A 57671-nucleotide genomic window follows, 5' to 3' on the forward strand; every position below is an offset into this window, starting at 1 on the left:
AGGTCTCCGACGCCGAGAAAGCCGCCGCGCTGCGCAGCGCCGATGTGTACGTGGCACCGAACCTGGGTGGGGAGAGCTTCGGCATCATCCTCATCGAGGCCATGGCGGCGGGCACGCCGGTCGTGGCCAGCGAACTCGACGCCTTCCGCCGTGTGCTGCGCGACGGCAGCGCCGGTCTGCTCACCCCCGTGGGCGACGCGGAAGCGCTGGCCGAGGCCATCGACACGCTGCTCACCGACGACGACACCCGCGACCGGTTGGTGCGCACCGCCACCCAGGTGGTCGCCGCCTACGACTGGCCGGTGGTCGCCGAACAGATCCTGCGCGTGTACGAGACCGTCACCGTCGGCGACAACGGGGTGCGGGCCGCCGGATGATCACCTTCTCCGCGACCGCGATTCTCGTTCTCGGCCTGGTCGCCCTGCTCGTGCTCGCGCTCGGTGTGTGGGCGGCGTCCACCGCCAACCGGCTCGACCGGCTGCACGTGCGCTCGGACCGGTCCTGGCAGGCCCTAGACGCGGCACTGGCCCGGCGCGCGGTGGTCGCTCGCGCGGTCGCCATGGCCATCGCGGGCCCGGCGAGCACCGATCCGGTGCGGTCCGAAAGGGCGGGACAACTCGCCGCCCTGGCCGACTGGGCCGAACGCGCCGATCGAGGTGATCGCGAGACCATCGAGAACCAGCTCTCGGCCGCGCTGTCGACGATCGACATCGGTCAGCTGCGACCCCAGCTCGTCGCCGAACTCGCCGACGCCGAGGCCAGGGTGCTCATCGCGCGCCGATTCCACAACGACGCCGTGCGCGACACCCTCGCCCTGCGCACCCGCCGACCGGTGCGCTGGCTGCACCTGGGCGGTACCGCGCCACTGCCGACCTATTTCGAGATCACCGAACGCGCGACACCGGCCGCGTCCACCGGGCTCGAGGTGCACACCACGCGCACCTCGGCGCGCGTGGTGCTGCTCGACGAACAGGACCGGGTGCTGCTGCTGCGCGGACACGACCCGATGGTTCCCGAGGTGGCGTTCTGGTTCACCGTCGGCGGCGGCGTGGAACCGGGCGAGAGCCTGCGCGAAACGGCGGTGCGCGAGGTGTACGAGGAGACCGGGCAGCGGATCGATCCGGCCGCGTTGCGTGGTCCGCTGTGGCGGCGGGTCGCGGTGTTCCCGTTCAACGGCGAACTCATCCGTTCCGAAGAACTGTTCTTCGTCCTGCGCGCCCCCAATTTCGCCTGGCGGCCCGCCGACCTCACCGCGCTGGAACGGCGGACCATCACCGACCACCGGTGGTGCACGCCCGCCGACATCCGTGCCCTCGACGCCACCGGCGAGGCGGTGTACCCGTACCACCTCGACGAGTTGCTCGCCGAGGCGATCGGCGCCGTCGGCGACGACACCGAACCGGTGGTCCGGTCCATTCGCTGAGCCCGGCCGTGTGTGTCGCCTCACGCCGCGCGGTCCGCAGCCGGTCCAGATGCGGTGGTCGGCGGTATCGTCCCAGGTCGCGACCAGTCCAGTGGGCTCCGACTGGCTATGAACCCTGATTCGGCGGCCACCTAGAATCGCAGGAGACCACACAGTCTGCCCGTTAGGTGCACATGACCCAGGAGAATGCCGTGACTACGCCCGAGACCACATCAACCGTCGGCACCGCCCGCGTGAAGCGCGGCATGGCCGAGATGCTCAAGGGCGGTGTGATCATGGACGTGGTCACCCCGGAGCAGGCCAAGATCGCCGAGGACGCAGGCGCCGTCGCGGTCATGGCGCTCGAGCGGGTGCCCGCCGACATCCGCGCCCAGGGTGGCGTGTCCCGGATGAGCGACCCGGACATGATCGACGGCATCATCTCCGCGGTCTCCATCCCCGTGATGGCCAAGGCCCGTATCGGCCACTTCGTCGAGGCGCAGATCCTGCAGAGCCTCGGCGTGGACTACATCGACGAGTCCGAAGTCCTCACCCCCGCCGACTACGCCAACCACATCGACAAGTGGAACTTCACCGTCCCCTTCGTCTGTGGCGCCACCAACCTCGGTGAGGCCCTGCGCCGTATCACCGAGGGCGCGGCCATGATCCGTTCCAAGGGCGAAGCGGGCACCGGTGACGTCTCCAACGCCACCACCCACATGCGCACCATCCGCGCCGAGATCCGCCGCCTGACCTCCCTGTCCGAAGACGAGCTCTTCGTCGCCGCCAAGGAGCTGCAGGCCCCCTACGAGCTGGTCCGCGAGGTCGCCCAGACCGGCAAGCTCCCCGTCGTCATGTTCACCGCCGGCGGCATCGCCACCCCCGCCGACGCCGCCATGATGATGCAGCTCGGCGCCGAGGGCGTCTTCGTCGGCTCCGGCATCTTCAAGTCCGGCAACCCCGAGCAGCGCGCCGCCGCCATCGTCAAGGCCACCACCTTCTACGACGACCCGGACGTCCTGGCCAAGGTCTCCCGCGGCCTCGGCGAAGCCATGGTCGGCATCAACGTCGAAGAGATCCCCCAGCCCCACCGCCTCGCCGAGCGCGGCTGGTAATCCCTTCGGGCACAAGCAATCGGTGGGCGGCGCATCACGCGCCGCCCACCATTTCCGTAGAACGCCACCTACTTCGTCTCGTTCGGGTGGCTGGTGTGCACCTGTTCCAGGAAGACGGTGTGCTCATGGACGTAGAACCAGATGCGCGCGGTGCCTTTCGCTGTCGGCTTGTGCTGCCAGCGTTCGTGCCGCGCTCAACCGCGCGAGATCGTGCCCAGCTCACCGCGGAGGGGGTAGTTGGTCGGTGTCGTGGACAGCGGCGTGCGCGTGAGGAAGTCCCACGCTTCCGCCATCGGGTTGCGGATGGTCGCGACCAGATCCCGCCAGCCCTTCTGGGCGTCTGCGGTGGCGAAGCGGATCTCGTACTCGGTCTTTCGCGCGGGGCGTGGGACAAGCTCGCCCTTCTTGGCGGCCGCCACTATGGGCGCTCGACAGTGTCGTCGCCGTCCAGCCACTCCAGGTTCGTACTGCCCAATCCGGCGGCGATCGCGGTCGCTGTTTCCTTCCAAGAGGTCAGTTCGGCGATCGCGAGGTGCGGCTGGTCGGTGGAGAACGATGCGCGGGCGGCATCCACGAGGTCATGTGCGCAAGTGGCTTGGTCGGCGGGTGACAGTGCGAGCATCCATGGAAATGCCTTGGACATGCGCTCGGCGAGCGAGCCGTTGTCGTCGAGGGTGACGGTGATGAGCTGGGCGGCGAACTCGAGCAGGCGTGCGCGCCCCTCGGCCTCGCGCTGCGACATCAGCACCAGCGCCTCGCCGTCGCGGCGGGTCACCGTGACGGGATGATTCTCGGCCTCGGCGAAGACCTCCGCGGAGTGTTTGCTCAGGTCGGAGGAGCGTCGGGTCCGGGCGGGTAGGCCTGACGTGCGCATGGATCCATCGTATTCGGAACGTGTTCGGAAGTCCAGGTGCGAGCGGCAGGGTCCGGTGATCGCCCCTGGGGCACTACCGAATGGGCGTACCGTACAGTCGGTCTGTGACCGTGCTCGACTTCTTCTTGCTGGTCGTCGCGGGATTCTTCACCGGGTTGATCGGGTTCGTCACCGGGATGGCGTCGATCGTTTCCTATCCGGCGCTGTTGGCGGTCGGGTTGCCGCCCGTGTCGGCGAATGTGACCAATACCGTGGCGATGGTGGCGGTGGGTGTGGGGGCCACGGCGAATTCGGGGCGGGAGCTCACCGGGCGGGGGCGGACCCTGGTGTGGTGGGCGGGGTTGTCGGCACTGGGTGGGTTGCTCGGTGCGCTGGCGTTGCTGGTGGCGCCGGAGGGCACCTTCGAGGTGGTGGTGCCGTTCCTGGTGGCGGCGGCGTCGATCGCGTTGCTGGTGCAGCCGGTGGTTCGCAAGCATGTGGGGGAGCTGGGCGCGCCGTGGATCGTGCCGCTGGGGATCCTGTTGATCTCGGTGTACGGCGGGTACTTCGGGGCAGGCGCGGGCGTTATCTATCTATCGATGATGCTGCTGTGCACCTCCGAATCCGTCTGGAGCGCATCGGTTCTCAAGAGCTTCCTGCTCGGCATCGCCAACCTGGTCGCGGCTCTCGGCTTCGCGATGTTCGGGCCGGTGCACTGGTTCGCGGCGCTCGGGCTGGCGATGGGGGCGCTCGTCGGTGGGTGGTGTGGTCCGCCGGTGGTGAAGGTGATCCCGCCGAACCTGCTGCGGGTGACCGTCGGCGTGCTCGGCCTCGGGCTCGCGGTGTACCTGGCGCGCTGATCCGGCCCCGGGCCTCTCCGGACTCCGTAGCCTGAGAACGGTGCACCACTCCGATGTCGAAATCGCGATCCACGCAACAGAACTCGCGTCGCAGGTGATCCGGTCGTCGTTCCACGCACCCGTCACCCGCTACGCCAAAGAGGGCGACGACTTCGCCACCCAGACCGACCTGGCCGCCGAACGCGCGATCCTCGAGGTCCTCGCCGCGGCCTGTCCGCACGACCGGTTCGTCGCCGAGGAGTCCGGCACCACGGGATCGCCGGGCAGCGACCGCACCTGGTTCGTCGACCCGCTCTGCGGCACAAGGAACTTCGCGGTCGGCACACAGCTCGTCGCGGTGAATGTCGCCTTGCGCATCGGGGACACTGTCCGCGCCGCGGCCGTCGGCGCCCCGTTCACCGGCGAGGTGTTCTGGACCTCGGGCGAGAACGCGTACCGCCGCCACGACGGCTCCGACACCGTCCTGCGCCCCGACGCGGGCACCCGCCTGATCGACATCGACCTCGACAACCCGCTGCCGTGGTCCAGACCCACTCGCCTGCTCGACAGCGTCGCCGCCGACTTCCACCCGCGTGTGCTGTCCACCTCGCTCGCCCTGGTCTGGGTCGCCGCGGGCAGACGCGCCGCCTATGTCACCGGCGGCGACCTGCGCGACAACGTCCACTTCACCAGTGCGGTGGAAATCTGCCGCGCGGCGGGCTGCGTCGTCACCGGAATCGCAGGTCAACCACTACATTCCGCGCCGCACGGACTCATCGCCGCCGCCGATGCCGACACCCACGCCCGCCTCGTCGGCGCGATGCTCGCCCTGCGCTGAAAGGGGCCTTCACAGGCGTGGTACCGGCACGTCTCAGACTTTCCTCAAAAACGCTGGGTAGCGTCCTGGCCGAGGCACCGTGGCCTGCGTCGTGTGGCGCCGGTACCGTGCCGTTGGCGCCCACAGGGCGAAAACTGTTGACCCGACGCAAAGGACGAGTGGATGAAGCTTCGTAGGACCGGACGTGTGGCGATCGCAGGCCTGGCCGTGGTCGCCGCATTGGGAATGAGTGCGTGCAGTGACGACAAGGGCGACAAGCCCGCCGCCAAGTCCACGACCAGTGCTCCGGCCACGACCACGGCCGCTGCCGCGGACCTGCCCCCCGTGCCGACGGTGGAGGAGCTCAACGCCCAGCTCAACACGGCGCTGGACCCCTCGGTGCCCAACGAGCAGAAGCTGGACTTCGTGCAGGGCGGCGAGGCCGATCCCGAGCTGCCGAACCGCCTGGCCGTCGCCGCCCGCGACGCCGGTGCCCAGGTGCAGGTCACCGAGGTGACGTCGTTCGGTGACAGTGTGAACGCCAAGGCGAACTTCACCGTCAACGGCCAGACCAATGTGGTCGACGTGCCGTTCGTCGCCGAGGACGGCAAGTGGAAGGTCCAGAAGTCGTGGGCCTGCACCATGCTCACCAACCTTGGCCAGCAGTCGGTCGCCTGCGCCTGATAGCGCCACGTGAAGCCCCGGTCGCGTTGCGGCCGGGGCTTTCGCCTGTTTTCAGCCGGTGCGCAGGGCCGCGCGGTCCGGATGATCCCAGCGCACCGTCCAGGTAGCGGTCTCGGGATGTTCAGCGTCGTGGTCGCGTAGCGCGGGCAGGGTCCACTGGTGCTCGGGTGGGGTGCGGCGCAGTGCCGCCTGCTCGCTGAGCTCGAGCCGCACGGACAGGTCGACGTCGAGTCCGCGGCCGAGCAGCATCGGCCCGGCCACGAACAGCACGAGATCGGCCGGAGCCGTCCGGATACCCGCCCGCGCCGACCGGTCGCCTGCCTCGTCCCAGAGCGCGGGCAGCCAGCGCCCTACGGTCCGCAGCGGAACCAGGATCTCCCGGCGTATCGCGTCGTAGTCGAACCATGCTGTGCGATAAGACCATTCGTCGGTTCGGCCGTACTCCATGCGCAGCGATGCGGGCCGGACGAAGGCGTGCAGTGACACCACCTCGGCCGACCGGCCCTGCCCGGCCAGGGTGTCGGCGACCAACTGGGCGAAGGCGACCGGTTCGGCGGCATCGGCGGCGTCGACTGCAACCACCCGGCGACCGGGCAGCTCGGATATCCGCTCGGCGACCAGGCGGGCCAGGGTGGCGGGGGAGACGGGGGTGAACGACGGCACCACCCCATTTCAGCAAATTCCCGCCTCGCGCCGCCGAGCCGGACAAACCGTGCGGTCCGCGTAGCGATAATCTCGTCCGCATGGCGACAATCGAAGAGGCGCTCGAGGTCGAGCGGCTGGAACGCGACATCTTCCGTGGGGCGGCCACGGAATCCCAGCTGACGCGGACCTTCGGCGGTCAGGTCGCGGGCCGGGCGCTGGTCTCGGCGGTGCGCACCGTCGACCCCGCCTACCAGGTGCATTCGCTGCACGGCTACTTCCTTCGCCCGGGCAACCCGGAAGCACCCACCGTCTACCAGGTGGAACGCATCCGCGACGGGCGTTCGTTCTGCACCCGCCGGGTCACCGGTGTGCAGGACGGCGAGGCGATCTTCACCATGGCCGCCTCTTTCCACCGCGGCGACGTCGGTCCGGAGCACCAGGACGTGATGCCGGTGGTCGAGGGCCCCGAGAACCTCCCCGACGCCAAGACCACGCTGAGCCCGGAACGGTTGTGGGCCATGCGTGAATGGGAGCACTGGGACATCCGCACCGTCCCTCAGGACCAGGTCGCCCGCCGCGAAGGCACCGTCTCCCCGCAGCAGGTGTGGTTCCGCTACCGCAACGCGCTGCCCGACGACCCGCTGTTCCACGTGTGCACCCTCGCCTACATGAGCGATATGACGCTGCTCGGTTCGTCGAAGGTGACCCACCCCGGTGAACCGACCCAGGACGCCTCGCTCGATCACGCGATGTGGTTCCTGCGTCCCTTCCGCGCCGACGAATGGCTGCTCTACGACCAGTCCTCGCCGTCGGCGGGCTTCGGCCGCGCCCTCACCGGTGGCCGGATCTGGGATCGCGAGGGCAATCTCGTCGCCGCCGTGGTGCAGGAAGGCCTCATCCGCACGCCGCGTGAGGCGTGAGCGCGCCCACACCGGCCGGGCTCGTAAGCTCAGCGGCTGTGAACGCAACATCCACGCCGACGATCGGTGTCCTCGCGCTCCAGGGTGACGTGCGCGAACACGTGGCCGCGCTGCGCCACTGCGGCGCCGCACCGGTGCTGGTGCGCCGCGAGGCCGAGCTGGCCGCCGTCGACGGGCTGGTGCTGCCCGGCGGCGAGTCGACCGCCATCTCCAAGCTGCTGCAGGCCTTCGACCTGCTCGAACCATTGCGCGCGCGGCTGCGCGACGGCCTGCCCGCGTTCGGGTCGTGCGCGGGCATGATCCTGCTCGCCTCCGAGGTGCTCGACACCCGGCCCGACGCCCAGCATCTGTCCGGCATCGATATGACGGTGCGCCGCAACGCTTTCGGCCGCCAGGTCGACTCGTTCGAGACCGACCTGGAGTTCACCGGCCTCGACACGCCCGTGCGCGCGGTGTTCATCCGCGCGCCGTGGGTGGAGCGGGTCGGTGACGGCGTCGAGGTGCTGGCGCGGGTGCCGCACGGCCCGGCGCAGGGCCGGATCGTGGCCGCCAGGCAGGGCAATGTCGTGGCGACCTCGTTCCATCCCGAGGTCACGGGTGATCTTCGGGTGCACGAGCTGTTCGTCGACCTCGTGCGCAAGGCGGGGTGAACCTCCGCGTCCACCGGCGTGGCGGGCACGAGTAGGCTGGTTCGAGCTTGTCCGCCCGGGCAGACGCGCAACCGACCTGAAGGAAGTAGGGCATGAGCGGCCACTCCAAATGGGCCACCACCAAGCACAAGAAGGCGGGAATCGACGCCAAGCGCGGCAAACTCTTCGCCAAGCTGATCAAGAACATCGAGGTGGCGGCTCGCACGGGTGGCAGTGACCCGGCGGGCAACCCGACGCTGTACGACGCCATCCAGAAGGCCAAGAAGTCGTCGGTCCCCAACGACAACATCGAGCGCGCCCGCAAGCGTGGCGGCGGCGAGGAAGCCGGCGGCGCCGACTGGCAGACCATCATGTACGAGGGCTACGGGCCCAACGGTGTCGCCGTGCTGATCGAGTGCCTCACCGACAACCGCAACCGCGCCGCCGGTGAGGTGCGCGTCGCGATGACCCGTAACGGTGGCAACATGGCCGACCCGGGTTCGGTGTCCTACCTGTTCGCCCGCAAGGGTGTGGTGACTCTCGAGAAGAACGGCCTCACCGAGGACGACGTCCTCGACGCAGTCCTCGATGCCGGCGCCGAAGAGGTCAACGACCACGGCGAGGCCTTCGAGATCATCAGCGAGCCCGGCGATCTGATCGCCGTGCGAACCGCGCTGCAGGCCAAGGGCATCGACTACGACTCGGCCGAGTCCGGTTTCCAGGCGTCGGTGTCGGTGGCGGTCGACGCCGAAGGTGCCCGCAAGGTGCTCAAGCTGATCGACGCCCTCGAAGACAGCGACGACGTGCAGAACGTGTACACCAACGTCGACATCTCCGACGAGGTCGCCGCCGAGCTCGACGACGAATAGATCTTCCCCCGCGTACCGCCCCGCCCGTGAATTCGGCTGGGGCGGTTCGTGTTTCTACTCCCGGTAGTGGTCGGCCAGTGCCGGGTAGTAGTCGGCGAAGTCGGGTCGTTCGGTGTTGGTACAGGCCGCGACGAACATGTCGGCGTAGTATTCCCAGCCCGGGCCGATCTGCGAGGTCTCGGCCAGCTGGTACTCGGAGGTGAGGTGGTGGACCAGGCGCACCTGGGTGGCGGTGCCGGTGTCGAGCAGGGTCACCTCCATGCGCCACAGCCCGATCTGATCGGCCGAGGACACAGCCAGACGCACCGGCGGGGTGCAGTCGTCGATGCGCATCTCGGTCCAGGGCTGCCCGTCCTCGAACCGCAACTGCACCTGGATCATGTTCCCGGCGCCGGGTTCCCCCTCCCAGGTGCCGTACCAGCCCGCGGTCAGGTCGGGATCGGTCAACCGTCCCCACACCTGCTCGATCGGTAAGGCCAGTGACCGGGTGATCACCAGGTCGCGCCCGTCTTCGGTCGGTACGATCTCGCCGGTCGGCATCGGCATGACGCGGTTCTCCCTCGCTCGAACGCCTCGGACAACAGGTCGACCTCGACGGTACGCCGCCCCCGATGAGCTAGCGGGGATATCGGCGTGACCAGCACAATGTCGGTATGACCCGGATCGAGGCGGTACGCGGAGACATCACCGAACAGCACGTGGACGCGGTCGTGAACGCCGCGAACTCCTCGCTGCTCGGCGGTGGCGGAGTCGACGGCGCGATCCACCGCAAAGGTGGGCCAGAGATACTGTCGGCGTGCCGCGATCTGCGTGCCTCCCGGTACGGCAAGGGCCTGCCGACCGGGCAGGCGGTCGCCACGACAGCAGGACGGCTACCCGCCCGCTGGGTGATCCACACCGTCGGCCCGGTCTGGTCGGCGACCGAGGACCGCTCGACCCTGCTGGCCGCCTGCTACCGCGAATCCCTGCGGGTGGCAGACGAATTGGGCGCTCACACGGTGGCGTTCCCGGCGATCTCCACCGGCATCTACGGCTGGCCGATGGACGACGGCGCCCGCATTGCCGTGGAAACAGTGCGCGCCACCGATACAGCGGTCGAGGAGGTGCGTTTCGTACTGTTCGATGACCGCGCCCTCGCCGCATTCACGGCCGCGCTGTCGACGAGCTGAGTGCGGGCAGCTGAGCGGCTGCTAGGGATGTATCCGTGGATGCCGCCGGACGGTATCCGCGCGTGAAAGTCTCTGTGCCGCAGGCAGGCTGGGTCTACTGCGTGACTCTGCCTGATTCGAAGCCGTCGAGGATCAGGTCGACTGAAGACCGGAACGTGTCGGACCCGGCTGCCACACTGGCGCGCATGACGGAAAATGCTCTGCCGTTTCGGGTGCGGATCCCGGTGCGAGTGTCCGATCTCGACCTGCAACAACACGTGACGGGTGCGGCCTATCAGCAGTTCGCCGACCACGCGCGGTTCGCGTGCGTAGGTGCGGCCGGTGTGTCGGTTGCCGACATGCTGGCCGACGGCATCGGGCCGGTGAATCTCGAACTCACCGTGCGTTACCTGCGCGAGCTGCGCGCCGGCGACACCGTCGAGGTCGACTGCCGCTGGGAGTGGGGGACCGGCAAGACCTATCGGGTCGAACACGAACTGCGCCGCGACGACGGCGAACTCGCCGCCACCGTGTCGTACCTGAGCGGCATGCTCGACCTGACCGAGCGCAAACTCCTGCACGAACCGAGGCGCATCTGGGCCGAACGGGCGAGCGAGCCCGCATTACTCGGCCTGCCCTGAGCGCGGCGACCGGCTCGTGTCGCTGGTCGGGCAGTGTGCCGCAATGCTTTAGACTTTCGAACAACTGTTCGTGTCTTCGAAGGGGCTGCCGGTGCGGGTGATGGGCGTCGATCCCGGGCTCACCCGGTGCGGGCTCAGCATGGTGGACAGCGGTCCCGGCCGTAAGGTCGTCGCTCTCGATGTGGGCGTGGTGCGGACACCGCCGGAGGCCGAGCTGGCTCTGCGGTTGATGGCGGTGGCCGACGCCGCCGAGGAGTGGATGGACACCCATCGCCCCGAGGCGGTGGCGATCGAGCGGGTGTTCGCGCAGCACAATGTGCGTACCGCCATGGGAACCGCGCAGGCCGGTGGGGTGATCGCGCTGGCAGCGGCGCGGCGCGGCATCCGGGTGGCATTCCATACCCCCAGCGAGGTGAAAGCCGCTGTCACGGGCAATGGTTCGGCCGACAAGGCGCAGGTCACCGCCATGGTGACCAGAATCCTGGGCCTGCAGGTCGCACCGAAACCGGCCGATGCCGCCGATGCGCTCGCCCTGGCGATCTGTCATTGTTGGCGGGCGCCGCTGCTCGACCGGATGGCGGCCGCACAGGCGAAGGCCGACGAGGTGCGTCGCCGCTACGAACAACGGCTCGCCGAACAACGGAAGGTGGTACGCGGGTGATCGCGTCGGTACGCGGTGAGGTCCTCGAGATCGCGCTCGACCATGTGGTGATCGAAGCCGCGGGCGTCGGCTACCGCCTCAACGCCACCCCCGCCACCCTCGGCGGCCTCACCCGAGGCGAGGAAACCCGCCTCTACACGGCCATGATCGTGCGCGAGGACTCGATGACGCTGTTCGGGTTCGCCGACACCGAAGCCCGCGACCTGTTCGGCCTCCTGCAGACCGTGTCCGGTGTCGGCCCACGCCTGGCCATGGCGGTCCTGGCCGTCCTCGAACCCGAGGCGCTGCGAAAAGCCTTGGCGGAGAGCAACGTCGCCGCCCTCACCCGGGTGCCCGGCATCGGTAAACGCGGCGCCGAACGCATGGTCGTCGAACTGCGCGACAAGGTGAACCTGGTGCCGGTTCCGGCCGGACCGCCCGGCGCCGAAACCACGGTCACCCCGGTACGCGAGCAGGTCGTCGAAGCGCTCATCGGCCTCGGTTTCCCGGCCAAGCAGGCCGAACAGGCCGTCGACACGGTCCTGGCCGACCAGCCCGCCGCCACCACCTCCGTGGCCCTGCGCGCCGCCCTCGGTCTGCTCGGCAAGAACAGGTAACCCATGGACGACGAGTTCGACACCGACGAATCCGCCCTCGCCGCCCGGTACCTCAGCACCGACGGCGACACCGAGACCGGCCTGCGCCCCACCTCGCTCGACGACTTCATCGGCCAGCCACGCGTGCGCGAACAGCTCGCCCTCGTCCTGCGCGGCGCCCGGCAACGCGGCGCCACCCCCGACCACGTCCTGCTGTCCGGGCCGCCCGGGCTCGGCAAGACCAGCATGGCGATGATCATCGCCGGCGAGCTCGGCACCGCCCTGCGCATCACCTCCGGGCCCGCCCTGGAACGCGCGGGCGACCTGGCCGCCATGCTGTCGAACCTGGTCGAAGGCGACGTGCTGTTCATCGACGAGATCCACCGCATGGCCCGCCCTGCCGAGGAAATGCTGTACCTGGCGATGGAGGACTTCCGGGTCGACGTGGTGGTCGGCAAAGGTCCCGGCGCCACCTCCATCCCACTCGACATCGCCCCGTTCACCCTGGTCGGGGCCACCACGCGTTCGGGCGCGCTCACCGGCCCGCTACGCGACCGGTTCGGCTTCACCGGCCACATGGACTTCTACGACCCCGACGAACTGCTGCAGATCCTGCTGCGCTCGGCCCGCATCCTCGGCGTCCACATCGAACACGACGCCGCCGCCGAAGTCGCCGGCCGCTCCCGAGGCACGCCGCGCATCGCCAACCGGCTGCTGCGCCGGGTACGCGACTTCGCCGAGGTCCGCGCCGACGGCCTCATCACCCGCGAGATCGCCCAGTCCGCCCTCGAGGTCTACGACGTCGACGTACTCGGCCTCGACCGACTCGACCGGGCCGTGCTCGGTGCGCTGGTGCGCGGTTTCGGTGGGGGACCGGTCGGGGTGTCGACGCTGGCGGTCGCCGTCGGCGAAGAAGCCGCGACGGTGGAAGAGGTGTGCGAACCGTTCCTGGTGCGCGCCGGACTCGTCGCCCGCACCCCGCGCGGACGGGTCGCGACCGCCGCCGCCTGGGAGCATCTGGGCCTGGTGCCACCACCGGATCTGGTCTTCGGCGCCATCGAAGTGCGTGGGCGCGAACCACAACCGAGCCTCGACCTGTTCGACCGGTAGCGGCGCCTACCGGACGGGCGCGTCGCCGATACGTCGTCTAATGTCGGCTGGGTGGCAGTCCATGCGGTGGTCCAACGCGTCCCCGAACCGTTACGCTCCCTGTTGCTCCAGCACCGGGAGCTGCTGAAGTTCGCCATGGTCGGCGCCGTCACCTGGTTCATCGACACCGGCGTGGTGTACGCGGTGAAACTCACCGTGCTCGGCGACAAGCCGCTCACCGCGCGTCTGCTCGGCGCGTTGATCGCGACCATCGCCTCCTACATCCTCAACCGCGAATGGTCCTTCCGCACCCGTGGTGGCAGGCAGCGCAGCCACGAGGCGGCCCTGTTCTTCACGGTCAGCGCCCTGGGCATCGTGGTCACCATGATCCCGCAGGCGCTGTCGCTCTACGTGCTGAATCTGCGTGTGCCGCACGTTGATCCGATGGTGCAGATGGTCGCGAACTTCATCTCCGGCCAGATCCTCGGCGTGCTGCTGGCCATGGCGTTCCGCTTCTGGGCGTTCCGCCGCTACGTCTTCCCGGACGATCTCCGCGAAGCGGAACTGCACAGCATCCAGGGTTAATGTGACCGTTCGAGGTTTTCCAGGGCGGCGATGACCAGGTCGACGAAGGCGTCGACCTCTTCGCGGGAGTAACCACGCGTGCCGAGACGGCTGTCGGTGAAGCGGACACCGCGCACGTCGGCGGCGGTGAGGCTGCCGGGGCCGTTGTGGGCCAGGGTGGCCGCGACCAGGTCGAGGAAGGCGTCGACCTCCTCCTCGTGGTAGCCGCGGCGCCCGACCGCCGACTGGCTGAACCGCATGCGGTGCACATCGTCGGGCGTGAGCATCGCGGCGGGATCCTCGCCGGGGCGGGGCGCCGGGACCGGGGAGCCGCCCTTCTGGCGATGTTCCAGCTCGGTACGGACCCGGTCGAGGAAATCGTCGACCTGATCGGCCTGATAGCCGCGGCCACCGAAACGGGGCGCGCCGAAATGGACATGGCGGACGTCGTCGGCGGTGAGACCACCGTGTCCGTGCAGGGTCGCCGACACCTGCTCCAGGAAAGCGTCGACCTCGTCGGCGTGGTAGCCACGATGGCCGAGGGTGGGCATGGCGAAGTGGGTGCGGCTCACATCGTCGGGCGTCACAGCGGTCATTGTGTCAGGATTGCCCTTCTATCCCAGAGGTTTTCGACGGCAGCGCATCGCGACTGTACACCGGCGAAGCGGCCGGTCGCGGGGGACAGAATTATGTGTCATGCTGTAACACATACATCGGTGTGTGGAGGTTCGACGTGGCGCCTCAGCGGGATGCGGTCATCATCGGAGCGGGTTTCGGCGGCATGGGTGCCGCCATCGAACTCGACCGGCTGGGGCTGCGCGATTTCGTCGTTCTGGAACGCGAGGACGACCTCGGCGGTACCTGGCATGTGAACCGGTATCCGGGCCTCGCGGTGGACATCGCCTCGGTCACCTACTCCTATTCGTTCGAACCGAATCCGTACTGGAGCAGGTTGTTCGCGCCCGGCGCCGAGCTGAAGAAGTATGCCGAGCACGTCGCCGACAAATACGGGCTGCGTGGGCGGATGCGGTTCGGCACCGAGGTGGAAAGCGCCCGCTGGGACGACGAGAACGAACAATGGGTGGTGAGCATCGCGGGCGGCGAGCCCCTCACCGCGCGGTACCTGATCACCGCCACCGGCTTCCTTTCCCAGCCCTACACACCACCGTTCCCCGGCATCGAGTCATTCGCGGGCAAGATCATCCACTCCACCGACTGGGACGACGGCTACGACCTCACCGACCGCCGCGCCGCCGTGATCGGCACCGGTGCCACAGCGGTGCAGCTGGTCCCCGAGCTGGCCGCGCAGGTGGCGTCACTGACGGTCTTCCAGCGCACCCCCATCTGGGTGGTTCCCAAGATCGACGGGCCGATTCCCGCCGTGGTCCAGCGTGCGTTCGCGGCGGTCCCGCTCACTCAGAAGGCGGCGCGGCTGGCCAACACCGCCCTGCTCGAGGCGATCATGCTGGTCGGGGTGCTGCACTACAAGCAGGCCAAACCGCTCAACACCGCCGCCGCCCTGCTGGCCAAGGCGCACCTGTTCGCCCAGGTACGCGACGCGGACACCCGGGCCAAACTCACCCCGCACTACGACTTCGGTTGCAAACGGCCGACCTTCTCCAATGCCTACTTCGCGACCTTCAACCAGCCGCACGTGCGCCTGGAAACCGAGTCGATCGACCATGTCGAACCCGACGGCATCGTCACCGCCGACGGCCACAAGACGACCATCGACACCCTCGTCCTCGCGACCGGGTTCAACCTGTGGGACGCGAACTTCCCTGCCGTCGAGGTGATCGGTCGCGAGGGACGCAACCTCGGAAAGTTCTGGCGCGACAATCGCTTTCAGGCCTACGAGGGCATCACGGTGCCGAAGTTCCCGAACTTCCTTTCACTGAACAGCCCCTATTCCTACAGCGGGCTGTCGTACTTCACCACCATCGAGACCCAGATGAAGCACATGGGCAGGCTGTTCACCGAGCTGTTCCGGCGCGGGGAACACACCTTCGAGGTCACCGAGGAGGCCAACGCCCGCTTCCTCGACCGGGTGACCGCCGACCTCGATTCGTCGGTGTTCTACGGCGGCGACTGCTCCGGTGCGCGCAGTTACTACTTCAACCAGCACGGTGAGGCCGCGCTGCTTCGCCCCACCAGCACGCTGTCGGCGCACCGCGAGGCGGTCGGTTTCCCGCTCGACGACTACACCTACGGCCGCGGTGCGTGACCGGGGTTTCGCCGCGCGCGGCGGTGTCCGGTGTGTCGGCGCGGCGGGGAACTGGCAGACTGTCAGGCGTACCTGCACCGTCCACCACTGACTAGGGACTGACTTCGACGATGGACTTCCTGTTTCCGCTGCTGATCCTGGCCCTGCTCGTGCCGATGTTCTTCGGTATCCGCAAACAGAAGCGGGAGGCCGAGAAGGTCGCGAGCATGCAGGAGAGCCTGAAGGTCGGTGACCAGGTGGTCACCACGTCGGGCCTGTACGGCACCGTCGTCGATATCGACGATTCGACCGTCGACCTGGAGATCGCCGAGGACGTCGTCACCACCTGGCTGCGTCAGGCCATCCGTGAGGTGCGCATCGAGGAGCCGGTGGCCGCCGAGGCCGCCGACGCGACCGACGCCCCCGTCGAAGAGGCCGTCGATCAGACCGAGACCCGGCTGACCAAGGACTCCTGAGCAGTTCCCTTCCCCCGCCGGGCGACGTACGAGCGCGCCCGGCCGGGCACTGTTGTGCCCACCGATTCGGCCTCGACTTCCGCCTAGGAGATGACCTGCTGTGCCACCTTCCCAAGGATCGGCGCATCCGTTCCGGTTGCTCGGCGTCTACGCCGCGCTGCTGGCCGTGATCTACGCGCTGGTGTTCTTCACCGGTGACCATTCGCCCAAGCCCAAGCTCGGTATCGACCTGCAGGGCGGCACCCGCGTCACGCTGACCGCGCGTACCCCCGACGGCAACGAGCCGAGCCGCGAGAGCCTGCAGAAGGCGCAGGAGATCATCGAGAACCGTGTGAACGGTCTCGGCGTCTCGGGCTCCGAGGTGGTCATCGACGGCACCAACCTCGTGATCACGGTGCCGGGTGAGGAAAGCCAGCAGGCACGCGCCCTGGCCACCACCGCCAAGCTCTACATCCGTCCGGTGCTCGGCGCGACCCAGCCGCAGACCGGTGGCGCCGCACCGCAGCAACCGGTGCCCGGTGCGCCGTCCGCCGACCCGAACGCGCCCGGTCAGGCGCCCACCACCGGCGATCCGAACGCCCCGGCCACCGGCGACCCGGCGACCGGCGATCCCGCGACACCCGCGCCCGAGGCGACCACCCCGGCGCCGCAGTCGCGCGTGTTCCCGGCCCAGGCACCGCCGACGCCGACCCCGCCGCCCGCCGATCTCACGCCCGCCCAGCAGCAGGCCAAGGAGATCGCCGACGCCAAGGCACTGCGGCAGAGCACCGACCAGAACATGCAGCAGGTCGCGGTCATGAGCATGGACTGCGCCAAGCCCGACCCGCTCGCCGGTAACGACGACCCGGCCCTGCCGCTGGTCACCTGCTCACAGGACGGCACCGAGGTGTTCCTGCTCGGCCCGAGCCGCATCGACGGCCAGGAGATCGCCGACGCCACCTCGGGCTTCAACGCCCAGCAGGCCCGCCACGAGGTGAACCTCGAGTTCCGTTCCACCGGAACGGACGCCTGGGCCGCGCTCACCGGCGAGTACGTCAACAAGCGGGTCGCGTTCGTGCTCGACTCGAAGGTCGTGAGCGCCCCGCAGGTGCAGCAGGGCCCGCAGCTCGGCGGCAGCACCTCCATCTCGGGCAGCTTCACCGCCGACAGCGCGAGCGAGCTGGCCAACACCCTCAAGTACGGCTCGCTGCCGCTGTCGTTCACCACCTCCGAGGCGGAGACGGTGTCGGCCACGCTCGGCCTGGCCGCGCTCAAGGCCGGTCTGCTCGCCGGTGCGGTCGGTCTGCTCGCGGTGCTGCTGTACTGCCTGTTCGTGTACCGGATGCTCGGCTTCCTGGCCGGGTTCTCGCTGATCGCCGCCGGTTTCGCTGTGTACGGCATCATCGTGCTGCTCGGGCGCTGGATCGGGTTCACCCTCGACCTGGCCGGTATCGCCGGTCTGATCATCGGTATCGGTCTGACCGCCGACTCGTTCGTCGTGTTCTTCGAACGCATCAAGGACGAGATGCGCGAGGGCCGCAGCTTCCGTTCGGCCGTGCCGCGCGGCTGGGCCCGCGCGCAGCGGACCAACCTCTCGGGTAAGACGGTCAGCCTGATCGCCTCGGTCGTGCTGTACCTGCTCGCCGCCGGTCAGGTGAAGGGCTTCGCGTTCACCCTCGGTGTCACCACCGTGCTCGACGTGATCGTGCTCTACCTGGTCACCGCCCCGCTGCTGATGCTCGCCGCGCGCTCGCCGTTCTGGGCGAAGCCGTCGGTGAACGGCTTGGGTTCGGTGCAGCAGATCGCCAGGGAACGTGGCGCGGGCCAGGTCCGGCCGAAGGAGATGTCTCGATGAGAAATGCCGATCCGACGACTGAATCGCTGAACCTGGACAAGGCCGAGCCGACCGCGTCGCCGCAGCACGGGTTCTTCGAGCGCCTCTACACCGGCACCGGTGGCTTCCCGATCGTCAGCAGGCGCAAGTTCTTCTACACGATGTCGGCGGTGCTGCTGCTGATCTCGATTCTGAGCATCGCGGTGCGCGGGTTCACCCTCGGCATCGACTTCGAGGGCGGCTCGCGCATCCAGGTGCCCGCCCTCGCGAACGTCAGCACCCAGGACGTGGAAGACACCTACGCCGAAACCCTCGGGCACGGCCCGGTGACCGTGCAGGAGGTGGGTTCGGGTTCCGCCGCGACCATTCAGGTGCGCTCGGAGACTCTGGACAAGGACCAGACCGACCAGCTGACGACCTCGTTGCGCGCGATGCTGGAGAAGGAGTCCAAGACCTCCGTCGGTCTCGACGCCATCAGCATCGCCGAGATCAGCGAGACCTGGGGTGGCCAGATCACCCAGAAGGCGTTGATCGCGCTCGCGGTGTTCGTGGCGCTGACGATGATCTACATCGCCATCCGCTTCGAACGTGACATGTCGATCGCGGCGATCGTGTCGCTGTTCTTCAACCTCATCGTGACGGCGGGCATCTATTCGCTGGTCGGGTTCGAGGTGACCCCGGCCGCGGTGATCGGTCTGCTCACGATCCTCGGTTACGTGCTCTACGACAACGTGGTCGTCTTCGACAAGGTCGAGGAGAACACCCGCGGCGTCCTGCACCTGCACAAGCGCACCTACGCCGAACAGGCCAACCTGGCCGCCAACCAGACCCTGATGCGCTCGATCAGCACCACCGTCATCGGCATCCTGCCGATCATCGGCATGCTGGTGATCGCGGTGTGGATGCTCGGTGTCGGCACGCTGAAGGACCTCGCGCTGGTGCAGCTGGTCGGCATGATCGTCGGCGCCTACTCCTCGATCTTCCTCGCCGTTCCGGTGCTGGTGTCGATCAAGGAACGCTGGGGCCCGATCGCCGCGCACACCAAGAAGGTGCTCGACAAGCGTGCCGGTGGCGGCGCCGCGCGTGTGCCGGTGACGGCGGGAGCCCGCGCGGCGCGCGGTCCCCGACCCACCGACGCGGGTGCGCCGAGGCCCGGCGCGCGACCGAGCGGAAAGCGGCACAAGGGCAGGCACTGACGGCACGAGCAGGGGTCTCATCATGCGACGCAGCACGATTCGGCTGATCACCGTCCTCGCCGCGGCAGGTGTCGGCGCCGGTCTGGTGACCGGGTGTTCGACCAAGAACCAGGTGCCCTCGATCGGTTACGCCGTCGACGCGGCGGTCGCCAGCTACAACGGCGGCAGCACCCTCGGCGCGAGCAGCGGTGCGGCGGCGGTGTTCGGGCGCGTGCTCACCGGGTTCTTCTACACCGGACCCGATGGTCAGCAGGTCGCCGACACCGACGCGGGCACCGCCAAGGAGGTGCCGGGCGAGACCCAGACCGTGCAGTACCGGCTCAATCCCGACGGGGTGTACTCCGACGGGGTCGCGACCTCCTGTGACGATCTGGTGCTCGCCTGGTCGGCCCGGTCGGGCCGGTTCACCCGGCCGGGTGACCGCGGCCAGGCGCCGATGTTCGACGCCGCGAGCACCGACGGCTACGACGACATCGAGCGGGTGGACTGCCAGCCGGGGTCCAAGGACGCCACGGTGGTGTTCCGTCCCGGCAGGCACTACCTGCCGTGGCGCACCCTGTTCACCGCCGCCGAGTTGATGCCGGCCCACGTGGTGGCCCAGGCGGTCGGTGTGCCGAACGTGGTCGACGCGCTGCAGTCCGGTGACGGCGCGGTGATCGGCCGGATCGCCGACTTCTGGAACTCGGGCTGGACCATGGCACCGGGCGAACTGGATCTCACCAAGTTCCCGTCGTCGGGTCCGTACCGCATCGAATCCTTCACCGCGGGCGACGGTTTGGTGCTCGTCGCCAACGAGAAGTGGTGGGGATCGCCGCCCGAGACCAGCCGCATCGTGGTCTGGCCCAAGGGCACCGACTACGCGGCCAAAGCCAAGGAGAACGCGCTCGGCGTGGTCGATCTAGGCGCGGGCTCGGTGACCGACCTGGCCCTGGAGGGATTCGACGAGCAGACCGTCCCCGGCCGCGGCGCCGAACAGCTCGTGCTCGGCACGGGCGGGGTGTTCGCCCGGGTGGAGACGCGGCGTGCCTTCGCTCAGTGCGTCCCGCGCCAGGCCCTGTTCGACACCCTCGGCAAAGCCGGTGAGGTGCCCCCGAGTGGCCTCGGCTCGGGGACATTGAATTCGCGGGTGGTGCAACAGGATTCGCTGTACTACGGCGCCGTCTCCGGGTCCGGCGACCGCTACCGCGGCACCGATATCCCCGGTGCCACAGCGACACTCGCGTCGGCGGGTACCGCCCAGCCGACCATCCGGATCGGCTACCTGACCCCCGATGGCCGCCGGGCGAAGACCGTGGCGATGATCGCGGAGTCCTGCCGTGGCGCGGGCATCACCGTGGTCGACGCGGGCGCACCGGATTTCACGCCGGCCAAGCTCGGCGAGGGCGCGGTGGACGCGGTGCTCGGCAGTACGGCGGCGGTGCCGGGACCGGCCGGATCGGCGACCGGTGTCGTCGCGTTCGCCGCTTTGCGGGCGGGTAACGGGCTCGATGCGGGAGGTTTCGGGAACGCTCGCTACGATGCCATCACCGATCAGCTTGCGGGCGAGACCGATTCGACCGCGACGCTGAATCTGCTGACCGAGGCCGAGAACCTGCTGTGGGCGCAGCTGCCGAGCATCCCGTTGTTCGCCACTCCGCGCACCATCGCGTTCGGTAACGGCATGCAGAACGGGATCCCCGGGCCGACGCAGGCGGGTACCGGGTGGAATATGGATCGCTGGGTGTTGCAGCGGTGAGTCGTGGACGTGAGACAGAGGTGGCGATGAGTAAGCACGCGGTGGTCGAATCCGCCGATCAGGTCGGCGAACGGACCGCTAAGGCCGCCGACGCGGTCGCCCGGCTCACTCGCTGGCACGACGACTTCCCCACCCCCGGCGTGCGTTTCGCCGATCTCACCCCCGTCTTCGCCGATGCCGAGGGCTTCCGCGCGGTCATCGACTGCTTCGCCGCCGTCGCCACCGACGTGGACCTGGTCGCCGGGGTGGACGCGCGCGGCTTCCTGCTCGGCGCCGGGGTGGCCGCCACCCTCGGCACCGGTGTGCTGGCCATCCGCAAGGGCGGCAAGCTGCCCCCGCCGGTCGTCTCGCGCGAGTACCAGCTCGAATACGGCAGCGCCGCACTGGAGATCCCCGCCGACGGGGTGGAACTCGCGGGCAAGCGCATCCTGCTGCTCGACGACGTCCTCGCCACCGGCGGCACCCTCGCCGCGGCGGCGGGCCTGTTCACCGAGGTCGGTGCCGAGGTGGTCGCGGCGGCCGTCGTGCTGGAACTGGAGTTCCTGAAGGGCCGCGAGCACCAGGGTGACTACCCGGTGACCTCGATCGTCAAGCTCTAGGTTCGCGCCACATCGGCCACACCGACGGCCCGTCGGGCAGGCGCAGTTCGCCGGTGACGACGAAACCGAAACGCTCGTAGTAGGCGATGTTGTCGGTGTTGCTCGACTCGAGGTAGGCGGCGGTGCCCTCGGCGTCGCAGCGGTCGAGGCGTGAGCGGAGCAGCGCCCCGCCGTAACCACCACCACGCACGTCGGGGGCGGTGCCGATCACCGACAGGTACCAGTGCGGTCGGCTCGGATGGTGCTTCTTCAGCAGGTCGCCGACCGTCTTGCCCGCCAGGATCCGGCGGCCGAACGCGCGCCACAGCCCCGGCATGGCACGCAGGTCGGCGCCGAAGGAACCGTATGGTCCCGGCGGTGCCCACAGGGTCGCACCGCCGATGGTGCCGTCGGGTCGGGTCGCGAGTTCACAGGCGCCGAGCGGGACGAAGTAGTGCCGGGCCATCGCACCGAAGAAAAAGGGCAGGCCGGCGGCCCGGCGCTGGGTGTCCGGCAGGATCCAACTCATCACCGGGTCGTGCTGGAACGCCGAGGCCAACGTTTCGGCGAGCGCCCCCACGTCGGCCTGTTTCGCCGCGCGCACTGTGGTCAACACATCTGTCACCTTCCACTGACGGTGGGCGCTGCTCGCCCGCCGGTTGTCGATCGCCCGGTGTTCACCATGTCCAGCTCGTCCGCAGTGGCCCGAGTTGCCCACCGCGCAACGTCGCACGACAGACCTGTTCCTTCAGCAGAGCGGCCGCGTGACCGGTGAGGACCGCGGGGAGCGGGCGGTCGGTGGGGTCGGAGAACTGGATGAGCGCGTCACGGCGCCCCAGGCTCACGGACTGGCCGATGTACTTGCGGCGCAAGGGTTTCGGCTCGCGACCGGTGAGGACTCGCAGGATGGTCTCGGCGGCGTGCACGCCGCAGGGCACCGCGGCCTGACAGCTCATCCGCAACGGGTTCGTGTGGAGGGCGACCGCGTCACCGGCGCCGACGATGTTCGGACTCGTTGTGCTGACCAGGGTGTCGTCGACGAGCATGGCCCCGGCCGCATCCACTTCCAGCCCGCTCGACCGGGCCAGGTCCGAGGGCGCGAAGGCGGTGGTGGTGATCGCGAGGTCGGTGCCGAGGACAGCGCCGTCGGTGAGGGTGATCTTGTCCTGCGCGATGGCCGCGACCGACGCTTGGTCGACCACCGTCACCCCGAGCGCCGCCAAGGCGGTACGCGCGCGGGCGCGCCCTCGTGCGGACAGGCTGTGGCCCAGCTCGCCGGTCACCAATCGCACCCGCACAGCACCGGTTTCGGCGAGTTCGGCGGCGGTTTCGATGCCGGTGAGGCCGCCACCGATCACCGTCACCGTGGCGCCGGCGGGCAGGTCGGCCAGGCGCAGGCGGGCGCGGTCGGCTTCGGCGCGGGTGCCGAGCGAGACGGCGTGCTCGGCCGCACCCGTGATACCGGTGTCGTCGGTGTGGCTGCCCGGGGCGTAGACGAGGTGGTCGTAGCCGATCTCGTCGCCGGAATCGGTCCGCACGCAGTGGTGCCGGGCGTCGATGACCTGCGCGGTGGTGGTGACGATGCGGACGGTATCGGGCAGGACGCTGCGCAGCGGCCGATGGGCTCGATGTGTGCCCGCGATGTACTGGTGCAACCGGATGCGTTCCACGAAGTCGGAGCCCGGATTCAGCAGTGTCACCTGTACGCCCGGGTGACGGATCAATCGCTTCGCGGCGCTGATCCCGGCGTACCCGCCGCCGAGGACGACCACGTCGGCCTTCATCTACGACCCCCTCTGTCCGCGTTCGTCTTTCACGATAGTGACCTGTCGCGCAGCGAGGGTATGCAGGTGAGCGGGCTCACGCGCCGAAAAAATAGGGTGGCGCGGTGTGGGGGAGCGGTGTTATCAATGAAAGGTCTTGTTCCCGGCGATCGGAGTCATGCGTTGATTTCTTGAGGTAGCGCTTTCGGGCGGTCCGCACTGTGCGCACCGCGTATCCGTCGCACCTCGAGGTGGTCCGCATGTCTACGCTGTCTTTTTCCGATCTCACTTTCCACTGGCCCGACGGCACCGTCGTCTTCGACGGGCTCGATGCCACCATGGGGCCCGGCCAGATCGGTCTGGTCGGTGCCAACGGTGCCGGGAAGTCCACGCTGCTGCGGCTGATCGCCGGTGAACTGCGCCCGGTGCGCGGATCGATCACCGTGCCGGGCGATCTCGGGTATCTGCGCCAGGATCTCGGCATGCGCACCGGTCAGCGTGTCGATGCCGTGCTCGGGATCGACGCGCTGCGCGCGGCGCTGCACCGCATCGAGCACGGCACGGCCGACGCCGCCGACTTCGACACCGTCGGCAACCACTGGCAGGTGGAGGACGAGGCGATCGCGCTGCTCGGCAAACTCGGCCTCGACTACGTGGCCGGATCCGTCGCCGACCTCGACCGCACCCTCGACACCCTCTCCGGCGGCGAGACGGTGCTGCTCGGGCTGGTCGCCGAACTGCTGCGCGAACCGGATGTGCTGCTGCTCGACGAACCGACCAACAACCTGGACTCGGTCGCGCGGGCGCGGCTCTACACGGTGATCCGCCAGTTCACCGGCACGGTGATCGTGGTCAGCCACGACCGCGAACTGCTCGACCGGATGGACGGTATCGCCGAACTCCGGGCGGGCGGGATCCGGTTGTTCGGCGGCAATTTCACCGACTACGAACGCGTCGTCGAGGCCGAACAGCAGGCCGCGCTCGCCGCCGTGCGCGACGCGCGCAGCGACGTCCGCAAACAGGCACGGGAACTGGAAGCGGCCAGGATCAAACTCGACCGCCGAAAGCGCTACGGACAGAAGATGTCCGACACCAAGCGTGAGCCGAAGATCGTGATGGGCAACCGCAAACGCAGCGCCGAGGTGTCGGCGGGCAAACTGCGCAACTCCCACATCGACAAACTCGACACCGCTCGCGAAACCCTCGACCAGGCCGAGGAGTCGGTGCGCGCCGACCGGGAGATCCGGATCGAACTGCCCGGCACCCGGCTGTACCCGGGACAGGACGTGATCGCCCTCGACCAGGTGCGCCTGGCCAACGGTCCCGTCGTCGACCTGCGGGTGAGCGGGCCGGAACGGATCGCGCTCACCGGACGCAACGGTGCGGGCAAGACCACCCTGCTGCGGCAGATCGTCGCGGCGGGCCCGAAGGTGGCGTGGCGGTTGCTGCCCCAGCGGCTCGACGTGTTCGACGACGCGCGATCGGTGTTCGAGAACGTGGCCGATGCCGCACCGCACGCTTCGGCCGAACAGATCCGGGGACAGCTGGCACGCTTCCTGTTCCGCGGTGCCGACGCCGACATCGCGGCGTCGGCGCTGTCGGGCGGGGAACGGCTGCGGGCCGCGCTGGCCACGCTGCTGCTTGCCGAACCCGCGCCCAAACTGCTGATGCTCGACGAACCGACCAACAATCTCGATCTGCCGAGCCTGGCGCATCTCACCCAGGCCCTGGCAAGCTTCGAAGGCGCACTGCTCGTGGTGAGCCACGATCAGCGGTTCCTGGACGACATCGGCGTCACCCGGACCCTCGAACTCACCCCCGACGGGCTGGTCGAGTAGGCAGGGGCATGATCGGGGACGACCGAAACCCGCGGCGTTCGCCCGGGGACGACGAACAGATGGGGTGACGTGGAGCAGTCCGTTGTGTCGATCGACGTGGTGACGTTGCGATGCTGGGAGGGCGACACCGGCGTGCGCGTGGGCATCGCGGCCCGCGAATTCGAACCCTTCACCGGGCAGCTGGCCCTGCCGGGCGTCCTGCTCGGGCGGGGCGAGCGCCTGGTCGAGGCCGCCCGCCGCGCGGTCCTCGGCAAACTCGGTGTGCCCGACACCGCGATCGTCGCGGTCGGCCAGCTACGCACCTTCGACGAACCACACCGCGACCCCCGTGGCCCCACCCTCGCGATCGCCATGTGGGCGGTCGTCGCCGAACACGAGGGCCCCGCCGAATGGGTCGGTTTCGACGAGGTGCCCCCGCTGGCCTTCGACCACAACCACATCATCGACACCACCCGGCCCGCGCTCGCCGCCCTCCTCTGGAAAGACCCCGCCTTCACCCGCGCCCTGGCAGGGGCCGAATTCCCCGCCACCCGCGCGGTCGACCTCACGACCTCCCTGCACGGCGCTCGTCCCGACCCCGCCAACCTCAACCGCACCCTCGCCACCATCCCCGGCCTGCACCGCACCGGTGAACGCCGCCGGGTCCGGGCCACCGGCCGCCCCGCCGTGGTCTGGGCTTTCGACAGCTGATCCGCGCAACGGCGCCGAGCACGGCGCGTTCAGCCGGAAGATCGATTGCCGCCGGGCGCATATGTGCGTTCAGTCTCGGAGCGCAATGGCAGCCTGGTCGCAGAGCACATACTTGCGTTCGGTCGGATAAGGCCGTCGCCGCGACGCATGCGTGTGTTCAGCCGGAAGCGGCGCTGGTCGCCAATTCGTAGAGCGCATACGTGCGGCGCAGCACTGGATACGAAACATTGTGCACCGCAATGTTTCCCGTGGTCCGGCCGTCTTCGGTGCCCGCGTGTGCGTGTCCGTGCAGCGCGAGCGTCGCGCCCACGGCGTCGATCGCGTCGCCCAGCGCCTGACAGCCGAGGCCGGGATAGATCGAGGTCGGTTCGCCTGCCAGGGTGTCGACGGTCGGGGAGAAATGGGTGAGGGCGATGCGTGTCGGCGTGTCCAGCGTTTCGAGCGCCGCACGTAACCGCCGCGCGTCGACGGCCCCGCGATGCATCAGTGCCCGATGGTCGGCACTGCCCGAGTCCGGGTCACCGGGGTACGCGGGGAAGCCGCCGGAGCCGCCCATCACCCCGGCGATACCGATCCGGTGCCCGCGAACGGTGCGGACCGTCGCCTCGCCGTCAAGCATCCGCACCCCGATGTCCGTGAGCATGCCGGCGATCACATCGCCCGCCCCTGCGTCGTGATCGTGATTGCCGAGCACCGCCACGACCGGCACCGGCAGCCCCGCGAGTTCGGTGCAGAGCAACTGGGCCTCGGCCACGGTGCCGCCGTCGGTGAGGTCACCGGCCAGCAACAGCAGATCGGCCTTGTTCCCCAGCTCGAGGAGGTCGGATCGGAACTTTCCCGCGACGGCCGGACGCATGTGCAGATCGGCGGTGGCGGCGATACGGACTGGTGCGTTGTTCCCCACCCACCGAGATGGCCACAGCGGATCGCCGCTGTCAACAGCGCGGCGATCACCCGCCGAGGAGGGCGCGTGGGGGCGGTCGGATCGGAGCGTCGTACTACCGTCGCGTGTCTGTGACCCCGGGGAATCGAACACCAGGTCGGTGTGGGGACTAAAGTTGGTGGTCCGGGCGGTTGCAGCAGTCGGCTGACAGGTCGAATGCGGCGTGAGAGGTGGTGGCATGACTCGACAACTCGGCGAGGCGAAGGTTGGGCAGGGGTCCACCGACGCCGCGCCAACCGGTGGTGCCCAGGGCAAGCCCGAACCCGCGAAGCAGTCGCCCACCGCCTCGGTGCCCAGTTCGGCATCACGGCGTGTGCGTGCCCGGCTGGCCAGGCGGATGACCGGTCAGCGCGGGATCGCGGCGGTCAAGCCCGTGCTCGAACCCCTCGCGACGGTGCACCGGGAGCTGTACCCGAAGGCCAACCTGGCGCTGTTGCAGCGCGCCTTCGACGTGGCCGACGAACGCCATGCCAAGCAGTTCCGCAAGTCGGGCGACCCGTACATCACCCACCCGCTCGCGGTCGCCAACATCCTCGCCGAACTCGGCATGGACACCACGACCCTGGTCGCGGCCCTGCTGCACGACACCGTCGAGGACACCGGCTACTCGCTGGACCAGCTCAAAGAGGAATTCGGCCAGGAAGTCGCCCACCTCGTCGACGGGGTGACCAAACTCGACAAGGTCAACCTCGGCGCGGCCGCCGAGGCCGAGACCATCCGCAAGATGATCATCGCGATGGCCCGCGACCCGCGCGTGCTGGTGATCAAGGTGGCCGACCGGCTGCACAACATGCGGACCATGCGTTTCCTGCCGCCGGAGAAGCAGGCCAAGAAGGCCAAGGAAACCCTCGAAGTCATTGCGCCGCTGGCACATCGGCTCGGGATGGCCACGGTCAAGTGGGAGCTCGAGGACCTCGCGTTCGCGATCCTGCACCCCAAGAAGTACGACGAGATCGTGCGCCTGGTCGCCGACCGGGCGCCGTCGCGCGACACCTACCTGGCCAAGGTGCGCGCCGAGATCGTCAACACTCTCGCCGCGTCGCGGATCAACGCCGTCGTCGAGGGGCGACCCAAGCACTACTGGTCGATCTATCAGAAGATGATCGTCAAGGGCAAAGACTTCGACGACATCCACGACCTGGTAGGCATGCGGATCCTGTGCGAGGAGGTCCGCGACTGCTACGCCGCCGTCGGCGTGGTGCACTCGCTGTGGCAGCCGATGGCGGGCCGGTTCAAGGACTACATCGCCCAGCCGCGCTACGGCGTCTACCAGTCGCTGCACACCACCGTCGTCGGCCCCGACGGCAAGCCGCTCGAGGTGCAGATCCGCACCCACGACATGCACCGGACCGCCGAGTTCGGCATCGCCGCGCACTGGCGGTACAAGGAGACCAAGGGCAAACACTCCGGTGACGCCGCCGAGGTCGACGACATGGCGTGGATGCGTCAGCTGCTCGACTGGCAGCGTGAGGCCGCCGACCCGGCCGAGTTCCTCGAGTCGCTGCGCTTCGACCTGAAATCGCCGGAGATCTTCGTGTTCACCCCCAAGGGTGACGTGATCACGCTCCCGCAGAAGTCGACGCCGGTCGACTTCGCCTACGCGGTGCACACCGAGGTGGGCCACAAGTGCATCGGTGCCCGCGTCAACGGCAGGCTCGTCGCGCTGGAACGTCAGCTCGAGAACGGCGAGGTCGTCGAGGTCTTCACCTCCAAGGCACAGAACGCCGGACCCAGCCGCGACTGGCAGAACTTCGTGGTCTCGCCCCGCGCGAAGGCCAAGATTCGCCAGTGGTTTGCCAAGGAACGGCGCGAGGAGGCACTCGAGAGCGGCAAGGAGCAGATCTCCAAGGAGGTCCGCCGCGTCGGGCTGCCGCTGCAACGGCTGATGAGCGTCGACGCGATGACCGCGGTGGCGCACGAACTGCACTACACCGACATCTCCACCCTCTACACCGCCGTCGGCGAACACCAGGTGTCGGCGCACCACGTGGTGCAACGGCTCATGGCCCAGCTCGGCGGCATCGGCGATGTGGAGAACGAGCTGGCCGAACGGTCCACGCCGTCGACCACGCCGAGCAGGCAGCGGGTCACCGGCGATGCGGGCGTGCTCATCCCCGGCGCCCCCGGCACCGTCGCCAAGCTCGCGAAATGCTGCACGCCCGTACCAGGTGACGAGATCATGGGCTTCGTGACCCGTGGCGGTGCGGTGAGTGTGCACCGCACCGACTGCACCAACGCGGGCTCGCTGCAGTCGCAGTCCGAACGGATCATCGACGTGGAATGGGCGCCGTCGCCGTCGTCGGTGTTCCTCGTCGCGATCCAGATCGAGGCACTGGATCGCACCCGGCTGCTCTCCGACGTCACCAAGGTGCTCGCCGACGAGAAGGTCAATATCCTGTCGGCGTCGGTGGCCACCCACGGCGACCGGGTGGCGATCAGCAAATTCACCTTCGAAATGGGCGACCCGAAACACCTGGGTCATCTGCTCAATGTGGTGCGCAATGTCGAAGGTGTGTACGACGTCTACCGGGTGACTTCAGCAGCCTGACCACGGCTTGTCGGCCCGGGCACACGCTATTCGCGGTGCCCGGGCCGCTCGCTGCGCTCGCTTCGTTCTGATGGATCGCCAGAAAGTTGCTGAGGCGCAAGGGTTTGCTGGGGGCAGCGGAAGGGCCGGTTTGGGCAGGGGTTCGGATACCCGGAATCTGTTACGGTTTACTGCGTTTCAACGTTCCACTGGTCAGCCGAAACGGACTGTGATGCGGATCGATATGGCTCGGTGCACGACACGACTCACGGTGACGATGATCGCGATCACCGTTGCCTCGGCGTCGGTGTCGGCGGGGGTGGCCGCCGCGGAAGAGGTCACCCCCGTCGCACCGTCGACACGCGTGGCCATCGATGCCTGTCCTGCGTTGTACGCCTTGGGAATTCAGGGCACGGGGGAGTCCTCGCCCGATGCCGCGCCGAGCACCGACACCGGCATGTTGAGCACCGTCTTCCGGCCGTTGCTCGCCGCGGCCGCCGAGCCGGGACTCGTCGACCGCGCCTACGTTCCCTACGAGGCGGGCTTCGGTGGTGCCGTTCCCGGCGGGGTCGTGCCCTACACCGAATCGGTCGACGGCGGTCTCGAACGCTTGCGGTCGATGGCCACGCAGGTAGCTCAGCGGTGCCCGGACTCGCGCATCGCCGTGGTGGGGTATTCGCAAGGCGCCCACGTGGCTTCGCTGTTCGCGCAGGAGGTCGGCTCCGGCACCGGCGTACTGCCCGCCGACAAGGTCGCCGCGGTCGCGCTGTTCGCCGATCCGACCCGGGGCGAGAACGCGCCGCTGTTCCCGGGCGCACCCGACCGCGCCACCCCGCTCGCCGCTCCCGGCACCGAGGGCGCCGCCGTCGCCGACCTCGGTGCGGTTCGTCAGGCGCCGGCCCCCGGCGGCGGGCTCGGTTCCCGCTACGACCGGGCGGGCGACTACGGCAAACTCACGGGTCGCGTCGCAAGCTTCTGTGCCACAGGCGATCTCGCGTGTGATGCACCCCAGAACGCGCCACTCATGCGGGCGGTCACCAACCTGGTGAGTCAGGTGAAACTGTCCGGCGGCGACCCCATCGGTTCGCTGGTCTCGATCGCGCAGGCGCTGGCGTTCACCTCGATCAAGACCGCCTCGACCGTGGTGAACGAGGACATCGCGGGCAGCACGCTGGCCGATGTGTCGCTCTCGCCGAAGAAGTCGATCTCCCAGCGTCTCGCCGACGCCGCCGACCCGCGCGCCGCCCTCGACGTGAACGCCGCGTTCCAGGCGCTGCTGAAGGTGGGCATGATCGGCATCAACTCCGTCGCGACCGTGGTGAAGACCGTGCTCACGCCGGCGAGTATCGCCGAACTGGCCACGGCGGCGCTGTCGAACCCGCTGGCCGGGCTCACGCTGCTCGGGACGAAGCTCGTCGGTGCCGTCGCGCAGCTGATCCCGCCGACCACCGGCGTGCGCCTGGTGAACGAGGCCTTCACGGCGGTGGCGCAGAACATCACCGACAACCGGGAATTGCTGGATGTGACCACCTGGGTGCGCTACTGGGACTCCATGCAGCGCCACGTCGCGTACTCCCAGATCGGGGTAGGCGCCCAGGGCGCGACACCGACCCGGTACGTGGCCGACTGGTTCGCCGCGATCGCCCGCGACGCCGCAGCAACCTCCGGGCGCGGCGCGACACCGCTCGGCGGGCCCGACACGCCCGACCCCGGCCTCTTCACCAGCCGAACCGGCGAGCCTACGCCATCGAAACCCGGTCATGGGGGACAATTTCCGTTCGGGACAGGAGCCGATGGCGCCTCATCCGGCGGCGCGACGACTCCGCCTGCCGCGACACCCGAACCATCACCTACCAGCCCGTTCTCAGTGAACTGAGTACCGAGAGGTATCGATGCGAATCCATGTGCCCGGCGTAGCGGAAAGGGGGGAATGTTGAAGTCGTACAACGAACTGTCGCGCTGGTACTCGGCGCTGGAGCCGGAAACCGACACGGCCGACCCTGCGCGCCAGGACACCACCGAGCAGGTGGCGGGCGACGACGAGGCCCCCGCCCGATATTCGCAGCGCCCCGAGCGCATCCCGACGGCCGACCACCCGGCCACGCCCGTCGAGCGCTCCGGACAACCGTGGACCAAGCCTGCCCCCGAAGTCGACGAATCCTGCGCCGAGGACTTCACCGCCCGCGACTTCACCAAACCGGATCCGGGCGCCGACCCGGCACCGCGCTCGGCGGAGCAGGAAACGCCTGCGCGTGCCGAGGACCGGCGAGCCGGGTTCGACACCACACCCCGCGACGAACCGGCCGTCGACTACTACGCGGACGAGCGCGAGCCGGCGCCGATCATGGAAGCGCGGCCCTACGTGCCCGAGCCCGTGCCGCTGGCCGAACACGCCGCGCGGCGCAGCGAATTCACCGGCGGCTGGTCGGACTGGGTGGAACACGCGCCAGGTCCCGACGACGACTACGACGCCGAACTCGTCCAGTTCCCCTGGGCCGATGCCGCCGACGACTATGACGAAGCGCATGTGCTCGAACCGTCGGGCGCCCTGCGGGAACGCCGGGCCCGACGGCGCAACCGTTCATGGGTCGTGCTCGCGGTCGCCGTGCTGGTGCTGGTGGTCGCCGCGACCGGTGTGATGTTCCTGCTGTTCGGACGTGGCAGCAGCCACGCCGCGCAACCGGCCACCCCGCTGCACTTCACGGCGGGCAACCTCACCGCCGACGCCGGGGGCGCGTGCCCGACCGAACGCACCGAACTGGTGGTCCGTAGCGCCGAACCCGGCGGCACGAGTTCCGGTCCCGACGCGGTGCTCGCCTTCCAGTACGCCTACTACGTGACCCGATCGGGCACCGAGGCACGCGCGGTGGTCACCCCAGATGCCGAGGTGTCCTCGGCCGCGGTGATCCAGCGCGGCATCGATTCCATCCCGGTCGGCACGACGCACTGCGTGCGGATCACCACCGTCGCCCCCGACCGGTACACCGTGGAGGTCACCGAATTCCGGCCCGCGGGGGCGCCGGCCACCTACACCAAGCAGTTGGTGCGAACGACGCGCGTCGGCGATCGCACGCTCATCGCGGGCATCGCGGCAGGGTAAGGAGCAAGGCGATGACAGACGACTGGAGCCGATGGCTCGACGAGGCCCCCGAGGGGGACCCGTCGGACGACCTCGCGCGTGATCCGGCTCCGGTGGTGCGGTTGCGGCGCAGGGGCGGCGCGCGTTCCGGCGGGGCACGCAGGCCGATCCTCGTCGTCGGCGGCTGCGGCGGCGCGGGCACCACGACGACCACTCTCGGCCTGGCCGCGGCCTCGGCGATGGACGGTGCGGTGACCGTCGCCGTCGACGCCACCGCCGCGGGCAGCGACCTCGCCCTACGCGGCGCCGACAAACACCTGCACCCGGTGAACCTGCAGTCGTGGGTCTACGGGCGCGGCGACGACGAACCGGCCCCGATCGAGGACTGCCTGTCGCGGTCCACCTCCGGATTCGGGCTGCTCTGGCGCGACGCGACCCCGCTGCGGCGGCGCGCGACATATCTCACTGTCGCCAGGGCATTGGACGCCGGTGGCTACACCGCCGTCTACGACGGTGGCAACCCGATTGCCGGACGGCAACTGCGCCCTCTGCTCGACGACGCCGATATCGCGCTCGTCCTGACGATTCCGGCCCGGGTCGACGCCGCCAACCGGCTGCGGGTGACCCTGGAATGGCTCGACGACCATTACGGCGACGACGGCGCGGGAGTCGTGGCCGACACCACCATCGTTGTCTCCCACCAGTATTCGCAGGACGATTCGCGCGTTGCGGAGCATTTGCGCGAACACCTGTCGGGGTGGGTGCGCGAGGTCGTCGAGATCCCCTACGACCCGCATCTGGCGCGCGGCGAACTGGTTCGCCACAGCGAGCTCGCCGAGGCGACGCGTGCGGCATATGGGAGCTTGCTCGCGGGAGTGGCATCATGACGGCAGCTATGAATCTTCGTCGTCGTCGTGAACCGGATGCGCCCGCCGGTGTCGTCGCGCCGCCTGAATCGTTGCGCGCCAAGATCTGGGAGCGCCCGGTCCCCGGGGTGGGACGGGCGCCGCTGGTCTGGTTGCTCGGCGTGCACGGTGGGGCAGGCGCCACCACGCTCGCGCATGTCCTCGCGCCCGCCGCGGACGCCCGTGGCCGCTGGCCGGGTGTCTTCGATCGGGAATCGCCCTACGTGGTGCTCGTTGCGCGCGAGACCATCTCGGGACTCACCCGTGCCCACGATCTGCTGCGCCAGCACCACGCGGGGCTGGCCGGACCGTCGCTGGTGCTCGGCTTGATCACCGTCGCCGCGCGGCCGGGGCGGATGCCCGCAGAGATCCGCCGCTACCGCGATGTGGTCGGTTCGCTGGCCGGGCACGTCTGGCAGGTGCCGTGGATCGAGGAATGGACTCTCGTCGAATCCGGTGCACTTCCGGTGTGGTCGCCGGGCGACGAGGTGGTGGCCCGCAAGCGCAGGCCGGACCCGCTCGAAGAGGTTCCGATCGAGATCGGTGAGCTGGGAACCGATCTGGTCGCCGCCATCAGAACGAGCCTCGGTTCGCCGATCTCCTCGGCGGCGCAGCGGGGTCGATCATGACGGCCGGGCGCGTCGGCCGTCTGTGGTGTACAAACGTGTGTCGGCGTCGAAGTGTTTGTGGCACAACACCTTTACAGTGGGAGAAAGGCACCCGATGAGCATGCTCCTCCTCGCCGTGCAGGACACGTACGGCACCGTGCTTGCCCAGGTCGGTAACCCGACCCCGGAAGCTCCTCCCGGCTCGGAGAAAATCCTGCAGCTGGTGCGATACCTCACCTGGTTCGTGCTGCTGTCGGGTATCTGCGGCATCACCTACGCGGGCGGCAAGTTCGCGTGGGAGCGCTGGACCGGCGGCGGCCTCGAGTCGCCGAAGATGGTCGCGGGCGCGATGATCGGCGGTGTCGTCGCCACCAGCGCGGGCACGATCATGAATGCGGTCATCGGTTAGTGATCGCCGTGCTCGCCTACAAACAGATCCCGGCCGACGTGCTCGCGCCGCTGATGCAGTTGCTCAACTGGCTGCTGTGGTTCGTACTGCTGTCGTGCCTGGCCTGGATGATCCTGTCGGCGGGTCGGCTGTGGATCGCGTTCCGCAGCGACCTCGCCGTCAACGATGCCTCACACGGTGTGCTCATGAGCCTGATCGGCGCCGCGGTCGCCAGCACCGCGTCGGCGATCGCGCTGGCATTCCTGCCGGCGTGAGGCAGCGGACGACGAAGGCACGACCATGAATTCCACAGTGACACGACCGGTGCTGGTCGGTATCGCCCTGCTCACCGCCGCAGCGGGTTGCGGTGAGCAGGACGCGGGCCCCGACCTGTCCTCGGCACCGACCGGCGTGCGCTGGCAGCACTACCAGGGCATCGCCCTGCCCCACGCCGATCAGGGGCCCGCCCAGGTACAGCAGGGCGCCGCAACCGGATTCGAGCACTCGCCGCGCGGGGCCGGGCTGGCCGCACTCACCCACACCATCCGGCTGTCGGTGGCACCCGACGACGACTGGGCCACCGTCGTCAACCGGGGCCTCGTCCCCGGACCGGCACGCGACGAGTGGGCGATCAACCGGGTGCAGCTGTCGATCGCCGGGCCCGCCGCGCCCGAGTACGCGCCGAAATTGTTGGGTTACAAAATCACCGAATACCGTGACGAGCAAGCCCGTGTGGACGTCTACACCGAGTACTCGGACCGTTCCCGCGCGGTGAACCACACCGCGGTGAGCTGGTACGGACAAGACTGGCGACTGCGCTTACCCGACCCGGAGTCCACCACCCGACCCGTCGACGCGATCGACGAATTACCACCCGACATCGTGACATTGGAGGCACCGAAGTGAGCGAGAAGGAGGCGTCGACGCGCGACCGCGCGTCGTTCGGCATGATCGCCTCCGGTGCCCTGCTCGCCCTCATCCTGGTCGTCGGCGCGGTCGTGTACTTCACCAGCAGCGGCGAGGGCGAGATCGACGCCGGTCCGCCGCCACCACAGGCGGCGGGCGGCACGGGCTTCGCCGAACCGGAGGTCGACCTGTTCGGCAGGCGCGTCGACATCCCCAACAACCCGGCCGGGCAACCGCTGGCCCAGGACCCGAGCGCGCGGCGCACACCCGACGACCCGGACTGGCTCACCGCCGCCCCGGCTGGCACGACGAAACCGCACGGGTGGCAGCGGGTCTACGGCGCGTCGGTGCCGTTCTCCACCTCCGACGGACCGTCGCGGATCGAGGCCGGACTGGCCGTCGGCTACGCGCACACCCCGCAGGGTGCCGCGCTGGCCGCCGCGCAGATCACCTACCGGCTCAACGCCAGGCCCGCCGACCGCGACCTGTACGTGACGCAGCTGCGGGTGAGCTCCACCCAGCTGGCCGCCTACGACTCGGCGCTGGCCGCCGACAAACTGCCCGAGCAGCAGCCGGAGAAGGTGACGCGCTACTTCGTCGCCTCCGACGCCTTCCGCATCGATGACTACGCCGACGACATGGCGATCGTGCGACTCGCCTCGCGCGGTCCGGTGGTCGACGGTAAACAGCTGTACGCGGCCATGCGGCTGATCGTGGTGTGGGACGACGGTGATTGGCGGCTGAAACCGTCGACCACCACCAACAACCGGACCGAATACGTGGAATCGCTGGCGGGGTGGACGACATGGTGACCAACCATCGAGGGGTGCCGACAATGCTGAGGCGGATCGTCACAATATTCGCGGTGATCTTCACCGTGATGATCGCGACCCCGACCGTGGCCTACGGTCAGACCTACGGCTTCGACGAGGCGTGCAACGAACTGCACGACACGCTCGACAGCGTCGCCATTCCCGGTGTCTCGCTGGGTGATGCCGCGTCGGCGGTCTGCAAGGCGGGCAATGCCGCCACGCACCCGGGCGATGCCGCGACGGCGGTCAAGGACAAGGCGTGGGACTCCACCTTCGGCAAGGTGGTGGACTCGCTGATGAAGGGTCTCGGTGAGGCGCTGATCCTTGCCCTGACCTTCTGGATGAAGGTGCCCAACGAGGCGGTGAGCGACTCGGGCGCGTTGTTCACCAAGATCAACGACTACACGTATCAGATCCAGATATTGCTGTTGATCGCCTCGGTCATCATCACCGGTGGCCGATTGGCCGAGGCCAGACGTGGTGCGGCCGTGAGCGAGGCCGCCGAGTCGTTCCGGCTGTTCGCGCGTGTGGTGTTCAGTTCGTGGATGCTCGGCGCGGTGATCGTGGCGGGCACGCGCGCCTCGGACAAGTTCTCCGAGTGGATCATCGCCGACGCCACCGGCGGCAACGCCAAGAACATGGCCGAGCTGATGGTGAAAACCTCGAAGCTGCAAGCCTTCTCGCCCGGCTTGGTGCTGATCATCGCGATCGTCGGCCTGCTCGGCGCGCTCGCCCAGATCGTGCTCGCGATCGTGCGCCAAGGTCTGCTCGTGGTCGCGGCGGGTGTGCTGCCGCTGGCCGCGGCGGCGTCGGCGACCAGTACGGGCAAGCAGTCGTATCAGAAACTGGTCGGCTGGATCATCGCGTTCATGCTGTTCAAACCGGTGGCGGCGATCGTGTACATGATCGCGTTCACCACGGCGGGGCATACCGACGAGACCACCGCCTCGGGTGGGCTGCCCAGCGGTGAGGACGCCCAGCGGATGCTGGTCGCGCTGGTGCTGCTGTGCAGCGTGGCGTTCGTGCTGCCCGCGCTGATGCGTCTGGTCGCGCCCGCCGTGGCCACCGTCGGTACCGGCGGCTCGGGTCTGATCGCCACCGGCGGTGTGGCGCTCGGTGCGATGGCGCTCGGCGCGGTCGGCACCAAGGCCGTGGCCGCGCGGCCCGTCGCGGCGCCGGGCACGGCAGGCTACTTCGGCAATCAGGCAGGCGGTACCGGTGGCGCGGCCGCCCAGCGCGGCGGCGCTCCGCGACCCACGCCACCGCCACGCGGCGGCGGTTCCGCACCGCCACCGGCCAGTTCGGGCGCGGTGCCCTCGGGCGCGGCCCGCAACATGGCCGCCGCCCGGGCCGCGGCGGCCTCCACCGCCCGCGCCGACGAACGGGCGGGCGACGTGGCCGGTGACCGCTGGGCCAACCGTTCACCCGACCTCGGCAGGAGCACGATTCCGCGATGAGCACCTCCGCGACCGACACCTACGAGCGCCGCTCCTACGGCCTGTGGCAGAAACCCCGCAGCGCCGGCCTTTTCGGCCTGCGCTGGGAAGAGACCGTCATCGGTTTCGTCGTGGTGATCACGGCACTGGTCTGTGCGATGGTCGGCGGATTCAAATGGGGCTTCATCGTCGGCGGCTTCGGCGCGCTGGTGATGGTGCCGCTGGTGTGGCGGACGGGGGGCCGTTCGGGCTATGAGACGGGACTGATGATGTTCAACTGGATGCGCTCGCGCCGCAACGGCGAGCACGTGTACCGCGGTGGCCGGTTCTCCCGGATCCCCGGCGGCGTCACGAAACTGCCGGGACTGCTCGCCCCGTCGAAGCTCTACGAGGGCATCGACGCGGGCGGCTACCACTTCGGGATGATCCACCTGCCCGCCTTCGCGCAGTACACGGTAGTGCTGCGGGCCTGGCCGCAGGGCCACGAGGCGGTCGACCAGCCGGTGATCGACCGCTGGGTCTCCGCATGGGGCACGTTCCTGGCATCGGTTGGCCAGACCAGCGACATCGTCGCGGTGGTCCCGGTGATCGACACCGTGCCCGAGACCGGCAACCGCCTGCTCAACGAGGTCTCCACCATCACCCGCCCCGAGGCGCCGGATCTTGCCCAGCAGGTGATGTACGAGCTGGCCACCGAATTGCCGCAGGAGCGTGTGCAATTGCTGCCGCGCGTGGCGATCACGTTCAAGGCGACCACCGCCGAACGACGTAAGAACCCAGCCGAGGAGGCCGTGGAGATCGGGCGACGGCTGCCCGGAATCTGCGCCGCGCTGGCCGAGGCGGGCGTGCGGGCACAGCCGATGTCGGCCGAGGAGGTCATCTCCTTCATCAGGCGCAGCTACGACCCGGCCGCCCAGGCCGATCTCGAGGTGGCCGCCGCCGATCCCGGCGGGCACGGCCTCGGCTGGGACGACGCGGGCCCGGTGTCCTACGACGAGAAGTGGGACCACTTCATCCACGACGGCGGCCGCTCGGTGACCTGGGAGATGGACGCCGCCCCGGAAGGCGCGGTGGACGAACGGGTGCTGCAGCGGTTGCTCGCGCCGAATCCCGAAGTACCACGCAAACGCATCGCGATCGTCTACCGGCCCCATTCGGCCGCCGACGCCGCCGAGATCGTCGACGACGACTTCAAGAACGCGCTCGTCGCCCAGCAGAGCGAACGCGGTGTGGTGTCGGCGGCGGCCACGCTGCGCGTCGGCGCCACCCAGCAGGCGCGCGAGGAACAGGCGCGCGGCCACGGTGTCACCCGCTTCGGTGCCCTGGTGACCATCACCGAACCGCTGCGCGGTGACCTGCCGCGCATCGAGGCCATCACGCGGGACCTGTCGACGCAGGCCCGCCTCAAGATCCGCCGGTGCTACCGGTACCAGTCCGCGGCGTTCGCGGCCTCTCTCGGTTGCGGTGTGATCCTGCCCGAACACGCGACCATTCCGAAGGCATTGGCGGGGTGAGGCGATCATGGGACGCGACTACGAACCCCCGGTGCGCGACCGCGACGACATCGCGTTGCGCCCGGTCCACCGGCCACCACGCATTCGCGGCGAACGCGAGCCACGCCCCGCGGGGAGCACGTCGCGCGTGAGCGACGACGTGCTCGGCCTCGACGAGCGCACCGACCGCGACGACCCGTCGCGGGGTTCCCGCGCGGGCGAGGAACGTGCGGCGGGGGAGCGCGGATCGCGCGAGGATCCGGCACGTTCCGCCCGCGAGCGATCCGAGCGAGGTCGTGGCGCTGGTCAGCGGCGACCGTCGGGTGACGACGTGCGCGGGCGGCGCGGCGACGACCCGCGCGGGCATGCTGACGAGCTGCGGGGCCGTGGTGACGATTCGCGTGGTCGCGGTGACGACATGCGTGGTCGCGGTGAGGACTTGCGTGGCCGTCGCGACGATGTCCGCGGCGGTGGACGTGGTGACCGGCGCGGGGAGGGGGAGCGGCGGGGGCGTGGTCCGCGTCGTGACGCCGAGCGGCGCCCACTCGGCGGGCTGCGCGACGAGGACCACGGACCACGGTTGGAACACGAACGCCCGCAAGGTGATTCGCCTCGCCGTCCGAAGCAGTCCGCGCCGAAGCCGACGAAGAAGCAGCGTCCGGCCAAGGTGGCGCGGCCCGCCAAGGCCCTGCGCCCGGACGACGCCGCCGACCGCGCGATGGGTGCGGGTCGTTCGGCGCGGGCGAAGGCCAAACCCGAACGCCGCCAAGGTCCGGCGCTCCTCGACGACGCCACCCGCGCCCGTTACGAGATGATCGCGCGCGAGCAGTCGGGTCTGCGCGCGGCTTGGGCGACCTTCCGCATCCACACCGACGACCTGCGCCGCAACAATGCCCAGGCCCGCACCGAGGCCGTCGTCAAGGACGGATTCGACCGCACCACAGCTGAACTGACCGACCGGGGTTACTCCGGCGCGGGCGGCGGCAAGATGAATGTCGTCGGTCGCCCCGTGGAGTACCGGGCGACCACCGCGCAGGTCGCGGGCCTGTGGCCGTGGTCGGTCGGCGCGGGCGCACCATTGATCGGCACCCCGCTCGGTTCGCATCTGCACACCGGCGCCCCGGTGTGCTTCGACCCGATGAACTGGTTCATGCGCGGCAGTTTCATCACCGCGCCGAGCCTTTTCGTGCTGGGGCTCAACGGTTTCGGTAAGTCCTCGCTGGTGCGCCGGATCGTGCTCGGCGGCATCGCCCAGGGCATCACCCCGCTGATCCTGGCCGACGTGAAACCCGACTACCGCAAGATGGTCGAACTCGTCGGCGGTCAGGTCATCGACCTCGGCTACGGGCACGGCAAGCTCAACCCGCTCGCCGCCGGTGTGCTCGGCTCGGTGGTGCCACGGCTCGAGGAATTCCCGGCGCTGCAACTGCAGGTGCTGCAGGATCTGCGCGCCCGTCAAGTCACTCTGATCGCGGGTCTCGTGGAACTGGTCCGCGGCGCCCGGGTGGCGGACTTCGAAGAAACGCTCATCGCCACCGCCCTGCGCATCCTGTACCAGCCGGGCAGCGGCTACGCCCCCGACAAACCGCCGATCATGGAGAATCTCCTCGAGGTGATCGTCGCGGGCGGACCGGAACTCATGCTCGACGCGGGTGCCGACGACGAGGACGAATACGCCCACGCCATCAAACATCTGCGACGCTCGCTGCGGGCGCTCACCCAGGGCCCCTTCGGCGCCATCTTCAACGGCCAGACCAGCGTGCCCATCGACACCGGCGCCGTCGCCGTGTGCATCGACGTGTCCCACATCCCCACCGGTGACAAGAAGCTCAAAGCCGCCGTGATGCTGGCCTGCTGGGCCGACGGCTTCGCCTCGGTGGAGGCGGCGCACGTGCTCGCCGATGCGAAACTCGGCCCGCAGCGCTACTTCCAGGTGGTGATGGACGAGCTGTGGCAGGTGCTCGGGCTCGGCGACTTCATGGTCGACCGCGTCGACGAACTGACCCGTCTGCAGCGTGGCCTGGCCACCGCGCTGATCATGATCAGCCACACCATCAAGGACCTGCAGGCGCTCGGTTCGGATGCCGCCATCGCCAAGGCCATCGGCTTCCTGGAACGCGCCCGCGCCAAGATCTTCGGCGCCCTGCCCGCCGAGGAGATCTCGCGACTGGATTCGACGGTGCCGTTCACGGCCGCCGAACAGGAAATGGTCACCGGATGGTCGGCGCCGCAGGCGCTCACCGGTGAGGCACTCAAACCGGGCCAGCAGCGGCCGTCGCCGCCGGGTACCGGCAAGTTTCTGCTGAAGATCGGTGAGGATCGCCGTCCCGGCATCCCCTTCCACATGGAGTTCACGGTGTCGGAGAAAGAAAGCGGAATCCACGACACGAACCAGCGGTTCAGCGAGTTCGGTGACCACCCGAGAGGTCAGGCACCGGAGGAGGACCAGCCATGATGCCGCACCGGTCCTACCGCCGCGTCTCGCCCGAGGTGCGCAACGCCGCCGTCGAACAGGTCCTCGCGCTCACCGACAAGCTGCGCAGCGAGTCCGAGGCGTGCCGGGTGGTCGCCGAACAGATCGGCGTGCACGCGAATTCGGTGCGCAACTGGGTGCGCGCGGCCGAGGGACCGAGCCTGGACCGGATGGACGCCACCGCGTTGCGCCGCAAAGTGGTGCTGCTGCAACAACAGCTGGCCGCGGCCGCCGAGATGAACCGCACCCTCGCCGACACGCTCAACGAAACCCGGCGCCGCACGTGAACACCGCCGCGGCGGACGAGCCTGTCCTCGCCGCCCGGCGCGCAACCCGGGGCGGTGGCCGATGAACGCCCGCTCGATGATCATCGGCGTCTTCGGCTCGGTCATCGGATTGGTTGCCATGGTGCTGGTGATCGTCTTGCCGTCCTCGGACGAGACCTGCGAGACCGGTGACGTGCTGGTCGGCTCGTCGGCGCCGACGCTGCCCGAACTCGGCGCCGACACCCGCGCGGGCGCCACCACCGCGGCGACGACCACGAACGCGACCGTCACCGGCACACCGTCGCTGGCGGCCGGGGTCGGCCCGCTGCGGCGCACGCTGCCGATGGAGGTCGGCACTTTCACCATCTCCGATGTGTTCGGTTCACGCGGTGGCGGACACAAGGGCATCGACATGGCCGCCGCCGACGGGACGACGATCTATTCGGTGTCCGACGGACGGGTCGTCGCCGCCGGGCCCGCGTCGGGGTTCGGGAACTGGATCGTCGTCGACTCGGTCGACTACAACGGGCGCGCCTACTCCGCGGTCTACGGGCACATGTGGGATCACGGCGTGAAGGTGCGCACCGGTGACACCGTCACCGCCGGTCAGCCCATCGGCATGGTCGGTTCGGCGGGCGAGTCCAGCGGTCCGCACCTGCATTTCGAGATCGTGCCCGGTGGTCGCTTCACCGGTGGCCGCCAGATCGACCCGATGCCGTGGCTCGACGGCGCACCGACCCCCGATGTCGGTGGCGCGCGGGCCTTTTCGAACGACCCGAGCTGTGTGCGTGGATTCGGCAGTGCGGGCGGTCTGCTCGCCGACGGGAAGGTGCCCGCCGAGCTGGAGATCTGGTACCGGCGCGCGGGCACCGTGTGCCCGGAGATCTCCTCCTCGCTGCTGGCCGCGCAGGCCAAGCAGGAGTCAGGTTTCCGGCGCGGGCTCACCTCACCGGCAGGCGCGCAGGGCCTGGCCCAGTTCCTGCCCGGCACGGCGGTGAGTATCAACCCCGACGACGGACAGCCCTACATCATCGACGCCGACGGCAACGGCACCGCAAGCGTGTGGGACGACGGCGACGCCATCATCGGCCAGGCCCGCTACATGTGCGCCATCGCCCACAAGATCGCGGGCTGGATCGCGCAGGGCAAGGTCTCCGGCGACCTGGCCGCCCTCACCCTCGCCGGTTACAACGCCGGTGAGGGCGCGGTGCTGGCCTCGGGCGGCATGCCGAATCGGTACGCGGCGCACTACTCCGAGACGCGCCCGTACGTCACCAACATCCTGGCGATGGAACCGCAGTACCGGGCACCGGGCGCGCAGGGCCGGTTCACCCGCGAACCCGGCGCCGAGGGACCACAGATCGCCGAGGCCGCCCACGATTGGCTGGGTGTGCCGTACGTGTGGGGCGGCGGCGGTCCGCAGGGACCCAGCGGTGGCGGATTCGATGCCCCCGGTCTGACGGCCGCGGCGGTGTTCGCGGCGACGGCGGGGGAGGTGGACCTGCCGCGCACCGCTGAACAGCAGTGGGAGGCGGGCACGGAGGTGCCGCTCGGGCGAATCTCGGTGGGCGACCTGGTGTTCAGTGACTTCGGCCCGCAGGGACCGGCGCAGGTCGGGGTCTACGCCGGCAACGGCCAGGTGATCCAGGCGGTCGCGCCGAGCGGACGCAGTGGCGGCGGCGTCGTCGAGGTGGCGATGCCCGGTGACGCGCGGGCGAGGAGGGTTGTGTGACCACACGGGCGGCCCGACCAGGGATAACCTGGTGGAGGACAACACGAATCCGCACGACCCCGGCGGTGATGCTCGTGGCGTTTCTGAGTACGGTGCTCGTCGCCTGCGGTGGCGACGCCGATCCCGCGCGCCCACAGGCGAGTTCGACCACGCGGCTGCTCGAGGCGGCGGCCACCGTCGACCCGACCACTCCCGACGGGGTAGCGGTGGTGGCGTTGCGCGAGGTGTACACCTGGCATCCGGTCACCGAGGAACCCGGTGATTCGCTGGCGCGGGCGCGAAAATGGCTGGGGCCGAGCATGTTACGTATGCTTGACGCGCCGACCGGCACGGCGGCACCGAAACCGTCGCTGCAATGGGCCGATTGGGCGAAGGCGAAAGCGGAGGTGACGGCTTTCACCTTCGCCTCGGGGGAGAAGGCACCGCCGAGCGCCGATCCGGCCGTGACGCAGTTCAAGATCGGCATCGAGCAGACCGTCGTCTACCCGGACGGGCGCACCGAAGACCTACCGCCGAGCACGGTCATCGCGACCGTGGTGCAGACGCCGCAAGGCTGGCGCCTCGACGGGTTCCGCTGAGATCCATATCCGACAAGGTCCTCGAGGAGGCACACGTGGCGAAGAAAAAGGTGAAGGACCCGGCCGCGGTCGGGCCCGACACGACGCTCATCCTGATCGTGTTCGGCTTCGCGACGCTCGGCGTCCTCGCCGTCGCCCTGCACCTGGGCAATGCCCTGTCGGTGCAGCCGCAGAACGTGCCCGCCAACCCGATCGCCGTGGTCGCCGACCTCGCCCGGGGCAAACTGCACTGGCCGCGCGCGTCGACGGTGATCGTCCTGCTGGTGATCGCGGCGATCTTCGCCTACTTCTACATCCGCAAGCAGATGAAGAAGCGGGCGGGCGCTGGGCGGCTGGCGATCGATGACAAGGCCGACCACATGGGTAGTGGCAGCGCGATCGCCTCGATCACCGAGGAGGGGGTCCGGCAGAAGGCCAAGGACCTCGGGGTACGGCTCGGCACCAACGACGCGCCCGGTGTGCCGATCGGTGTCGCCGTGGCCGACGGGACGCCGCTCTACGGTTCCTACGAAGACCTGCACCTCGACATCTGGGGTCCCCGCCAAGGCAAATCGACGTCACGGGTGATCCCGGCGATCCTGTCGGCCATCGGCCCCGTGCTCACCACGTCCAACAAACGCGACGTCGTCGACGCCACTCGCAACGTCCGCGAGGCCAAGGGCAGCGCCACCTTCGTGTTCGACCCGCAGGGCGTGGCCGGGGAGCGGCCGACCTGGTTCTGGGATCCGCTGGCCTGGGTCGATTTCCGGCGCGAGGGGTGTGAGATGCGGGCCGCCCGGCTGGCCGGGCACTTCGCCGACGCCGAGTCCGGTGGCGCCGACAGCGGCGACAGCTTCTTCGATCCCGAGGCCGAAGACCTGCTGGCCGGGCTGTTCCTCGCGGCGGCGATCGCGGGCAAGCCGATCACCCAGGTCTGGGAATGGGTCACCGACTCGCAGAACAGCGAACCGATCCAGCACCTGCGAAGCGCGGGCCACGACTTCACCGCGGCGGGTCTCGCCATGCAGTACAACGCCGAACAGCGCACCAAGAGCGGCATTTTCGGCACCGCGAAGAAAATGATCCGCTGCCTGCAGCTGTCCAATGTGCACCCGTGGATCACCCGCGGCGGCAGCGACCGGATGCAGTTCGACGAGCTCGAGTTCATCGAACGCAACGGCACGCTGTACTGCCTCTCGCTCGAAGGTCGAGGATCGGCGGCGCCGCTGGTGAGCGCCCTCACCGAGGCCGTGATCGATGTCGCCATGCGCAAGGCGGCGATGTCGTCCGGCGGGCGGCTGCCGATCCCGCTGCTCGCCGTCCTCGACGAAGCCGCCAACGTGGTGCGCTGGAAGGACCTGCCCAAGCAGTACAGCCACTTCGGTTCGCGCGGCATCGTGGTGATGACAGTGCTGCAGTCCTGGGCACAGGGTGCGCGCTGCTGGGGTGCGGACGGGATGAACGCGCTGTGGTCGGCCGCCAACATCAAGGTTCTCGGCAGCGGTGTCGACGACATGGCCTTCCTGCGTGACCGGTCCGAGGCGATCGGCGAGTACGACTCCATCTCGGCGTCGGTGTCGCAGTCGGGCAACAGCAAGAGCTACTCGCGCTCGCTCAGCTCGTCGGTCACCTTCACCGCACAGGGGTTGGCCACCTTGCCACGTGGGCGGGCCGTGGTGTTCACCTCCGGTCAGCCCGCAGTGCTCGTGCGGACTGTGCCGTGGTGGGAGTCGGAATACGCCGACGCGGTCCGTCGCTCGATCGACGACAACGACCCGACCCGCAAGACCCGCATCGACGATCTGGTGCTCAGCGCTCAGGCTCCCACAACACTGTCGAAGAACAATCCGCCACCGGATGAGATCGGTGAAATCGAGGAGGTCAAGCCGCTGTGAACGACCAGGAATCGAATCCGGAGACGCAGGACTACGCCTACGCCGATCTGGTGTCGTTCGTGAACGAGTATCTCAGTGAGATCTATCGGCGGCAGGTGACCGATATCAGCGACACGGTGTGGTGCCCGGAATGGTGGCGCCACCCGGAGGCCGCCGTGCGTCTGCTCGCGCTGTGGCAGGCATGGGAGTTCTACCGGCAGAAGGGCGGCACGGGTCTGAGCGTGTGGTTCCTCGACCACGCCGACCCGCACATGACGAAACTGTTCGATCCGCGTGGGCCGTTCAAGTACTGCAGTGTCCGCAACGGGCACAAGGAAATGCTGAAATCGCTGCCCGTGGAGAACCCGACGGACGATCAGCAATTCGCCCACGTTCCGCGCAGCGCGTGGGAGAAGGGGGACCCCTCCGCGTCGTGAACCGCGTCGACGGTCCGGGGCGGTGACCGCCCCGGGTCAGCGGCCGCGCTCGATCCCGCGCGACCCGATCCCGCGCTCACGGGTCCCCACGTGGCGGGTCGGCACGTCGCGTATCCGCAGCGCTTCCTCGGGCGAAATGCCCTGGCTCATCTCCATGAGCATCCGTACCTGACTCAATTCCGGTGCCACACCGGCCCGCTGCAGATGCGCTGCGATGGCGGCACGGCGTTCGGTCGAGTCGTACCCGAGCTGCGGCGCCTCCACACTCTTGGTCGCTGTCGCGGCGGCCGAACTCGATGCGAACGGAGACGACGGGTCCTTCTGCAACGACAGACCCTTCTCCTGCGTCTTGGTCTGACCCATCGTCATCATCTGCTTGAGCTCGATATTGCGCGGGTCCTTGGCCTTCAGATCGCGCGCCTCGCGAATCTGCAGCTCGCGCGCTTCCTTCATCTTCGCTTCGATCGCCTTGGCGCGGGACTCGGCCTCTTTCTGACCGTGTTCGCGCGACTTGAGGGCGACCAGGGTTGCCATCTGCAGCATGGTGCGCATCATCGCCGCCGTTTCGCTGCCGATGTCGTCGAGTTCCGCCATGACTGCTCCCCGATGCCGCTGTGGAAGTGGACATCTGAGCCTACCCTGAAAACGACGAACGGGCCGGACACCCGAGGCGTCCGGCCCGTGTCGTGGTAGCTGGGGCGTCAGCCCACCTTGACGGTGTTGAACGAGATCGGCATCGCCGGGCCGCCGTCCTGGGCGCCACCCTCGACGCCCGCGCCCGCGACCTTGTCCAAGGTGGCCAGGCCCGCCTCGTCGATGGTGCCGAGAATGGTGTACTTCGGGGGCAGTTCGGTGTCGCCGAAGACGAGGAAGAACTGGCTGCCGTTGGTGCCCTTGCCCTCGGGGGAGATACCCGCGTTGGCCATGGCGATCACGCCGCGCTTGTAGTTCACCGGCTGACTCAGCGCCGGGTCACCGTTCGGGTACAGATCGGTGGGGTACTCGTTGTCGAAGCTGTAGCCGGGGCCGCCCGAGCCGGTGGCCGTCGGGTCACCGCACTGCAGGATGCCGAAACCGGGGCTGGCCACGATGCGGTGGCAGCTGGTCTTGTCGAAGTAGCCCTGCTGGGCCAGGCTCACGAGCGAGTTGACCGAGCACGGCGCCTGCGCGCTGTTCAGTGACAGGCCGATCGGGCCCTGGGTGGAGTCGATCGACAGTTTCACCTCGGGACCGCCGGTGGCCACCGAGGTCACCGCGGGTGCCGTCACCGGTTTGGCGGGCGGCTCGGCGTCGGCCGGGTACGAGCAGTCGACCGTCGCCGGCTTGGGGGCAGGCGGTGGCGGTGCGGGTAGGTCGAGCGGCGTGTTGACGAACGTGGTCGTCGGCACCGCCGACGACGACTCGGCGTTCGCCGACGGCGAGTCGTCGCCCTTGGTGAGGAAGTACACCCCGACGCCCGCGGCCGCGACCACGATCACGCCGAGCACCGACCCGGCGATCGTCAGGCGCTTACGCTTCTTCTCCTGCTCGGCCCGTCGTGCCAGCTGGCGCTCCAGCTTGCGCTTGGCCGCCGCCCGTCGCTGTTCGTTACTCGGCACTACCGCGTTCCTCCCGTGTCGTCAGGTTCGCCTAGAGGGTAACCGGTTGGACGCGGAGGGCGCCCGTGGGGAAAACTGGGTGATCGTGACCAAGACCAGCAGCTTCAGTGCCCCGAAGGGGGTTCCGGATTACGTGCCGCCCGGTTCGGCCGAGTTCGTCGCCGTGCGCGACGGGTTGGTTCATGCCGCCCGACTGGCCGGGTACGGGCACATCGAGCTGCCGATATTCGAGCTGACCGCCCTGTTCGCGCGGGGTGTCGGCGAGTCGACCGACGTGGTCAGCAAGGAGATGTGGACCTTCGCCGACCGCAAGGGCGAGAGCTTCACCCTGCGGCCCGAGGGCACCGCGGGCGTGATGCGGGCGGTGATCGAGCACGGGCTCGACAAGAGTGGTCAGCTGCCGATCAAGCTGTGCTACGCGGGACCGTTCTTCCGGTACGAGCGGCCGCAGGCCGGTCGGTACCGGCAGCTGCAGCAGGTGGGTATCGAGGCGATCGGCGTGGACGATCCGGCGCTCGACGCCGAGGTGATCGCCGTCGCCGACGCCGGTTTCCGGGCACTCGGCCTGGACGGTTTCCGTCTCGAGATCACCTCGCTCGGCGACGAGACCTGCCGCCCGCAGTACCGAGAGTTGTTGCAGCAGTTCCTGTTCAACCTGCCGTTGGACGAGGAGACCCGCCGCCGCGCCGAGATCAACCCGCTGCGCGTGCTCGACGACAAGCGTCCGGAGGTCCGCGAACTCACCGCCGACGCGCCGCTGATGATCGACCACCTGTCGGAGTCGGCCAAGGCCCACTTCGAGCAGGTGCTCGCCCACCTCGACGCGCTCGGCGTGCCGTACGTGGTGAACCCGCGCATGGTTCGCGGCCTGGACTACTACACCAAGACCACCTTCGAATTCGTGCACGACCAGCTCGGCGCCCAATCGGGCATCGGTGGTGGCGGACGCTACGACGGGCTGATGGCCGAGCTCGGCGGGCAGCCGCTCTCGGGTATCGGCTTCGGTATCGGTGTCGACCGGACCGTGCTCGCGCTGGCGGCCGAGGGCAAGTCGTCCGCCGATCCGGCGCGCTGCCAGGTCTACGGCGTCGCCCTCGGTGACGCGGCCAAGGCGCGGATGGTCACGCTGGCCGGTGAGCTGCGTGGCGCGGGCATCAGCGTCGACCTGGCCTACGGTGGGCGCGGCATGAAGGGCGCCATGAAGGGGGCCGACCGGTCCGGCGCGAAGTTCACGCTGGTCCTGGGCGACCGCGATCTCGAGAACAACGAGATCGGTGTCAAGGAGATGGCCACCGGCGATCAACGTCAGGTGCCGCTCGACGAGGTCGTCGGGGTCCTGCGCGCGGGTCTCGGCGGCTGAGTTCGTCGCGGGCCTCCGGAGGGGGCGCGGTAATCTGACCGCGCCCCACGCCGGGCGGGCCGGCGGCGGTGAGAGGGACTTGGTGAGCGGGGATTCCGGGCGACCGGCGACGGAACCGATCGGCATCGACCTGGTCGCACCCGAGGTGTTCGCCCCGATGCTGCGCAAACTCTCGCTGGGCGCGTTCGCCGTCGGCGTCGTGGTGATGCTGGTGACGTCGATCTGGTTGAGCTGGGCCTACGCCGTCCTGCTCGGCCTGCTCGTCGCGGTCCCCACGCTCGCGTACGCGATGGCGTTCAAGCGCAGGCGGATGTGGTTGGACGGCACCGTGATCCACGCTCATCGCCTCGTCGGTGAGCGTCGGATCGACCTCGCCGACACCTCGGGTGCGCAACTGCTGGTGTTCCCCGGCCGGCTCAGCCGCATCGTGCTGCGCGTGACGGCGGGCCAGGAAACCCAGCTGGTGCCGCTGGCCATGTACACCGATGCGGGCAGCGGCCGTGAGCTGCACCTGCTCGGCCTGCGCAAACTGGCGGACGCGCTGGCCTCGGCGCCACTGGTGGCCGCGGTCGCCATCTCCGAAGTGCTGCTCGCCCAGTTGCGGGCCGAGGCGCGTGACGCCGGGCTCGATGAACGACCGCTGTATCGGGGCGTCCGCCTGGTCCGCGCTCAGGACTCCGTGTCGCCGGTGGTACTGACGGATTCGCAAGTGGCCGAACTGGTCTGAGCCCTACGGCTCGAGCAGCGGAGCGACGCGCTCCCAGTAGGTGTGCATGTCCTGTTCCCAGTAACCCCAGGAATGCGTGCCCGCCGGACGGAAGTCGAAGTCGGCGGGGATGCCGAGCGCGGCGAGCCGGTCACGCAGCAGCTTGGTGCACACCACCGTGATCCCGTCGAGAACGCCGCCGATCACCAGCTGATCGACCAGTTTGAGCGGACTGTTCCCGATGCCCGGGCCGTCGAGTGTGTCCAGCGGGCCGGGCATGCCGTTGCCCGTGCTCACATACACTCCCACCCCGCGCAGCCGCTCGGCATTGAGTGCCACGTCGTTGGCGACCCAGGCCGGGTCGGTGGGCGGCCCCCACATGTTCAGCGGATTGCCGCGGCGCGCGGTGACGATCGAGGCGACCATCGCCTGACCTGCCGGATTACTGGTCTGCACGCACCCGCTGAAGGAGCCGACCATCCGGAAACGTTGCGGGGCCTCCTGTGCCATCCGGAACACCGCCGAACTGGCCATCGACAGCCCCGCCACGGCGTCGCGGCCGGTGCCGTGGAAGGCGGAGTCGATGATCGGCGGCAGTTCGGTGGTGAGGAAGGTGAGCCATCGGTTGCGTCCGGTGCCGGGGTCGTCGGATTGCCAGTCGGTGTAGAAGGTGCCCGCGCCGCCGATCGGCATCACGACGGTGGCCTGCTTGCCCACGAAGAAATCCAGGGCATCGGTTTTGGTGAACCAGTTGCTGCCCTCGCGCCAGTCGGGGGTGTCGGTGCCGCCGTCGACACCGTTGATGAGATACAGCGCACCGGCGGGCGCTTCGGGATCGGCTGCCGGGATCACCGCGACGGTGACCGGGCGGTTCATGGCCGCCGAGTGCACCGTCAGGTCGATCACCCGGCCCGGCCCGTTCGCCGCGGCCGCCACCGCGAACGAACCGTTCGGGGCGGGGCGTGCCGCGTCCATGGCCCGGGCGGCCACGAGGTCCGGGGCAGCCTGTGCGGCCACGGCGACGGGGAGGCCGGCGGCGGCCAGCACCACCGACAGGACGAGCCGTCGCAGCATCGAATGCAGCACTGTCATCGCTCCGTTCATCGCGCGTGTCTTGTCGTTCCGTCGACCAGGCGCAGTTCCCTGGCGTCGGGCCACAGCGCCGACCAGGCCCGGCTCGGTCCGGTGCACAGCCACACCGCCACACCACGGTTCACACCGGGGAAGCCCAGCGGTTCGTCGAGGCGGGTGAGCGGGATGGTGCTCGCGAAACCGGTGCGCAGACCCGTCTCCGGGCCGTCCACCCCGACGTACAGCACCGTGGTCGCGCTGTCCGGTGGTGCGCCGAAGTAGCCGTAGCCGCGATTGGGGCTGTACACCTCGGGCAGACCGGCCGCAGGTCCGTAGTGCTCGAGTGCCGCTGCCTGCCAATAGTTCTGGGTCACGATCACCAACCCGTCGCGCTGCTCCGGCGTCAGTTGCTCGTAGGTTCGCCGCACCGAGCCGACCAGGTCGTCCCAGCCGCTCGGCCCGAACAGCACACTGCGCGAATGGATCTGGGCGTAGTCCTCGGTGGTCGTCCGCAGCGCCGATTCCGGTCGGGGCAGGGGCGAGCACGAGTGCGACACAGATCGTCGTGGACAGCGCGGTGACAGCCCCGCCGAACACCAGTTCCCGGCGAGAGAGCCCTCGGTCCGCCAGATATACCGCGCCCGCGGCGAACAGGCCGGGAAAGGCACCGGCCACGAAGTAGGGCCGAAGGCCCGCGAGCACCACTCCACTCAGCCCGATCGCGATCATCGGGATCAGAAACCGATACGGCCGGAATCGTGGGGAGCGCAGCCCCGCCCACATCCCCGCGAGCAGCAGCAACCCACCCGCCCCGGTGACCTGGATCATCGTCCAGGGCGCCGCCAGCACCCCGGCCGTGGCGAGCTGTTCCTCGCGCACGACCGCGCCCATGGCCAGCTGCGGCCAGCCGTTGCGGTGCTGCCACCACAGAATCGGCACCGCCGAGCCGACCAACAGCGCCGAGCCGACCCAATACGCGGGCCGCCGCAGCAGCTCGCGCGGACCGAACACCGCGACACCGAACGCGAGCACCGCCCAGATGATCGGAATCAGCCACTTCACCTGGAAGTCGAGTGCGGCGACGGCCCCCGCCGCGATCAACAGCCCGTCCGCGCGCGTGCGCACCCACCGGATCAGCAGCCAGGCGAGCACCGCCGTGAGAGTGATGTCGAGGGCGAAGGTGCTCAGCATCGCCGACTGCATCACCGCCATCGGGGTGGTCGCGTAGGCCAGCGCGGCGACGGTCTGGGGGAGGCGTCCGCCGCCGAACTCCCGGACCATCACCGCGCTGAGGACGACGGCCGCCACCGTGAACAGCAACGCGGGCAAGCGCAATGCCACGACCGACCCCGGCGCCAGCTGGTCCGACAGGGCGGCCAGCAACGGAACCAGCGGCCCCTGATCGGCATAACTCACCGACGGATGTCGTCCGGCGGCAAGGAAATACAGTTCGTCACCGCCGATGCGGTAGCGGTCGAGACGGATCAGCAATAGTGTCCCCGCCACGGCCGCGACCACCGACACCTCCCGCCAGGCGAAGGCAGGCAGTGTGCCGACGGTCGGCGCGGGTGCGTCGAGGCTGCGGAGGTTCATGTCAGTCCCGTTCGCGGACGACAACCGGTGCGGGAACGGATGTGGGGGAATCGGATTCGAGCTGCGGTCGATGCCGGACCAACCAGCCCGGCGCCCACCAGCAGGCGTCACCGAGCAACCGCATGGACGCGGGCACCAGCACCAACCGCAGCACGGTCGCGTCGATCAGCAGCGCCGTGACCATCCCGAAGGCGATGTACTGCATCATCAGCAGTTCCGACAGCGCGAACGCGCCGGTCACCACCAGCAGGATCAGCGCGGCGGCGGTGATGATCCGCCCGGTTCCGGCGACCCCGGCCCGCACCGCCTCGGTGGTGGACGCGCCCGCCGCCCTGGCCTCGACGATGCGCGAGAGCAGGAACACCTCGTAATCGGTGGACAGGCCGTAGATCACCGACACGATGATCACCAGAACCAGCGCCATCACGGGCTGTGGCGTGAAACCGAACACCCCCGCACCGTGGCCTTCGATGAACACCCAGGTGAGGACACCGAGTGTGGCACCGAGCCCGAGCAGGTTCAGCGCCGCGGCCTTCAACGGCAACACCACCGATCCGAAGGTCAACGCCAGCAGCAGCGTGCTGGCCAGGAAGACGAACGCGATCATCAGCGGCATCCGCGTCACCAGTGCGTCGATGCTGTCCTTCTCGATGGCGGGTTGACCACCCACCAGCAGCGTGGTGCCCGGCGGCAACGGCATCGACCGTAGGTACTCGATGGTCGCCTCGGCGTCGGAGGCTTCGGCCAGCACGGTGCCGGTGGTGAGCACCTGGGGCTGGAATGGTGACCGCATCGGCTCGGCGAACGGCGCGGCCAGGCCGGGTGCCCGGTTCGCGTCGGCGCGCACGACATCGGCGGTTCCGGGATCGAAGGTGACGATGACCAGGTCGATCGGGTCGATCTGGCGCAGCGGGAACGATTCGTCGAAATGCTGCTGAGCCAGCCGGGTGGGGTGGGTCGGCGGCAGGAACTTCTCGTTGATGGATCCGAAGGCCAGGTGCTGGATCGGGAAGATCAGCACCAGCAGGCCGAGGCAGACCGGAACCGCCACCGCGAGGGGGCGTCGCATCACCGCGGCGGCCAATCTGCCCCAGGCGTTGCCGGGGTCGCGGGCGACCGGCTTGCGGAACCAGTCGACACCGAACCGGTCGACCCGCCTGCCGAGCACGGCGAGCATCGCGGGCAGCAGCGAGATGGAGGTCAGCGCGGCCAGCGTGATGGTGATCATCGCGCCGTAGGCGAACGAGCGGAGCAGACCCTGGGGGAACACCAGGATGCCCGCCGCCGCGACCACCACGATCAGCGCCGAGAACAGCACGGTGCGCCCCGCGGTGGACACACTGTTGCGCACCGCGTCCTCCACCGACCGGCCGTCGGCCAGTTCTTCCCGGAAACGGCTGAGCACGAACAACCCGTAGTCGATGGCCAGGCCGAGCCCGATCATCGAGACCACGGGCGACACAAAGGAATTCACCTCGGTCACGGTGGTGAGCAGGCGCAGCAGACCCCATGCGCCGAGCATGGTCAGCCCGCCGACGATCAGCGGCAGCGCGGCGGCGACGACACCACCGAACACGAAGAACAGCAACACCGCGACGACGGGCACGGCGAACAGCTCCACCCGCCGCTGGTCTTCGACCATCGTGTCGTTCAACGCGGCGGCGACCGGCTGCCCGCCCGCCACCTCCATCCGGACCCCGGGAATCGTGAGTTCCTCGGCGATCTCCCGATAGTTGCGGCCCTGTTCGGTGGGGTCGAGGCCCTTGATCGCGATCGAGGCGAACGCCTTGTCGCGCGCCGGCGAGCCGAACACCTCGGGCAACGCCATCCCGGTATCGGTCGGCCAGTACGCGCCGTTGACCCGGTCGATCCGGTCGGGGAACCGCTGCGGCAGGTCGTTGAGTCCCGCCACGACGGTGGCGGCGAAGGCGGGGTCGTCGATGGTCGTCCCGTCCGGCGCGCGGAACACCAGCAGCAGATCGGAGCTGTGATCGCGCCCGAAGGCGTTGTCACGCACGTGCGCCGCGCGCACCGCCTCCGAGGAAGGATCGTCGAACCCGCTCGAGCTCAGATCGGCGCCCAGGCCGAGACCATAGGCTCCCAGCGCCAGCAATCCCGCGACCACCGTGACGATGACGGCGTACCTGCGCCGCACGACGGTATCGCCCCACTGCCTCAATTCGGCGTACACATCCGGCTCCCAACGACATTTCGCGATGGGGTCGAACTTGTCATTGTCGAGCGACTTTTCGGTCGTGAAACATCGATATTGCGGTCGGTCACAATCGATCCCGGAATTTCGCTGTGAGCCGTGACCTCGCCTGCTGGGGCGGATCACAGGAGTACGCGCGAGTGTCAGTCAGAAATGTCAGACGTCGGTTATCGAACGATCGACACGGTGCCGGGCTTCTACGTTGACATCAAACGGTCAGTTGCCACAGACCGGTCGAAACCGGAGGAAATTGCGTGTCGGATATTGCCATTGTCGGAATCGGTTGCCGGTTCGCGGGCGGAATCGATTCGCCGGAATCGTTCTGGGACTTCGTCGTCGACAAGCGTGACGGTGTCGTGGAGATGCCTGCCGATCGCTGGGATTGGCGCCGCTACTACGACCCCGAGCCACGCACCCCGGGGCGCAGCTACACCAAGCACGGCGCCTTCATGACCATCGACCCCTGGCAGTTCGATCCCGACTTCTTCGGGATCTCACCGCGCGAGGCCACCGTGCTCGACCCGCAGCAGCGGTTGATGCTCGAGGTGACCTGGGAGGCGCTCGACGACGCGGGCATCGCCGGGCAGGTCGCCGGCGAGCGGGTCGGCGTGTACGTCGGCGGCTTCGTGGTCGACCAGTCGGTGATCGGCGTGGTCGGACCGGCGCTGTTCCACACCGACATGCACACCCCGGCCAGCGCCTCCTACACGATGCTGTCCAACCGCATCGCCTACGCGCTGAACCTGGTTGGCCCGGCGATCACGGTGGACACCGCGTGCTCGTCGTCGCTGGTCGCGCTGCACCTTGCCTGCCAGGCGCTCGACAACGACGACTGCCGGGTCGCCGTGGCAGGCGGGGTCAATGTGATGTTGCAGCCCGAGACCTTCGTCCTGATGTGCAAGGGCGGCTTCCTGGCCGCCGACGGCCGGTGCAAGTCCTTCGACGCCACCGCCGACGGGTACGGCCGAGGTGAGGGCGCGGGCATGGTTGTGCTCAAGAAGCTCGACGACGCCGTGCGCGACGGTGACCGTGTGTACGCGGTCATCAAGGCGACGGGCTCGAATCAGGACGGGCGGACCACCGCGATCACCGTGCCCAATGTCGACTCCCAGGAGGCGCTGGCACGCACGGTCTGCGAGCGTTCGGGCATCGCCCCCGACCAGATCACCTATCTGGAGGCGCACGGCACCGGAACCCTCGTCGGCGATCCGGTCGAATTGCGCGCACTCGGCAGGGTTTTCGGCGCACCGTCGGGCCGCTCGGGCACCATCGGTGTCGGTTCGGTGAAGGCGACGATCGGCCACACCGAAGCCGCCGCGGGCGTGGCGAGCGTGATCAAAGCGGCGCTGGCCCTTCGCCATCGCACGCTGCCGCCGCAGGGCTGGCTCGAGAACCCCAACCCCGACATCCCCTTCGACGAACTCGGCTTGCACGTGCAGACCGAGGCACAGCCCCTGCCCGCCGACGGGGGACCGATGTCCGTGGCGGTCAACGGTTTCGGTTACGGCGGCACCAACGCGCACGCGATCCTGCAGGAGTTCCGCGCCCCGGAGCAGACACCCGCCGAACCTCCGCGGCACCTCGGCATTCTGCCCATCTCGGCGCGCAGCACCGGCGCGGCGCGGGCCCTGGCAGGCCGGTTCGCCGACCTCATCACCTCGGGCGCCGACCCGCAGCGGCTGGCCGAGGCGGCCTGGACCCGCATGGCGCAGCACCCCTTCCGCACCGGTGTGCTGCTCGACGGCGATACCGACGAGCTGGTTCGCGAACTGCACGAGTACGCCTCGGGCGGCGGCCGCGACGCGACCCGCACGGTGTCCTCGGCCGCCGCCGAGCCGGTGTTCGTGTTCTCCGGCATGGGGCCGCAGCACTGGAAGATGGCCCGCGAACTGCTCGCCGCCGGTGGCGTGTTCGCCGAAACCGCCCGCGAGATCGACGCCGAGTTCCGGGCACTGTCCGGGTGGTCGATCATCGAGGAACTGAACAGGCCGGAGGACGAGTCGCGTGTCACCCGCACCGAGGTCGCCCAGCCCGCCAACTTCCTCGTCCAGGTCGGTCTGGTGCGTGAGCTGGCCGAATACGGCATAACTCCGGCGGCCATCGTCGGCCACAGTGTGGGCGAGGTGTCGGCGGCCTATGTCAGCGGCATGCTTTCGCTGAAAGACGCGGTGCGCGTGGCCTATCACCGCGCCCGCCTGCAGGCCACCACGGCGGGCACCGGCGGCATGCTCGCAGTGGGCCTGAGCACCGACCAGGTGACCGAGCTGATCGGCGACGACCCGAGCGTCGACATCGCCGCGATCAACAGCCCCACGTCACTCACCCTGTCCGGCGATGTCGACCGGCTCGACGAGATCGCCGAGAAGCTCACCGAAGACGGGATCTTCGCCCGCAGGCTGCGAGTGGAGGTGCCCTACCACAGCCGCCTGATGGAGCCGATCCACGACGAACTGCGCGAGGTGCTCGCCGACCTGGCCCCGCAAGCGCCCACCGTGCCGCTGTACTCGTCGGTGACCGGCGAACTCGTCACCGAGGGCGACTGGAACGCCGACTACTGGTGGTCCAATGTCCGTGAGGCCGTGCGGTTCCACGCCGCGATCGGCACACTGCTCGCCGCGGGCAGCCGGGTGTTCCTGGAGGTGGGTCCGCACCCGGTGCTGTCGGGCAATATCCGCGAGGCCATGGTCGACGCGGACGTCAACGGCACCACGGTGCCGACCCTCGACCGCGAACAGTCCGACTCGCACAGCCTGCGGCGTACCCTCATCGGCCTGCACGCCGCCGGTGTCCTCGACCGCGAGCGGCTGTTCCCGGCCGTTCCCAGCGCACATGTGCCGCTGCCGCGCTACCCCTGGCAGCGCACCCGCCTGCATTCGGCGCTGCCGCTGTTCGAACAGGCCCGCCTCGGCACGCCCGGCACCTACGCCATGCTCGGCGACCCCGACGTGGAGG

Annotated in this window: 55 protein-coding genes (2 of these 55 running past the window's edge); 43 read left to right on the forward strand and 12 right to left on the reverse strand. The window is 69.1% G+C overall.

Translation table 11 applies throughout. From position 1 onward, the window contains the following. From LDL21_RS15145 to pdxS, 3 genes are all read left to right on the forward strand, one after another. Nucleotides 1-377 carry the end of a glycosyltransferase family 4 protein gene (locus tag LDL21_RS15145; RefSeq protein ID WP_225280565.1) on the forward strand. The gene continues 748 nt to the left of window position 1, outside the view, so the window shows 377 of its 1125 coding nt (coding positions 749-1125); its start codon lies off the left edge, out of view; it ends in the stop codon at nucleotides 375-377. Further along, nucleotides 377-1423 carry an NUDIX hydrolase gene (locus LDL21_RS15150; RefSeq protein ID WP_225280821.1) on the forward strand — a complete coding sequence of 349 codons (1047 nt, stop codon included), beginning with the start codon at nucleotides 377-379 and terminating at the stop codon, nucleotides 1421-1423. Before LDL21_RS15145 ends, LDL21_RS15150 begins: the two co-directional genes overlap by 1 nt. 173 nt (nucleotides 1424-1596) lie before the next feature. Then, entirely contained in the window at nucleotides 1597-2517 is a 921-nt protein-coding gene (gene pdxS / locus LDL21_RS15155) for a pyridoxal 5'-phosphate synthase lyase subunit PdxS (RefSeq protein ID WP_174550208.1), read from the forward strand. Nucleotides 2518-2711: 194 nt separating this feature from the next. Here the strand turns inward: pdxS and LDL21_RS30245 are convergent, their stop codons facing one another. Both LDL21_RS30245 and LDL21_RS15165 read right to left on the reverse strand, forming a co-directional pair. Then, nucleotides 2712-2936 (reverse strand): hypothetical protein, encoded by a 225-nt coding sequence (locus tag LDL21_RS30245; RefSeq protein WP_225280566.1) that lies wholly within the window; start codon nucleotides 2934-2936, stop codon nucleotides 2712-2714. Next, nucleotides 2936-3391, reverse strand: a complete 456-nt coding sequence (locus LDL21_RS15165) for a prevent-host-death protein (RefSeq protein WP_225280567.1) — start codon at nucleotides 3389-3391, stop codon at nucleotides 2936-2938. Before LDL21_RS15165 ends, LDL21_RS30245 begins: the two co-directional genes overlap by 1 nt. Nucleotides 3392-3495: 104 nt before the next feature. Between LDL21_RS15165 and LDL21_RS15170 the strand changes: the two genes are divergently transcribed. The 3 genes from LDL21_RS15170 to LDL21_RS15180 all read left to right on the forward strand — a co-directional run bounded on the left by LDL21_RS15170 (nucleotide 3496) and on the right by LDL21_RS15180 (nucleotide 5710). Then, the gene (locus LDL21_RS15170; RefSeq protein ID WP_225280568.1) at nucleotides 3496-4230 is read left to right on the forward strand and encodes a sulfite exporter TauE/SafE family protein; all 735 of its coding nucleotides are present in this window, start codon (nucleotides 3496-3498) and stop codon (nucleotides 4228-4230) included. Between the two features lie 40 nt (nucleotides 4231-4270). Beyond that, nucleotides 4271-5047 carry an inositol monophosphatase family protein gene (locus LDL21_RS15175; protein ID WP_225280569.1) on the forward strand — a complete coding sequence of 259 codons (777 nt, stop codon included), beginning with the start codon at nucleotides 4271-4273 and terminating at the stop codon, nucleotides 5045-5047. A 162-nt stretch (nucleotides 5048-5209) separates the two neighbouring features. Further along, nucleotides 5210-5710, forward strand: coding sequence for a WKL family lipoprotein (locus LDL21_RS15180; RefSeq protein ID WP_067636177.1), 501 nt, complete (start codon nucleotides 5210-5212; stop codon nucleotides 5708-5710). A gap of 51 nt (nucleotides 5711-5761) precedes the next feature. Here the strand turns inward: LDL21_RS15180 and LDL21_RS15185 are convergent, their stop codons facing one another. Continuing rightward, on the reverse strand, nucleotides 5762-6373 hold the full coding sequence (locus LDL21_RS15185; protein ID WP_225280570.1) for a nucleoside/nucleotide kinase family protein: 612 nt from the start codon (nucleotides 6371-6373) through the stop codon (nucleotides 5762-5764). 80 nt (nucleotides 6374-6453) lie between these two features. Between LDL21_RS15185 and LDL21_RS15190 the strand changes: the two genes are divergently transcribed. From LDL21_RS15190 to LDL21_RS15200, 3 genes are all read left to right on the forward strand, one after another. After that, entirely contained in the window at nucleotides 6454-7275 is an 822-nt protein-coding gene (locus tag LDL21_RS15190) for an acyl-CoA thioesterase (protein ID WP_225280571.1), read from the forward strand. Between the two features lie 38 nt (nucleotides 7276-7313). Further along, on the forward strand, nucleotides 7314-7925 hold the full coding sequence (gene pdxT, locus LDL21_RS15195) for a pyridoxal 5'-phosphate synthase glutaminase subunit PdxT (protein ID WP_225280572.1): 612 nt from the start codon (nucleotides 7314-7316) through the stop codon (nucleotides 7923-7925). A gap of 92 nt (nucleotides 7926-8017) precedes the next feature. After that, nucleotides 8018-8773, forward strand: a complete 756-nt coding sequence (locus LDL21_RS15200; RefSeq protein WP_225280573.1) for a YebC/PmpR family DNA-binding transcriptional regulator — start codon at nucleotides 8018-8020, stop codon at nucleotides 8771-8773. Nucleotides 8774-8827: 54 nt separating this feature from the next. On the opposite strand, the gene LDL21_RS15205 is transcribed toward LDL21_RS15200, so the two are convergent. Then, a complete protein-coding gene (locus tag LDL21_RS15205) occupies nucleotides 8828-9319 on the reverse strand; it encodes an SRPBCC domain-containing protein (RefSeq protein WP_225280574.1) in 492 nt (163 codons plus the stop codon). A gap of 107 nt (nucleotides 9320-9426) precedes the next feature. On the opposite strand from LDL21_RS15205, the gene LDL21_RS15210 reads away from it, so the two are divergent. From LDL21_RS15210 to LDL21_RS15235, 6 genes are all read left to right on the forward strand, one after another. Further along, nucleotides 9427-9942, forward strand: a complete 516-nt coding sequence (locus LDL21_RS15210; RefSeq protein ID WP_225280575.1) for an O-acetyl-ADP-ribose deacetylase — start codon at nucleotides 9427-9429, stop codon at nucleotides 9940-9942. Between the two features lie 185 nt (nucleotides 9943-10127). Continuing rightward, nucleotides 10128-10562: an acyl-CoA thioesterase gene (locus LDL21_RS15215; protein WP_225280576.1), complete on the forward strand. Its 435-nt coding sequence runs from the start codon at nucleotides 10128-10130 to the stop codon at nucleotides 10560-10562. Between the two features lie 91 nt (nucleotides 10563-10653). Further along, nucleotides 10654-11223: a crossover junction endodeoxyribonuclease RuvC gene (gene ruvC / locus LDL21_RS15220; protein WP_067636642.1), complete on the forward strand. Its 570-nt coding sequence runs from the start codon at nucleotides 10654-10656 to the stop codon at nucleotides 11221-11223. Beyond that, a complete protein-coding gene (gene ruvA / locus LDL21_RS15225; RefSeq protein WP_225280577.1) occupies nucleotides 11220-11819 on the forward strand; it encodes a Holliday junction branch migration protein RuvA in 600 nt (199 codons plus the stop codon). Before ruvC ends, ruvA begins: the two co-directional genes overlap by 4 nt. 3 nt (nucleotides 11820-11822) lie before the next feature. Then, the gene (gene ruvB, locus LDL21_RS15230; RefSeq protein WP_225280578.1) at nucleotides 11823-12908 is read left to right on the forward strand and encodes a Holliday junction branch migration DNA helicase RuvB; all 1086 of its coding nucleotides are present in this window, start codon (nucleotides 11823-11825) and stop codon (nucleotides 12906-12908) included. Between the two features lie 51 nt (nucleotides 12909-12959). Beyond that, nucleotides 12960-13472 (forward strand): GtrA family protein, encoded by a 513-nt coding sequence (locus LDL21_RS15235; RefSeq protein WP_166655711.1) that lies wholly within the window; start codon nucleotides 12960-12962, stop codon nucleotides 13470-13472. Here the strand turns inward: LDL21_RS15235 and LDL21_RS29960 are convergent. Next, nucleotides 13469-14047, reverse strand: coding sequence for a DivIVA domain-containing protein (locus LDL21_RS29960; protein WP_305082682.1), 579 nt, complete (start codon nucleotides 14045-14047; stop codon nucleotides 13469-13471). The two genes, LDL21_RS15235 and LDL21_RS29960, sit on opposite strands and share 4 nt — an antisense overlap. Before the next feature lie 137 nt (nucleotides 14048-14184). On the opposite strand from LDL21_RS29960, the gene LDL21_RS15255 reads away from it, so the two are divergent. The 6 genes from LDL21_RS15255 to LDL21_RS15280 all read left to right on the forward strand — a co-directional run bounded on the left by LDL21_RS15255 (nucleotide 14185) and on the right by LDL21_RS15280 (nucleotide 21473). Continuing rightward, nucleotides 14185-15675, forward strand: coding sequence for a flavin-containing monooxygenase (locus tag LDL21_RS15255; RefSeq protein ID WP_225280579.1), 1491 nt, complete (start codon nucleotides 14185-14187; stop codon nucleotides 15673-15675). A gap of 110 nt (nucleotides 15676-15785) precedes the next feature. Continuing rightward, nucleotides 15786-16130, forward strand: a complete 345-nt coding sequence (gene yajC / locus LDL21_RS15260; protein WP_225280580.1) for a preprotein translocase subunit YajC — start codon at nucleotides 15786-15788, stop codon at nucleotides 16128-16130. Nucleotides 16131-16230: 100 nt separating this feature from the next. Next, entirely contained in the window at nucleotides 16231-17964 is a 1734-nt protein-coding gene (secD, locus tag LDL21_RS15265) for a protein translocase subunit SecD (protein ID WP_225280581.1), read from the forward strand. Further along, entirely contained in the window at nucleotides 17961-19139 is a 1179-nt protein-coding gene (secF, locus tag LDL21_RS15270) for a protein translocase subunit SecF (RefSeq protein WP_225280582.1), read from the forward strand. Before secD ends, secF begins: the two co-directional genes overlap by 4 nt. 22 nt (nucleotides 19140-19161) lie before the next feature. Beyond that, the gene (locus tag LDL21_RS15275) at nucleotides 19162-20874 is read left to right on the forward strand and encodes an ABC transporter substrate-binding protein (RefSeq protein ID WP_225280583.1); all 1713 of its coding nucleotides are present in this window, start codon (nucleotides 19162-19164) and stop codon (nucleotides 20872-20874) included. Between the two features lie 26 nt (nucleotides 20875-20900). Further along, nucleotides 20901-21473, forward strand: a complete 573-nt coding sequence (locus LDL21_RS15280; RefSeq protein WP_225280584.1) for an adenine phosphoribosyltransferase — start codon at nucleotides 20901-20903, stop codon at nucleotides 21471-21473. Here the strand turns inward: LDL21_RS15280 and LDL21_RS15285 are convergent. Together LDL21_RS15285 and LDL21_RS15290 are read right to left on the reverse strand one after the other, a co-directional pair. Continuing rightward, nucleotides 21463-22068, reverse strand: coding sequence for a GNAT family N-acetyltransferase (locus LDL21_RS15285; RefSeq protein ID WP_225280585.1), 606 nt, complete (start codon nucleotides 22066-22068; stop codon nucleotides 21463-21465). The genes LDL21_RS15280 and LDL21_RS15285 overlap by 11 nt on opposite strands. Nucleotides 22069-22129: 61 nt before the next feature. After that, a complete protein-coding gene (locus LDL21_RS15290) occupies nucleotides 22130-23236 on the reverse strand; it encodes an NAD(P)/FAD-dependent oxidoreductase (protein WP_225280586.1) in 1107 nt (368 codons plus the stop codon). A gap of 239 nt (nucleotides 23237-23475) precedes the next feature. Here LDL21_RS15290 and LDL21_RS15295 point away from each other — a divergent pair, with 239 nt between their 5' ends. Together LDL21_RS15295 and LDL21_RS15300 are read left to right on the forward strand one after the other, a co-directional pair. Then, nucleotides 23476-25053 (forward strand): ABC-F family ATP-binding cassette domain-containing protein, encoded by a 1578-nt coding sequence (locus LDL21_RS15295; protein ID WP_225280587.1) that lies wholly within the window; start codon nucleotides 23476-23478, stop codon nucleotides 25051-25053. Nucleotides 25054-25122: 69 nt separating this feature from the next. Beyond that, nucleotides 25123-25743: an NUDIX hydrolase gene (locus tag LDL21_RS15300; protein ID WP_225280588.1), complete on the forward strand. Its 621-nt coding sequence runs from the start codon at nucleotides 25123-25125 to the stop codon at nucleotides 25741-25743. A gap of 157 nt (nucleotides 25744-25900) precedes the next feature. Here LDL21_RS15300 and LDL21_RS15305 read toward each other — a convergent pair whose 3' ends face one another. Next, on the reverse strand, nucleotides 25901-26647 hold the full coding sequence (locus tag LDL21_RS15305) for a metallophosphoesterase family protein (RefSeq protein ID WP_225280589.1): 747 nt from the start codon (nucleotides 26645-26647) through the stop codon (nucleotides 25901-25903). Nucleotides 26648-26864: 217 nt separating this feature from the next. On the opposite strand from LDL21_RS15305, the gene LDL21_RS15310 reads away from it, so the two are divergent. The 17 genes from LDL21_RS15310 (at nucleotide 26865) to LDL21_RS15390 (ending at nucleotide 46179) form a co-directional block, all read left to right on the forward strand. Beyond that, nucleotides 26865-29234, forward strand: coding sequence for a RelA/SpoT family protein (locus LDL21_RS15310; protein ID WP_067636147.1), 2370 nt, complete (start codon nucleotides 26865-26867; stop codon nucleotides 29232-29234). A 256-nt stretch (nucleotides 29235-29490) separates the two neighbouring features. Next, a complete protein-coding gene (locus LDL21_RS15315) occupies nucleotides 29491-31089 on the forward strand; it encodes a cutinase family protein (RefSeq protein WP_225280824.1) in 1599 nt (532 codons plus the stop codon). A 54-nt stretch (nucleotides 31090-31143) separates the two neighbouring features. Beyond that, the gene (locus LDL21_RS15320) at nucleotides 31144-32313 is read left to right on the forward strand and encodes a DUF8176 domain-containing protein (protein ID WP_225280590.1); all 1170 of its coding nucleotides are present in this window, start codon (nucleotides 31144-31146) and stop codon (nucleotides 32311-32313) included. A gap of 11 nt (nucleotides 32314-32324) precedes the next feature. Next, on the forward strand, nucleotides 32325-33179 hold the full coding sequence (locus LDL21_RS15325) for a MinD/ParA family ATP-binding protein (protein WP_225280591.1): 855 nt from the start codon (nucleotides 32325-32327) through the stop codon (nucleotides 33177-33179). Continuing rightward, entirely contained in the window at nucleotides 33176-33826 is a 651-nt protein-coding gene (locus tag LDL21_RS15330; protein ID WP_225280592.1) for a hypothetical protein, read from the forward strand. Before LDL21_RS15325 ends, LDL21_RS15330 begins: the two co-directional genes overlap by 4 nt. Before the next feature lie 94 nt (nucleotides 33827-33920). Beyond that, entirely contained in the window at nucleotides 33921-34214 is a 294-nt protein-coding gene (locus tag LDL21_RS15335) for a hypothetical protein (protein WP_067493819.1), read from the forward strand. Nucleotides 34215-34222: 8 nt separating this feature from the next. Further along, nucleotides 34223-34468, forward strand: a complete 246-nt coding sequence (locus tag LDL21_RS15340) for a hypothetical protein (RefSeq protein ID WP_372462184.1) — start codon at nucleotides 34223-34225, stop codon at nucleotides 34466-34468. Nucleotides 34469-34493: 25 nt separating this feature from the next. Beyond that, complete coding sequence (locus tag LDL21_RS15345) at nucleotides 34494-35099, forward strand: DUF8175 domain-containg protein (RefSeq protein WP_225280593.1); 606 nt, start codon at nucleotides 34494-34496, stop codon at nucleotides 35097-35099. Beyond that, nucleotides 35096-35911, forward strand: coding sequence for a DUF8175 domain-containg protein (locus LDL21_RS15350; RefSeq protein WP_225280594.1), 816 nt, complete (start codon nucleotides 35096-35098; stop codon nucleotides 35909-35911). Before LDL21_RS15345 ends, LDL21_RS15350 begins: the two co-directional genes overlap by 4 nt. Nucleotides 35912-35964: 53 nt before the next feature. After that, nucleotides 35965-37368, forward strand: coding sequence for a hypothetical protein (locus LDL21_RS15355; protein ID WP_225280595.1), 1404 nt, complete (start codon nucleotides 35965-35967; stop codon nucleotides 37366-37368). Beyond that, nucleotides 37365-38861 (forward strand): SCO6880 family protein, encoded by a 1497-nt coding sequence (locus LDL21_RS15360; protein ID WP_225280596.1) that lies wholly within the window; start codon nucleotides 37365-37367, stop codon nucleotides 38859-38861. Before LDL21_RS15355 ends, LDL21_RS15360 begins: the two co-directional genes overlap by 4 nt. Before the next feature lie 7 nt (nucleotides 38862-38868). Beyond that, nucleotides 38869-41295, forward strand: a complete 2427-nt coding sequence (locus tag LDL21_RS15365) for a putative type IV secretion/conjugal transfer ATPase (RefSeq protein WP_225280597.1) — start codon at nucleotides 38869-38871, stop codon at nucleotides 41293-41295. Further along, nucleotides 41292-41600 (forward strand): transposase, encoded by a 309-nt coding sequence (locus LDL21_RS15370; RefSeq protein WP_225280598.1) that lies wholly within the window; start codon nucleotides 41292-41294, stop codon nucleotides 41598-41600. The genes LDL21_RS15365 and LDL21_RS15370 overlap by 4 nt, the downstream gene beginning before the upstream one ends. Nucleotides 41601-41661: 61 nt before the next feature. Then, the gene (locus LDL21_RS15375) at nucleotides 41662-43311 is read left to right on the forward strand and encodes a peptidoglycan DD-metalloendopeptidase family protein (protein ID WP_225280599.1); all 1650 of its coding nucleotides are present in this window, start codon (nucleotides 41662-41664) and stop codon (nucleotides 43309-43311) included. A 68-nt stretch (nucleotides 43312-43379) separates the two neighbouring features. Continuing rightward, nucleotides 43380-43889, forward strand: a complete 510-nt coding sequence (locus LDL21_RS15380; protein ID WP_067636136.1) for a hypothetical protein — start codon at nucleotides 43380-43382, stop codon at nucleotides 43887-43889. Nucleotides 43890-43924: 35 nt separating this feature from the next. Further along, nucleotides 43925-45763, forward strand: coding sequence for a type IV secretory system conjugative DNA transfer family protein (locus LDL21_RS15385; protein ID WP_225280600.1), 1839 nt, complete (start codon nucleotides 43925-43927; stop codon nucleotides 45761-45763). Then, the gene (locus LDL21_RS15390; RefSeq protein WP_225280601.1) at nucleotides 45760-46179 is read left to right on the forward strand and encodes a DUF4913 domain-containing protein; all 420 of its coding nucleotides are present in this window, start codon (nucleotides 45760-45762) and stop codon (nucleotides 46177-46179) included. Before LDL21_RS15385 ends, LDL21_RS15390 begins: the two co-directional genes overlap by 4 nt. A gap of 36 nt (nucleotides 46180-46215) precedes the next feature. Here the strand turns inward: LDL21_RS15390 and LDL21_RS15395 are convergent, their stop codons facing one another. Continuing rightward, nucleotides 46216-46773 carry a hypothetical protein gene (locus LDL21_RS15395; RefSeq protein WP_225280602.1) on the reverse strand — a complete coding sequence of 186 codons (558 nt, stop codon included), beginning with the start codon at nucleotides 46771-46773 and terminating at the stop codon, nucleotides 46216-46218. A 107-nt stretch (nucleotides 46774-46880) separates the two neighbouring features. Beyond that, nucleotides 46881-47777: a peptidylprolyl isomerase gene (locus tag LDL21_RS15400; protein WP_225280603.1), complete on the reverse strand. Its 897-nt coding sequence runs from the start codon at nucleotides 47775-47777 to the stop codon at nucleotides 46881-46883. A gap of 85 nt (nucleotides 47778-47862) precedes the next feature. On the opposite strand from LDL21_RS15400, the gene hisS reads away from it, so the two are divergent. Together hisS and LDL21_RS15410 are read left to right on the forward strand one after the other, a co-directional pair. Then, nucleotides 47863-49137, forward strand: a complete 1275-nt coding sequence (hisS, locus tag LDL21_RS15405) for a histidine--tRNA ligase (protein ID WP_225280604.1) — start codon at nucleotides 47863-47865, stop codon at nucleotides 49135-49137. Between the two features lie 82 nt (nucleotides 49138-49219). Then, nucleotides 49220-49864: a hypothetical protein gene (locus tag LDL21_RS15410; RefSeq protein WP_225280605.1), complete on the forward strand. Its 645-nt coding sequence runs from the start codon at nucleotides 49220-49222 to the stop codon at nucleotides 49862-49864. Nucleotides 49865-49867: 3 nt separating this feature from the next. Here LDL21_RS15410 and LDL21_RS30060 read toward each other — a convergent pair whose 3' ends face one another. Continuing rightward, on the reverse strand, nucleotides 49868-52507 hold the full coding sequence (locus LDL21_RS30060) for an alpha/beta hydrolase-fold protein (protein WP_308017135.1): 2640 nt from the start codon (nucleotides 52505-52507) through the stop codon (nucleotides 49868-49870). A 1-nt stretch (nucleotide 52508) separates the two neighbouring features. Next, a complete protein-coding gene (locus tag LDL21_RS15425) occupies nucleotides 52509-54698 on the reverse strand; it encodes an MMPL family transporter (protein WP_225280606.1) in 2190 nt (729 codons plus the stop codon). Nucleotides 54699-54973: 275 nt separating this feature from the next. On the opposite strand from LDL21_RS15425, the gene LDL21_RS15430 reads away from it, so the two are divergent. Further along, nucleotides 54974-57671, forward strand: partial view of a type I polyketide synthase gene (locus tag LDL21_RS15430; protein ID WP_225280607.1) — the 5' portion only. The gene runs 3728 nt beyond the window's last position; only the first 2698 of its 6426 coding nucleotides appear in the window; the start codon lies at nucleotides 54974-54976; its stop codon lies off the right edge, out of view.

The sequence above is a fragment of the Nocardia rosealba genome (assembly GCF_020216065.1).
GTDB classification, from domain to species: domain Bacteria; phylum Actinomycetota; class Actinomycetes; order Mycobacteriales; family Mycobacteriaceae; genus Nocardia; species Nocardia rosealba.

What these genes read in the sequence shown, in the direction of transcription:
- LDL21_RS15345 (WP_225280593.1), top strand. Translation starts at nt 34,494, where the DNA reads ATGAATTCCACAGTGACACGACCGGTGCTGGTCGGTATCGCCCTGCTC.
- LDL21_RS15360 (WP_225280596.1), top strand. Translation starts at nt 37,365, where the DNA reads ATGAGCACCTCCGCGACCGACACCTACGAGCGCCGCTCCTACGGCCTG.
- LDL21_RS15190 (WP_225280571.1), top strand. Translation starts at nt 6,454, where the DNA reads ATGGCGACAATCGAAGAGGCGCTCGAGGTCGAGCGGCTGGAACGCGAC.
- LDL21_RS29960 (WP_305082682.1), bottom strand. Translation starts at nt 14,047, where the DNA reads ATGACCGCTGTGACGCCCGACGATGTGAGCCGCACCCACTTCGCCATG.
- LDL21_RS30060 (WP_308017135.1), bottom strand. Translation starts at nt 52,507, where the DNA reads ATGAACCTCCGCAGCCTCGACGCACCCGCGCCGACCGTCGGCACACTG.
- LDL21_RS15370 (WP_225280598.1), top strand. Translation starts at nt 41,292, where the DNA reads ATGATGCCGCACCGGTCCTACCGCCGCGTCTCGCCCGAGGTGCGCAAC.
- LDL21_RS15380 (WP_067636136.1), top strand. Translation starts at nt 43,380, where the DNA reads ATGCTCGTGGCGTTTCTGAGTACGGTGCTCGTCGCCTGCGGTGGCGAC.
- LDL21_RS15210 (WP_225280575.1), top strand. Translation starts at nt 9,427, where the DNA reads ATGACCCGGATCGAGGCGGTACGCGGAGACATCACCGAACAGCACGTG.
- LDL21_RS15295 (WP_225280587.1), top strand. Translation starts at nt 23,476, where the DNA reads ATGTCTACGCTGTCTTTTTCCGATCTCACTTTCCACTGGCCCGACGGC.
- LDL21_RS15290 (WP_225280586.1), bottom strand. Translation starts at nt 23,236, where the DNA reads ATGAAGGCCGACGTGGTCGTCCTCGGCGGCGGGTACGCCGGGATCAGC.
- LDL21_RS15395 (WP_225280602.1), bottom strand. Translation starts at nt 46,773, where the DNA reads ATGGCGGAACTCGACGACATCGGCAGCGAAACGGCGGCGATGATGCGC.
- ruvB (WP_225280578.1), top strand. Translation starts at nt 11,823, where the DNA reads ATGGACGACGAGTTCGACACCGACGAATCCGCCCTCGCCGCCCGGTAC.
- LDL21_RS15275 (WP_225280583.1), top strand. Translation starts at nt 19,162, where the DNA reads ATGCGACGCAGCACGATTCGGCTGATCACCGTCCTCGCCGCGGCAGGT.
- LDL21_RS15280 (WP_225280584.1), top strand. Translation starts at nt 20,901, where the DNA reads ATGAGTAAGCACGCGGTGGTCGAATCCGCCGATCAGGTCGGCGAACGG.
- LDL21_RS15315 (WP_225280824.1), top strand. Translation starts at nt 29,491, where the DNA reads ATGATCGCGATCACCGTTGCCTCGGCGTCGGTGTCGGCGGGGGTGGCC.
- pdxS (WP_174550208.1), top strand. Translation starts at nt 1,597, where the DNA reads ATGACCCAGGAGAATGCCGTGACTACGCCCGAGACCACATCAACCGTC.
- yajC (WP_225280580.1), top strand. Translation starts at nt 15,786, where the DNA reads ATGGACTTCCTGTTTCCGCTGCTGATCCTGGCCCTGCTCGTGCCGATG.
- secF (WP_225280582.1), top strand. Translation starts at nt 17,961, where the DNA reads ATGAGAAATGCCGATCCGACGACTGAATCGCTGAACCTGGACAAGGCC.
- LDL21_RS15180 (WP_067636177.1), top strand. Translation starts at nt 5,210, where the DNA reads ATGAAGCTTCGTAGGACCGGACGTGTGGCGATCGCAGGCCTGGCCGTG.
- LDL21_RS15215 (WP_225280576.1), top strand. Translation starts at nt 10,128, where the DNA reads ATGACGGAAAATGCTCTGCCGTTTCGGGTGCGGATCCCGGTGCGAGTG.
- LDL21_RS15325 (WP_225280591.1), top strand. Translation starts at nt 32,325, where the DNA reads ATGACAGACGACTGGAGCCGATGGCTCGACGAGGCCCCCGAGGGGGAC.
- LDL21_RS15310 (WP_067636147.1), top strand. Translation starts at nt 26,865, where the DNA reads ATGACTCGACAACTCGGCGAGGCGAAGGTTGGGCAGGGGTCCACCGAC.
- LDL21_RS15200 (WP_225280573.1), top strand. Translation starts at nt 8,018, where the DNA reads ATGAGCGGCCACTCCAAATGGGCCACCACCAAGCACAAGAAGGCGGGA.
- LDL21_RS15375 (WP_225280599.1), top strand. Translation starts at nt 41,662, where the DNA reads ATGAACGCCCGCTCGATGATCATCGGCGTCTTCGGCTCGGTCATCGGA.
- LDL21_RS15335 (WP_067493819.1), top strand. Translation starts at nt 33,921, where the DNA reads ATGAGCATGCTCCTCCTCGCCGTGCAGGACACGTACGGCACCGTGCTT.
- LDL21_RS15330 (WP_225280592.1), top strand. Translation starts at nt 33,176, where the DNA reads ATGACGGCAGCTATGAATCTTCGTCGTCGTCGTGAACCGGATGCGCCC.
- LDL21_RS15320 (WP_225280590.1), top strand. Translation starts at nt 31,144, where the DNA reads ATGTTGAAGTCGTACAACGAACTGTCGCGCTGGTACTCGGCGCTGGAG.
- LDL21_RS15165 (WP_225280567.1), bottom strand. Translation starts at nt 3,391, where the DNA reads ATGCGCACGTCAGGCCTACCCGCCCGGACCCGACGCTCCTCCGACCTG.
- LDL21_RS15365 (WP_225280597.1), top strand. Translation starts at nt 38,869, where the DNA reads ATGGGACGCGACTACGAACCCCCGGTGCGCGACCGCGACGACATCGCG.
- LDL21_RS15205 (WP_225280574.1), bottom strand. Translation starts at nt 9,319, where the DNA reads ATGCCGATGCCGACCGGCGAGATCGTACCGACCGAAGACGGGCGCGAC.